We start from the raw sequence: 55692 nt of genomic DNA on the forward strand, positions 1-55692 counted from the left end.
CGGACGAGCACCAGCAGACCTTGGTAGAGGGCCAGGAGCTGGGCAGCCGACGTCTCGACATCGAGCTCTGCGGGCAGCTGCTGCTGGGCGCGGGCGCGCGTCAGTGCGTCGGCGAATCCGGACTCGATCGTCTCCAGCCCCCGGCGCACGCCTGCGGTGGCCTGCGGAACGGTGAATGACTCCACCGCGGTGTTGGTGAGGAGGCACCCCGGATCGGGCTCAGGGCCGGGGTCGGTGTCGAACGCCGAGGTGAAGAACGAGCGGATGCCGGCCACCGGGTTCTCCGCGTCCCGAAGATGGACGCGGACTCTGCCCTCGACCACCTGCTCGTTGTACGCGTCCAGCGCGGCGCTGAACAGGCCCTCCTTGCTCCGAAACGCCCGGTAAAGGCTGCCTGGGTGCATCCCGGTCGCTTCCTCGAGGTCGCGCAGCGAGGCGCCCAGGTATCCCCGACGACGGAACAGTTGCATCGCGGAGGCCAGCACCTCGCCCTGATCCCAGACCTGTTTACGGCCCATCGACCCTCCTCGTAGTTGAACGATCGCTCACAAACTAGCATGCGCGGCAGCCCACCCCGGTCCCACCGCGGGCGATGCCATGCGTACCCAAGACACGACCACTGCCGCGCCAATACGACAACTTCTCGCGCCAAGTCTCATCTGTGACTGACCGCGACGGTTGGCGGCACTCGCCAACTAAAATGCTCAATCCACGCAGCTCAACCACCTGGTCGTCCTTCTTGAAAACCTGCGGTGGATCACCAGCAACTAAGGGTTGTCCCGTAACTGATCTTTGGCACGAGAGTGGTTGCCCGGGCTTGGATCCTGGGTCCCACCCTTTGGGAGGCACCGACCACGGTTCAGCCCTGCGCCCGCACGACACAGCAGCGGATGGCAAGGGCCGTCCTCCCGACAACGTGCGGACCCACCCGCCCGGGGGGATGAGCAGGGCCCTTGCTATCGTGCGCCGATGTCAACGATCAAGCAGTTGCAGATGACCTTCGACTGCGCGGAACCTGCGCGTCTCGCCAGCTTCTGGTGCGAGGTGCTGGGGTACGTCGTACCTCCGATCCCGACGGGGTTCGCCACTTGGGAGGACTACCATCGCTCACTGCCGTCTGAGGATCAGGTGATCTACTTCGCGTGCAGTGATCCCTCGGGTGTGGGCCCGCGCCTGCTCTTCCAGCGCGTTCCCGAAGGGAAGGTCGTCAAGAACCGGCTGCATCTTGACGTGCGGGCCGGTATCGGGCTCGTGGGTGAGGAGCGCCTGGCCACGCTTGAAGCCGAATGCGCACGGCTGGTCGCGCTTGGCGCGGTACATGTGCGAACGATGCGTGCCGATGGCGAGAACGAGTCCTGCATTGTGATGCAGGACATTGAGGGCAACGAGTTCTGTCTCGACTGAGGATCCTCCGAGTCTGCGAGATAGGGAGCCGTCTCCCTTGGGCCTCTCTGGTCTCGTATGCGGCGGGAGCTATCCCGTGAGAGCGAGGTTGTGAAGTCGGGCGATGCCGAGCATGGCGTGGCGGACGCCGTCGCCCTTGAGGCGACAGTCGCGGAGGATCTGCCAGGTCTTCATGTGGGCGAAGACGTGCTCGACGCGGGCCCGGACCTGTTTGTGCGAGCGATTGTGCTCGTGTTTCCAGCCCGGCAACTCCATGCCCGGGGTGCGGCGGTGGGGCATGAGGAGGCCGGTGCCCGGATACCCGCCATCGGCCATCGGCCATCGTGAGGGCCTTGCCCACGGCAGCCTTCGCGCCAGACTCCTCCCATGCCCTGCAGTCGTTGCGATTGCCTGGCAAAGGCTCACCGACCACAACGACCAGGCGGGTATCCGCGTCAATGACGACCTGGTGGTTGGTGGAGTAGCGGTAGTTCTTTGACTGTTCGGCGATGCTGTCCTGCGGAATGGGTACCAGGGTGCCGTCGACGATCAGCACGGCGCCCTTGGCGAACCGGCGCCGAGGCTGGAATGCGATGAGTGGGCCGAGCTGGTCGATGATACGGTCGGCCGCCGACTTCGAGATGCCGAACAACAGGGCGAGTTGGCCCATCGTCAGGTTCGTTCGCCAGTAAGCGACGACCAATAGCACCAGGTCCTCCAGCGGCAATCCCCACGGCCGGCCCCGCCGCACGGGATCTACCCCCTCGCGGCGCAGCGCGGTCATCAATCTCCCGAAGTTGCGCGGGCTCAGTCCGGTGAACGGGGCTGTCCAGGACGGTTCCGACGCCGTGATCACACCAGCCACGTCAAGATCATCTCACCCGTAGCCAGCAGTCACGGGACAGCCCTTAGCCACCGGTCCCCAGCCCCGTCCGCCACTCTGCGGCAACTCCCCCTCACCATGGCGACCCACTCGCCAAGAAGATCGACGCTGAAGCGCTACTTGACCAAGTGGAAGTTGGGATGGTGCAGCCAGGCTTTCGGAAACTCCACGTCTCCGGCATATCGAAGCCACCGGCCCCCACCTCCGGTGCCATAGGAGACCTCCGCCAGCCTTCCCGGGAGGGCTACCGCCAGTGCTCTCGCCCGGACCAGGACCGCCTCGTTGCTCGTGTCGTCTCCCGCGGTGGGGTGACCACTCAAGAGGCCGTCGAAATCGACCAACGCATCGAGACGGCGGGCGAGAGCGAGCGTTAGGGCCTGTTGCGAAAGTGGATCTTGTTCGTTCATGATCGTGTCTCGTGGGACGTGGAGATCTGACGAACGAACAGTGGGCCCGGCTTGAGCCGTTGCTGCCGCCGGGCATCAAGCCGGGCCGTCCGCAGGTGTGGACGCGGCGGCAGTTGATAGACGGCATACGGTGGCGGACCCGCGCGGGCGCCCCGTGGCGTGACGTGCCCGAACGCTACGGGCCGTGGGACCGGGTCTACGACCTGTTCCGGCGCTGGCAGCGTGACGGCACGTGGCAGCGGATCTTCGAGCGGCTCCAGACCGATGCCGACGCGAAAGGCCTGATCACCTGGGACCTCAGTGTCGACTCCACCGCCTGCCGGGCGCATCAACACGCGGCAGGCGCCCGTAAAAAGGGGACCTCCAGAAGGAGCCTCCGGGCGGCCTGGTCACCGAGCCCGATGACCACGGCCTCGGACGCTCCCGCGGCGGTCTGACCACGAAAATCCACCTCGCCACCGAGCAGGGACAAAAGCCCATGTCCCTGCTGGTCGCAGCCGGTCATCGGCATGACAGCCCGTACTTCCAGCCCGTCCTGGAGAAGGTCCGTGTCGCCCGGACCGGCCCTGGCCGCCCTCGAACCAGACCCAACCGAGTCCGTGCCGACAAGTTCACCCGACCCCGCGAACGCCTGCCACGAGGCAGAAGTGGGCTCCGCCCGCACCGAATGAGGATTGCCTTCGTGCCCGCGAACCCACCGCCACCGTCCCTCTCACCGTCCAGTGCTGCGATCAAGTCGGTCATGGCGCGCGCCCCCGCGCAAGGATGCGTCGCGCTTCACACGGGTGTGTCGAGGCGCCGGCACGGATCTCACCGTCAGCTCTCACGAGCGTCCGCTCCCCCGTCCGCAGTGACCGCAGTGGATGCCCCATCGGTCCCGGCCGTGCCGATACGCTGGCTCCGCACGGGGCGGGCAGCGAAGGGGAATCACGTGGGTGTGGGGGATCCGTTGACGCAAGTGCCTCGGATGCGGCTGGACGAGCTGCTCGACGAGCTCCAAGTACGCATCGACGCCGTGCGCGGCACCCGGGACCGGGTGCACAGCCTGCTGGAGGCCGTCGTCTCGGTGGGCCGGGAGCTGGATCTGGCCCAGGTGCTGCGGCGGATCGTGGAGGCCGCGGCCCTGCTCGTCGACGCCGACTACGGGGCGCTCGGCGTCATCGGCCCCGACGGCCGCACCCTGTCGCAGTTCCTGACCGTGGGGCTCGACGAGGAGGCCATCGCCGAAATCGGTCCCCTGCCGGCCGGTCACGGCCTGCTCGGGGAGGTCATCCACCACCCGGAACCCTTGCGCCTCACCGATCTCGGCGCCCACTCCTCATCGTACGGGTTTCCGCCTCACCACCCGCCCATGCGCACGTTCCTCGGCGTACCGATCCGGGTGCGGGACGAGGTGTTCGGGAATCTCTATCTGACCGACAAGCGGGGCGGGTTCGATTTCGACACCGAGGACGAGACGGTGATCTCCACCCTCTCGGTGGCGGCGGGCGTGGCGATCGACAACGCCCGGCTCTACGAGGGGTCGCAGCGTCAGCAGCGATGGCTGAAGGCCAACGCGGAGATCACCGAGAGCCTGCTGTCGGGCAGTTCCCGTTCGGCGGTGCTGGAGCTCATCGCCCTGCGGGCCCAGGAGATCACGGGGGCCCGGATCGCGGACATCTCCATGCCGGTTCCCGGCGCCGAGGGGTTGTTCGTGGAGTTCGCGGCCGGTGCGGACAGCAAGGCCAGGCAGGGACTCGTCGTCCCCTTCGCGGGAACCCTCTCGGGGACCGCGCACCGGACCGGGCAACCCGTCACGGTCGTCCACGCCTCGGACGACGACCGCTACCCGGCCGATTCCCAGACCCAGGGCGGGTTGGGTCCCGCCGTCGCGGTCCCGCTGGGCACCGCCGGCGGGGAGAGCAGGGGCGTACTGCTGCTCGCCCGCCCGGCCGGCGAGCCCGCCTTCGGCGAGAACGAGCTCGAGCCGCTCGTCGCCTTCGCCGGTCAGGCGGCGATCGCCTTGGAGCTGGCGGAGCGGCGCCGGGACGCGGAGCAGATAGCGCTTCTGGAGGAGCGCGACCGGATCGCACGGGACCTGCACGACCTGGCCATCCAGCGGCTCTTCGCCACCGGAATGACCCTCCAGAGCGCCGCACGGCTCGTCGAGCACGAAGGGGCCGCCGAACGCGTCAGCCGTGCGGTCGAAGACTTGGACGAAACCATCAAGATCATCCGATCGACGATCTTCGGTCTGCGCACCAAGGACCGCGAGAGCGGACCGGGTCTGCGGGCCCGCGCGGCCCGGGCCGTCGGCGAAGCGGCCACCAACCTCGGCCATCCGCCCCGCCTGAGCATGGAGGGCCTGCTCGACACGGACGTTCCGTCCGAGGTCGCCGACCACGCCATGGCGGCGCTGGGCGAGCTCCTGAGCAACGCGGCGCGCCATGCGGGGGCGACCAGGGTCGCCGTGGCCCTCAAGGCCGGACCGGGAGAGATCGTGCTGACGGTCTCCGACAACGGCAGGGGCATCCCGGCCCAAGGTCGCAGGAGCGGTCTGCGCAACCTCGACGACCGGGCGCGGAGCCTGGGCGGATCCTTCACAGTGGACACCCCCGCCGAGGGGGGCAGCCGGCTCGTCTGGCGGGCGCCGCTCCCCACAGGGAGCTGACGGCCCCGACGCGATCACCCCAGGCCGGCCGGCTCCTGCAACGTCCGCTCCGCCTCCAGCCGGAATCCGGTGACGAGGTCGGGGCGGATCCGCAGGGCCCCGGTCGCAGGGTGTCCCACCCAGGGACGCAGCAGGGAAGCGAACCGGGCCACCTCGTCGGCATCGGTCACCGGGCACGCGTAGCCGGTGACGACGACGCTCCAGCCTAGGTGGGTGACGGGATCGATGGCGTCCGCTTCGTAAGCGACCACCACGCCGGGGACATCGGCCGGAGCCACGAGGGAGGCGAGCGCCCCGTCGTCGTGGATCCGCACGATGATGTCCTCGCCCTCGACGAGGTGGTTGACCGGGCGGACTGCCGGCAGAGCGTGCTGCGTGAAGACGATGCGTCCCAGGGACACCGTCGCCACCAGTCCGAGCGCCTCTGCCTTGTCGAGCTCCCGCATGCGCCGTGTGGCCGTCATATCGCCATCCTGACCCTCGGTGCGCCGTATGCCGCCGTCCTCGTCCATGCTGCGCACCTTCATCCGGTATCGATCGGTCCTTGCGGCCTCCGGGCCACCAGCCTCCCTCTCGATCACTACGAGAACCAGGGTCGAATGGTCCCGACCCGGGGACCGGTTTCGGTTACCGCCCTGATCAGGCCAGTGCGAGCCGCAGCACACGGTCGGCGCCGAGCACCCGCATCGACTTGGCGACCAGAGGCGGCACGCCACACAGCCGGAGCCGGGTTCCCGCCAAGCGGCAGCGGTAGTGCACACGCATGAAGAGGTCGATTCCCGAGCTGTCGCAGAAAGAGATCCCGGACAGGTCCAGGACGAGACTGCGGTGACCGGATGCGGCGAGATCGGTGAGGCGGGGCTCCACCTGCCTCGCCGTGTGGAAGTCGAGTTCTCCGGCCAAGGTGACACGCACGTCGCCGTCGTTCCTCACCGCGGCCTTCAGGTCGATCAAGGTGGTCGTCATGGATCCTCCATGCTGCGTGCGGCCCTGCGGTCGAGCCGCGCCTTTCCCCGTGCGGCACCAGCTCACCGGATACAGACCGGTCCCGGGAAGGTCCATGTGCCCCCCGCGAAGGACCGAAGGTCCCTTCCCCGTGGCGCTTACCCCCCGCGGGGAAACAGGTGGATGAGGGCCTATCGGCCCTGTCCGTTCGGCCCCTTCGGCAGGCAGGATGCTGGAGTTCGGGCGCACCGGACGATCCCAGGCCAAGGAGTTGCGTCATGACCGACAGCGGTGCCCCCTCCCCCGCCAAGACGCCGATCACGGTCTTCCTTCTCGACGACCACGAAGTCGTACGCCGCGGGGTGCACGATCTGCTGGACGCGGAGCCCGACCTGAACGTGATCGGTGAGGCGGGCACGGCGGAACAGGCTCTGATCCGCATCCCCGCGCTGCGCCCCCAGGTGGCGATCCTCGACGTACGGCTCCAGGACGGCGACGGCGTGAGCGTGTGCCGCGAGCTGCGCTCGCGGATGCCCGAGCTGGCCTGCCTGATGCTCACCTCGTTCGACGACGAGGAGGCCCTGCTGGACGCGGTGATGGCGGGCGCCTCCGGTTACGTGCTGAAGCAGATCACCGGCACCGACCTGGTCACCGCCGTCCGCACGGTCGCGGCCGGCCAGTCCATGCTCGATCCCGGGGCCACGACCCGGCTGATGGCCCGCATGCGCGGCGACGTCCCCAAGGAAGATCAGGTCCCCGGTCTCCCCGGCTTCACCGACCGGGAGAAGGAGATCCTCGTCATGGTCAGCGAGGGGCTCACCAACCGGGAGATCGGCAAGCGGCTGTACCTCGCCGAGAAGACCGTCAAGAACATCATCTCGCGTCTGTTCACCAAGCTGGGGGTCGAGCGTCGCGTCCAGGCAGCGGTGATCGCCAGCCACACGCTGATCCCGCCGAGCCAGCACCCCGTCCCGTCCGCCGAATAGTCGGCGACCGGGCATGCGGTGGCCGAGCACGCCGTGTCGCGTGCCCGGCCTCCCTCCTGACCCGGGCCGGGTCAGGCGTGCGGGACCACGGCGACAGGACAGACCGCGTGGTGCAGGGCTGCATGGGCCACGGACCCGATGTGCGCCCCCACCGCCGCTTCGCGGACCCGGCGGCCGACGACGAGCAGCTGCGCGTCCGACGCCGCGGTCAGCAGCACGTGGCCGCCACTGCCCTGTTCCACGTGCGTGACGACTTCGACCTGCGGGTACTTCAGCCGCCACGGCTCCAGCGCCTGCTGCAGCGCGGCCTTCTCGTACGGCTCCAGGCCACCGAACTGGTCGGCGATCCACATCGACCCGGGGCTGTACCCGTAGACCGGGGGCAGGCTCCAGGCGCGGACCGCGCGGAGGGGTACCCTCCTCGCCTCGGCAGCCTCGAAGGCGACGCGCAGTACCTCGGCGGACTCCTCCACACCGCCCTGCTGCCCGACGACGACCTCCCCCTCCTCCGGCACGGCCACCGGCCTGCCGTGCGCGGAGCGTACGGAGACGACGGGGCACTCTGCGGCGGCGATCACCTGCCGGCCGTAGGAGCCCAGCAGGAAGCCGACCACGGCTCCGTGCCCGCGAGTGCCGATCACCAGCAACTCCGCGTCCTTGGCGGCGCGCAGCAGGGCCGGCACGGGCGCTTCGGAGAGCACTTCCGCGGTGAGGGCCAGCTCCGGGTACCGGTGGGTGAGCTCGCCCTCGGCCTCCTTCAGGACGTCATCGGCGCGGTGGGCCTCGGTCTCACGGTCCTGGACGATCGGGGCTGCGAACGGCTGCCACAGCCAGGCGTGGACCACGTGCAGAGGCAGGTCACGCCGTAGGGCCTCCCGTGCCGCCCAGTCCGCCGCGGCCCGGCTCTGATGCGATCCGTCCACTCCGACTACCAGGGTGCGCTTCACTAGTCTGTCCTCCGTACTGATGCCGGAGCATCGGGGTCGGTCTGCAGCGGAGCCGCACCGGCCGGGGGGACCGGCGCCGCTGAACTCACCTTCGCTACTGGGCGCCTTGGAACACAGGGGCCGACAGTCCCTCCCCGAGGGCCGGTCCTCCCCTCCCGGCGACGGCCGCAGGGGCGCAGAGTGGCGGTATCGGCTCAGTCGACGAACGTCCCAGACCGTCGCACGCAGGAGCGGGCCTGACCGCGTACCCCGTCTCGGACCTCGACGCGCTGTGCGTCTGTGGTCCCGGCCACGGCGGACCCGCTGTCCTCGCCAACTCCTGGCTGGAGGGCACGTACACCGAGACCTACCCGGACACCACGCGGGACGTGGCCGGCATGGACATCCTGTTCCGGCAGTTCGTTCGCACCACGGCGAACGCGGATCTCGTCGTCGTCGGCAGGCGCCTACGGCGCTCCCCGTTGGGCGCGCACTTGGGCCCCCGTGACGCACGCCGTGCTGCACCACACGGCTGCCCCCGTCGCCGTACTCGCTCACGACTGACGGCTACTCCGCGTCACCGCCTGCGCCGCGGGCCCGGGAGGTGGACGCTTGGAAGTGGCACCCGACTCACCCGAGGGAGATGAGCAGTATGACGGACCATGTCGCGGTGGGCTTGGACGGCTCCGCCGAGAGCACCGCCGCCGCACAGTGGGCTGCCGGCGAAGTCCTCCCTGCGAGGAGTACCGCTGGAGATCGTCCACGTGGAGGAGTGGCTGGAGCACCCTCCGCACACGGCTTCGACCTGCGAGATCACCCGGCGGTGGGCGGACGCCTGCTGGAGGAGACCGCGGGCGCGCTCCACGCTCTGCACCCCGGGCTGGAGGCGGCCCACGACTCTGCGCTCGTCCTCATCGGCCGCCGTATCCGCACATCTGCCTTCGGCACCCACTTCGGATCGGTCGCACACGCGGTCGTACACCACTGCGCGGTGCCGGTAGCCGTCGTGGCGCACGACTGACGCGCCCGCACAGACAGGATCACACCGTGTTCCCAGCCTGCATCGACCGCAGCACCGTCCTCGCCCTCGTGGAGGACGCCGTCACCGCCCCGTCCATGCACAACGCCCAGCCGTGGCGCTTCGTCCTACGGCCCGACGACCTCACGATCGAGCTGCACGGCGACCCCGAACGTGCCATGCCCCACACCGACCCGGACCTTCGAGCCCTCCATCTGGGGTGCGCCGCGGCCCTGTTCAATCTCCGGGTGGCCGCGGCGGCAGCCGGCCGGGCGACGGCGGTCACGCTCCTGCCCGAGAAGGAACGGCCGTTGTACCTGGCGGAGGTGGTACTGCGGGAGCCCCGGACCGCGGACCGCGACCTCGCAGCCCTGCACTCCGCTGTCCGGCGCCGCCACACCAGCCGCTTCCCCTTCACCGGCGAGGAGATCCCGTCCGCTGTGCAGGACGGACTCTGCGCGGCGGCCCTCCTCGAAGGAGCCCGGCTGGTCCTGCCCGACACCTGGCACACCGAGGCCGTACTGGACCTCGTGCACGACTCCGAACACCGCGAGGCCGTGGATCCTGCGGCACGGGAGGAGACCGCGCGCTGGACGCACTCCGACACGGCGTCCGACGGACCGCGCGACGCGGGCATCCCCGCGTACGCGTTCGGCCCCAGCCAGACGGGATCGCGCGCTCCGGTACGCGACTTCGGCAGCTGGCGCCCCGTTCCGGGGCGTGAGTCGGCCGTGTTCGAAGAGCACCCCCGCATCGCGCTGCTGGGTACGCAGGAAGACACCCCGACGGACTGGCTGAGGGCCGGCCAGGCACTGCAACGCGTGCTGCTCCAGGCCACGTCCGACGGGCTCGTCGTCTCGATGACATCACAGCCCCTCGAGTGGCCCGAACTGCGCTGGGCCGTCCGCGACCCGGTCGCCGCGATGGGCCACGTCCACATGGTCCTGCGGCTCGGCTACGGCCCTCAGGGCCCCGAGACGCCCCGCCGTCCGGCGGTCGACGTTCTCGAAGTCCGGTAGGCATCGCGCCACCGCTACGCAGCGCCTCTCCTGGGCTATCGCTGTGGGGGCAAGTCGGGGAATCCGGCTGTCCGTGGGGTCAGTCAGTCGTCATCGGCTCCCGACCCATGACGGAGCCGACCTGACCAGCGGGGTTCGACGCGCTCCCATTCCCGCTGCCAAGCGATGAGACTCTGCGTCTCCACCCGGTGGAGACGCAAGCGCACCGCTCCTGCCGCAGTCGGCGCGATGACGAAACCGGCCGAGGCTCCCGCCTCCACCCCGGCGAACACCGATGCGGCCGCGGACCGCGGAGCCCTCGATACCCGCCCTCGTCGTCCACCCAGAGCGACACCCCCCTCCAGCGGGAAGCCGGAGGGAGATGTCGCCGACGCCCGTGTGGTGCGCACCGGGCCATGAGGTCCCGGCGCGGGCCCTTCGTCCCGGGGTCCTGCCGCTCCTCCCCGGGGCGGCCGACCGGGTGTACGGCTCCCGGCCGACCTACAAGTGGAACCAGCGCTCCTCACCGGCAGCCGCGGTCACGTGGCGTTCCCCAGGCAGAATCAGCCTGAGCGGGCCCTGCGGGGACGCCGGGACGGTGACACCGAGCCGATCGGCCAGGAGTCGCAGACGGACCCCGCGATGACCGCGATAACACAGCGTGAACGAGAGATCGGGCACCTCACGCAGGGGCACCGGATCGATGCGGAGGGCGTCCGGGCCCGCCTCCAGGCCGGTGATGCCGCGCTCGACCAGGTCGACGGTGCCGGCCATGGCGCCGAGGTGGATGCCCTCGGCGGTGGTGCCGCCCTGGACGTCGTTCACGTCGCTGCGCAGGGCTTCCTCGTAGTAGCGCCAGGCTTCGGGCCCCTGCCCCCGGGCGAGGATCCAGCCGTGCACCAGACTGCTGAGGGTCGATCCGTGGCTGGTGCGCCGCAGGTAGTAGGCGACCGTCGCGTTCCAGGTGTCGTCATCGAGTCGGTGGCCGAGCCGGGCGAACAGCGTGCGGAGGTCGGACGGACGGAACAGGTACCCGAGCATGAGGGTGTCCGCCTGCTTCGATGCCTGGTAGCGGTTGACCGTGTCCCCTTCGGCCTCCAGAATGCGGTCGAGCCTGCGGATGTCGGAGTAGCGGGCCCGATAGGCGTCCCAGTCCAGCTCGGCCAGGTTTCCGTAGCCTTCGAACTGGCTGATGACTCCTTGGTGGAAGGGCACGTGCAGTCGTCGGGAGACGTCGTCCCAGCGCTCCAGCTCTGTCGCGTCGAGGCTGAGTTGGCTCGACAGCTCACTGCGGCGAGCTTCCGGCAGCTCCTCGAGCAGGTCGAGTCCGCGGGCCAGGACCCAGGCCGCGGTCACGTTGGTGTACGCGTTGTCGTCGATCCCCGGCGAGGAGGCGTCGTCCGGGTAGGCGTCGTGGTACTCGTCGGGCCCCAGAACCCCGCGGATGCGGTAGCGCTGGAGACCGGGGTCGTAGGTGGCCGCTCCGGCCCAGTAGCGTGCGATCTCCAGGAGCAGTTCCGCGCCGGGTCCGTGGGTGAAACCCCGGTCGCCGGTTGCCTGGCCATAGCGCAGGACGTTGACGGCTATGGCGGATCCGACGTGGCGCTGAAGGTGCGAATGGTCGGCGAGCCAGCGGCCGGACCGGGGGTTGAGGTGCAGCGACTGGGTCTCCTCATGACCCGAACCGGCGCTCTGCCAGGGGAACAACGCCCCGCGGCTGCCCGCCGCGCGGGCAGCGGCCCGCGCGGCGGGCAGCCGGCGGTGGCGGTACATGAGCAGGGCGCGTGCCACCTCGGGGAAGTGGAGGGACATGTACGGCAGGACGAACAGCTCGTCCCAGAAGACGTGACCGCGGTACGCCTCTCCGTGCAGGCCGCGCGCCGGTACTCCCGCATCCAGTTCCGCGGTGTGCGGTGACAAGGTCTGCAGGACGTGGAACAGGTGCAGTCGCAGAATACGTCCCGCTTCGCCCGGCACTTCCAACTCGGCTTGCTCCCATAGGCGTTGCCAGGCAGCCTGATGGGAGGCGAGGAGCACGGCGAACGCGGGGGGCCGAGTCACGTGGGCGATCGCGCACTGGAGCGGATCTCTCGTCGGCCTGTCGTACGAGGTGTACAGCGCCGCGGTCTTGACGACCTTGACCGGGCGCCTCCGGGAGATGGGAAGGGTGAACCGCTGGGTGGTGTCGGTGTCCGTGCAGCTGATGGTGGCGGGAGCGAGGGGCCGTGTCAGCGTTCGGGCAGCGAGGGCCACGCCGATACCGGACGTGCTGGTCCGGCAGGAGATCCAGGCAGTGCCGTCGCGCTCGACACCTGCCCGGTGTGCGGTGAGGTGGTGTCCGTCGAGATCCCGGTAGCGTGCCACCCCCGCGTTGGCCACGTTCCCGTCGAGGCGGGACTCGACCTCGATCGCACCGCGCCAGCCATACGCGTGGAACACCGTTCGCTGAGCTGCCAGGTAGGGGTCGCCCATGTGCACGAGCCGGGTGTGGGCGACGCCGAGGCGGCGTCGGTGGCCGTCCTGGAAGAGCATGCGCCGGGTGAGCGTCCCGGTCCGCAGGTCGAGCGTGACCCGGTAGTGGCGCAGGCCCGGATCGTCCGGGGTGAGCCACTCCCCGGGTTCATCACCCTCGGGAAGGCAGCGGTAGCGCAGGGGGATCCAGTTGGGCAGGTTGACCATGTCCTCGTTCTCGACCTGGTGACCCGAGACCTCCGAGGTGAGCCGGTCGTAGCAGCCGGCGGCGTACGTGCCGGGATAGTGGACCGGACCCGCATCGGTCTCGGGGGCGGCGCCCCGGGTGGCGAACCGGCCGTTGCCGAGTGTGCACAGGGCTTCGACGAGCCGCTCCCGCTCGGGGTCGTATCGGTCGTACTGCCAGGTCCAGGTGGTGGTCACGGCCTCGCCCCGCAGACTTGCCCGGCCACCTCGAGCAGGTCCGCGGCCACCGCGTCGGCTCCTCGCGCCACCAGTGCCTTGGCCGCGTCCGGGTTGCCCGAACGCTCGATGCCGACGACGAGACGGAAGCCTCCTCGACGGCCGGCCTCCACTCCCGCCAGGGCGTCCTCGACAACGGCGGCGTCCTGCGGGTCCACTCCGAGCCGCGCCGCGGCTTCGAGGAAGAGCGCCGGGTCGGGCTTGCCCGCCAGGCCCAGGCGGGCCGCGTCGGTGCCGTCCACGACCGCGTCGAAGAGGCTCAGCAGTCCGGCGGCCTCGAGCAGCGGCCTGGCGTGCCGCGATGCCGACGCGGCGGCGCACCGTACGCCCTGGGCCCGCAGCGCGCGCAGTGCGGGAGCGGTGTCCACGAAGGCCTCTACGGCACCGCCGTCCAGTAGCCGGCTGAAAGCCTGCTCCTTGCGCGCGGCGACGGCCCACACCGTGCCGCAGCCCGGTGCGTCACCGGGATCACCGGGCGGCAGGTCGATCGCGCGGGCTCGGAGCCAGGTGAAGGCGCCGTCGTAGCGGGGCTTTCCGTCGACCAGCTCCCGGTACTCGCCGTCCGCGTCGAAGGGCCGTTGCCGAATGCCCTCCCCGGACGCTGCCCAGGAGTCAAGGCAACTGTCGAAGGCGCTCTTCCAGGCGGTCGCGTGCAGGGAAGCCGAGTCGAGCAGCACTCCGTCGGTGTCGAACACGACCGCGCCCGGTCCCGTCATCGGTTCACCACGCGGCGGCCCGTGACGCGCGTCGGGGTGACCTTCATCCAGTGTGTGCGCTCACCGCCCGCCCAGGGTTCGGAGCGGGCCAGTGCGTCGAAGCGTTGGAGCTCGTGCGTGTTCGTGACCGCGGCCAGCTCACCGACCGCCAGCACGCTCCAGCCCCGCCGGGTCACCTCGTCGATGCGGTCCACCTCGAAGGCGGCCTCCGCACCGGCGGCACGGGCGAGCACGGCGTCATCGGAGGTCCGGAAGGCAACGGTCTCCTCGTCCACGGTGTAGTTGACGGGGACGATGGCCGGCCCGTTCGGGGTGAACACGGCGATCCTGCCGATGCCGTGGGTGGACAGCAGCTGTCGGCACTCCTCCTCGGGCAGCGGGATGAGCTCGGCGTCCAGCGCGGCGGTGGCACGGCCGGGCGGATACTCGGTTCTCACGCCGGTCAGCTCGGCGACGGTGGTCCCCAAGGCATCGGCGAGACGTACGAGGGAGGCGAGCGCGGGAGCCGCGGCGTGCTCTTCGACGTAATCGATGTACGTCGCGTCCGCTCCGCAGCGCCGGCCGAGTTCCTCCCTGGTGAACCCCAGGTCTTGGCGACGCGCTGCCACACGGCGCCCCAAGTCGGTGCGACCGGGCCGCGCTGTCGTGACGGCGGGTCCCGTTCCGGTCTGGTTCATGCCGCTCAGCCCTTTCCGGTCTGCGGCTCGGCCGCGACGGTGACCGCGTCATGCCGCGGGCCGCCCAGCGCCACCTTGAGGGCGCCCGTGTCGCTGGCGCGCGAGAATACCTCGTAGGCCTCCTCCATCTGTCCGAGCTCGAAGCGGTGGGTGATCAGCGACGAGGCAGGCAGTCGGCCCGCCGCCATCATCCGCAGCAGCATGGGGGTGGAGGAGGTGTCCACGAGCCCCGTGGTGATGGTGACGTCCTTGATCCACAGGTCCTCGAGGTGCAGGATCGCGGGCTTGCCGTGGACACCGATGTTGGCGACGCGGCCGCCCGGGCGGACCATGCGGGTACACATCTCGAAGGTCTCGGGCACGCCGACTGCCTCGATGACCACGTCGGCCCCGAGTCCCTCGGTCAGGTCCTGGACGAGCTGCTCCGGCTCCTCGTCCGCCCTGGCCGTCGCTTCGGCGCCCAACGCCCGGGCGGCTGCCAATCGCGAGGCGGCGAGGTCCACGGCGATGATGCGTGCCGGGGAGTAGAGCTTGGCCGTGGCGATCGCCGCGAGGCCGATCGGGCCGGCGCCGACCACGGCCACGGTGTCGCCGGGACGGACATTGCCGTTCATGACTCCCACCTCGTAGGAGGTCGGGAAGATGTCCGCAAGGAGCAGCGCGTCGTAGCTGTCCACGGAGCTCGGCAGCAGGTGCACGGACAGGTCCGCGAAGGGCACCCGTACGTACTCGGCCTGGGTGCCGTCGATGGTGTGCCCGAGCACCCAGCCGCCTCCGCCGCGGCACTGGCCGTAGCGGGCCTCGCGGCAGAAGCGGCACCGGCCGCACGAGGAGATGCAGGAGATCAGCACGCGGTCCCCGGGGCGTACCGAACGGACGTCGCCGCCGACATCGACGACGGTGCCGACGGCTTCGTGGCCGAGGACGCGGCCGGGGGTCACTTCGGGCACGTCGCCCTTGACGATGTGCAGGTCGGTGCCGCAGATGGTGACGGCGTCGACACGGATGATCGCGTCGGCCGCGTCCTTGATGCTCGGATCCGGGACTTCCTGCCACACGGTCTGTCCCGGTCCCTGGAAGACGAGTGCCTTCATGACGTCGCCCTCCTTCCTGCTCGGTGGTCCAGTGGTCGTCATGGCAAGGCTCGCCCGCGACAACCGCTCCGCACATGGGCCGGTCGGTCCCTCAACAGGGCCTGTCGGGCCGGCGCGGCCAGGGCACTGCCGGTGTCATGGTGGAATCCGCCTCCCCATCTCGAAGGAGGGTCATGTCAGAGACAGCGTTACGCCCGGCCGCTCCCAGGCCCGCACTGCTGCGGTTCCTGGGCGGTGTCCGAGCAGTCACCGCCAGCAGGTTCCTGGTCGAGAGCGATGATGCCCGGATCCTGGTCGACTGCGGCCTCTTCCAGGGTTTCGCGGACCTACGACGACGCAACTGGGAGAAGCTGGGATGCGACGCCGCCGACCTCGACGCCGTGGTCGTCACCATGCCCACCTGGACCTCTGCGGCGCCCCGGCCACCGGCTCCGACGTGCTGCTGACGGAGTCCACGTACGGACGGCGCCACTGATCACCAGACGGCCAAGCGGGAGTTCGTCTCCGTGATCCCCCGTGCCCTCTCCCGGCGTGGAACCGTCGTGATCCCGGCCTTCGCGATCGACCGCACCGAGGTCGTCCTGCTCGAGCTCGCCGCCCTGCGCCACGGAGCGTGCCCGTCTCCGTCGACAGCCCCATGGCGATGGCCGCGCTCGACGTCTACCGCGCGCCCTGGGCTCCCACTCCCCCGAGCCGCGGCCCGAGGTCCTCGTCCAGGGCGAGGCCGCGATCAGTTCCGAGCCGTTCCTGGCCGCCCGCTCCGTCCAGGAATCCATCGACATCAACAGCGCCGGCGGCCCGGCGGTCATCATCTCCTCCGCCGGGATGGCCACGGGCGGGCGCGTCCTGCACCATCTGAGCCGGGTGCTGCCCGACCCGCGCAGCGCCATGGTCATCGTAGGCTCGCCGCAGCAGGTACCCGGGCCCGCGAACTCGTGGACGGCGCCCGCACCCCCAAGATGTTCGGCGAGTACGTCCCTGTACGCGCCGAGATCGCCGACGGCCCCACTCCTCTGCCCATGCCGACGCCGGCCAGATCATCGACTGGCTACGTGGCGCCCCGGCCCCGTACACCACCTATCTCGTTCACGGCGCGGAGAGCGCCGCCGGAGCCTCCGCGACCGGATCGACCCCGCGTTGGGGTGGACGGCCGTCGTACCCAAGTCCGGAGAAGCCGTCCTGGTCCGCTGACCCGGTCCGGAGAGCCCCCGCTACGCACCGTGCGGCCCATCCGATCCTGGTGACGGCGAGATCAGGGTGAGCGCAAAAGAATTGGCGGCACGCCCTGAGCACCAGGCACACCGTCCTGGCGCAGCCGGCGCTGGAAGCCCGCCAGGCCCTGGTCGGCCGGTCCGTCTCCATAGCCGGGGCCGCCGTCGCAGACCGGCTCGGCCCGGCCCGCAATCGGCTCCATGTTCTGGTCGCCCCCTACGGCAGCGGCCGGCCGCTTGCCTGCACCCGCTGAGGAGCGTGCCATGACCCCCACCCCGTACACCGTTCACGACGTGATGACGAAGCCCGTCGTCACGGTCACTCCCTCCACCGACTTCAAGGAGATCGTCGCCGCCATGGAGCGGTGGAGGGTCAGCGCGTCGGTCCGGCTGCGGGGTCCGTTCCCGTCTGGTTCACGCATGCGTCGATCCGGGGCCGGCCTGGTCGCGGCGGCCCCGGATCGCGCTTCCGCTACAGGAGCCACCGGTTGCGGCGGACGAGGGGCAGCCTCCGCCAGGCGGTGCCCAGCCCCCAGACGCGACCGGCACCGATCACCGCCAGCATCACCAGGACGGCCGCGTACAGGACGTGATAGTCCACCAGCGGATTCGTCGACATGCTGAGGGTGCCATCCGAGAGGTGCCGGGCCGGTGGCCACTCCGCGGCCCACATGAGCGCCATCATCGCGGTGCCCGCGCCAGCCGCGGCCCGCAGGGCGACGCCACTGGCCAAAGCGATGCCGATGCCGAGCAGCCCCAGCATGAAAGCCCAGTCGGCCCAGGCCGCCCCGGCCCAGGCGTGGAAGGTGTTCTCCAGCGGTCCCGCGGAGACATGGCTCAAGAAGCCCTTGGTGGGAGAACCGCCGTCGATCCACCCCTTGCCCGTCGGAGTCGCGTACCCCCAGCCGAACGCCTTGTCACCGAAAGCCCAGAGGAACGTGAACGAGGTCAGCAGGCGGGTCGTCGCCGCGATGCGCGCGACGGCCAGGGGCGCGGCGAGCTCAGCCGTGTGGCCCGATGATGTGGTGGCCGAGGTGGCCTTCCGCCACCCTGCGAAGGACATCCCGGGGTGGCGGTGCTGATGGAGAGCCATGACGTTGAAGCCTTCCCTCACGGCAGGCCGTGTGCCTGCCCATCGCCAATGTCCCCGCTCGGAGGACGGCGCGCCCTGGGGGCGAACGGCCCGGACCGCGCAGCCAAAGGTCCCTCGAAGCACCGTGGTTGAACGCCGCGCCGGACCGAGGAAGCCCTGGGAGCCGGCTGTCAGGTCCCGTCGGCTCCGCGCCCAGGTACGGACGGCCCCCAAGCCGGCCCGGTCGGCACTGTCCGGAGGAGGCCGGCCGACGCGAGGCTGATGTCGACGGAGGAGGAATTCACATGAGCCATCTGAAGTCCCGTCCAGCCATTGACGTCTTGGTGAACAAGCGAGGGCCGGTGCCTGACGGCGCGTCCGAGTACGCCCGAGCGAAGATGCTGGCGGCGATCGCACACGTGGGACCGCCGGTCCTCGCCGTTCGGGCCAAGCTCACGCAGGCGGCGAACCCCTCGGCGAGCCGTCCCTCCATCGCCCAGGCCGTGGTGAACGTGAACGGGCACCCCGTGCGTGCCCACTGCGCCGCGGACACCATGTTCGAGGCGGTCGATCTCCTGCAGGAGCGACTGGCCGCACGCCTTGCCGGCACCCGCCAGCACGGAGGACGGGAACACCGCCCCGGCCGCCACCAGCCGCCGCTCGGCGAACCCCGCGTCGTGCGCCAGAAGGCATTCAGCCTGGGACGACAGACTCCCGAAGACGCCGTCATCGACATGGAGTCCAGGCACTACGGCTTCTGGCTGTTCACCGACAGCACCTCGGGAGCCGACTGCGTCGTCTATCGCCAGGGGCTGACAGGCGGGTGCCGCGTCGCCCCGGTCGGCGGGGGGAACCAGCAGTACGAAGCCGGGCCCCTGTTGAGCGTGAGTTCGACCGCCACCCCCGAGTGCGGTGTCGACTCCGCCGTCGAGCGCATCCGTGTCACAGGGCTCGCCTTCGTCTTCTTCGTCGACTCCGCCACGGGTCGAGGATGCGTCCTCTACCAGAGGGACGACGGCCATTACGGGCTGATCTCTCCCGCCCGGTAGAAGCCCCGCACATCCGCGGCTGCCCCCGAAGGCGACTCGGCGGGGATCGCGTCAAAGGGACCAACTGCCCGGGTCCGGTGATGGTACCCGTCGCGGTGGCCTCCGCGACGGCGCGAACCCTGACCGCCGCAACCGGGACTCCAGGCTCGGACCCCACACCGGAACGGTTGCCCGCGCAGTCCTGCATCGCTGCCGGGCGCCGGTGGCCGTCATACCTCACTACTGACCAACAACGGTACGCCCGAGCAACGTTGCCCGCGTCCCCCTTTGGGGACGTGGGCAACTTCGTGTGAGGAGCGCTCAGCGACGACCGTGACCACCTACAAGCCTCGTGAAGCCACCGTCCGGCCGGGCGACAGAGGGACCTTCGGCCCAACCCCCCGGGCCACCTGGACCATCGCTCCCCCACGTCCCGGCGCGGAAGGGTGGGATACACGCCGCCTACCGCGGTTGTCTCACCGTCATTCACGGTTCTGGAGGAAACACCATGTCACGTAAGGTCGTCGCGGGTCTCGACGGTTCCCCCGCATCGCTTGCCGCCGCCGAGTGGGCCGCCCGCGAGGCGCGGCTGCGCCGGCTCCCGCTCAAGCTGTTGCACGTTGCGGAGGAATGGGTCCCGTCCTACGGCTACGCGTCCCAGACCGAGGCCACACCGTCGCCCCAGTACTGGGGCGAGCGCATCCCACGGGAGACCTCTCGGCAGTTGGCCGAGCGGCACCCCGGCCTGGAGATCACCACGGAGCAGGTGGACGGGCGGCCGCTGACCGTCCTGGCCGCCGCCGCGCAGCAAGCCGAGGTTCTGGCGCTCGGCTCACGCGGGCTGGGGGCGATGAGCGGCTTCCTCGTCGGATCCGTGTCCCAGGCCGTACTCGCCCACGCCGAACGCCCGGTCGTGGTCGTGCGGTCCGGCACGTGGATGGACACCCCCTACCAGGAGGCACCCGACGGCGACGAGCCGCAGGAGGGGACCTACCGACCAGTCGTGCTCGGGCTGGACCTCTCCCGCCCATGTGACGAACTCCTCGACCACGCCTTCGACGCGGCGGCCGCACGTCGGGCCCCGCTGCGTGTGATCCACGGTTGGAGCATGCCGCCCGCCTTCTCCTTCGACCCGGCGCTGCTCGCCCCCGAGGTACGGGACGGTATGGCGGCCGGCACGGCAACCGCGCTCGGTGACGCACTGCGGCCTTGGCGCGGCAAGTACCCCCAGGTCCGCGTTGAAGAGGAATGCTCCGTCGGACAGGCCGCCGGCCAGCTCATCGAGGCCTCGGCGGACGCCTCGCTGGTCATCGTCGGCCGGCGGATCCGTCGCTCGGCCATCGGCACCCACCTCGGCCCGGTCGCCCACGCCGTCCTCCACCACTCCACGGTGCCGGTCGCGGTCGTCCCTCACCCCTGAGTGCTGGGAAACAAGCACCATCCGTACGGACTGGTGTCCTACCCCGCGCGCCCGTTGTGCCAGTGCGAACAGCACAGGACCGCCAGCCAGTTTCCCTGGCAGACCCCCGACACTCCGGGCCGTCTGCCTCCGGGCCCGCACTCGGCACGCTCGGAGCGCCGAGTACGGGTGTGCATCCCCGTGTTCCGCTCGACGAGCCGGTGGCGTGCAGGTTCGCCGCCAGGGGTCCCGCACATGCATGCAGAACCGTTTTTGTTCCGAGTCGTTAAAGGGTCGAGCTACCCCGGAGCACACACGCCGGCGCCCCCTGCGCCTGCCGTGATCCCGGGAACTCACGGCATCCGGCTCGCGGTGACAGGACCGCCACCGATGCCACGCGCCCGGCAGCCCATCCCCTCCCCGGACTGCCGGGCGCCCCACAGCAGGGCGCTGGTCGATCAGCCGCTTGAGTTCCAGCTCCTGCTCGACGAAGTCGTGGTCGGCCTTCGCCTGCTGGAACGCCGCCTGCCGGTTCTGGCCGATCATCACGAACGTTGCCAGGAAGATCGCCTCCAGGGAGACCACGAGGGTAAACATCGGCCAGGGGTTGGCCTCCACGAACAGCGTCCAAGGGGTGAAGGCGACCGCGTGCCGCCCGGCTCGTACGGTGTGCGAAGACGACTGGATGGTGGCGCGTCTCGGTCTCGGTCCCATTCAGTTGGTCTGCCTTCTGGGGACCAGCGCCCCGCGCCCCTGAATCGGCCCAATACTCCGGGTCGTCCCAAATCGGCCACTGTTCCAGGCGTACCGCCGAAGTCCGCCGTCCGCGGTGGCGGTTGCCTCCCGTGGCAGGTGACCGGCGGACGGTCGGCTGCCCACATTCCGCCCCCGCCGATGGCGCAGAAGGGGCCGACCGGCCCCGTACAAGGGCCGGTCCTGCCCTTCCCGCCTCTGCGCCCCGGGGATCAGGGTGTCAGGCATCGGCTCAGCCGACGCATGTTCCGGCTTGCGGCCCGAAGGAGTACTTGTGAGCACGTACCGGATCGCGGAGTTGGACGCGCACTGGCGCGCCGCGAACTATCTGGCCGTCGGCCAGATCTATCTCCTGGACAACCCGCTGCTCATGGAGCCGCTGCGGCCGGAGCACATCAAGCCCAGGCTGCTCGGCCACTGGGGCACCTCACCCGGCCTGAACTTCATCCACACCCACCTGAACCGGGTGATCAAGGAGCGTTCGCTGGAGGCCCTGTGCGTCTGGGGGCCCGGACACGGCGGTCCGGCCGTGCTCGCCAACTCCTGGCTGGAGGGTACGTACACCGAGACCTACCCGGACATCGACCGCGACGCCGACGGAATGCGCAAGCTGTTTCGCCAGTTCTCCTTCCCGGGCGGAGTGCCAAGTCACGTCGCGCCACAAACGCCCGGATCCATCCACGAGGGCGGCGAGCTCGGCTATTCGCTGGCCCATGCGTACGGGGCCGCCTTCGACCATCCCGGCCTGTTGGTGGCCTGCGTCATCGGCGACGGCGAGGCGGAGACGGGGCCACTGGCCGCCTCCTGGCACTCCAACAAGTTCCTGGACCCGGTCCACGACGGCGCCGTCCTGCCGATCCTCCACCTCAACGGATACAAGATCGCCAACCCGGCGGTGCTGTCGCGGATCCCGGAGCAGGAGCTCGACGCGCTGCTGCGCGGCTACGGGCACGACCCCCTCTACGTCTCCGGCAGTGACCCCACCCTGGTCCACCCGGCCATGGCCAGAGCCGTAGACCAGGCCTTGGACCGCATCCACGCCATTCAGAGCGAAGCGCGGGCCACGGGCACGGAACCGGGCGGTGAGCGCGCACGCTGGCCGATGATCGTGCTGCGGACCCCCAAGGGCTGGACGGGTCCCGCGACCATCGACGGCCAACCGGTCGAGGGCACGTGGCGCTCCCACCAAGTGCCGCTCGCCGGGGTCCGCGAGAACCCGGGACACCTGAGGCAGCTGGAGAGCTGGATGCGTTCCTACCGGCCGGAGGAGCTCTTCGGCCCCGGGGGCCGTCCCGTGCCCGCCGTACTGGCCTGTGTACCGGAGGGGGAGCGCCGCCTGGGCGCGAGCCCGTGCGCCAACGGCGGCCGGCTGCTGCGCTCGCTCCCGCTGCCCGGGCTCGACGCGTGGGCCGTATCCGTGGAGAAGCCAGGAAGCACGCTGCACGAGCCGACCCGCGTCCTGGGCCGCTATCTCGCGGAGATCATGGGGGAGACGGCCGAACGCCGGGACTTCCGGGTTGTCGGGCCGGACGAGACGGCGAGCAACCACCTCGACGACCTCTACGACGTCACGGGCAAGGCCTGGCAGGGCCTGACAGAGGCCACCGACCAGAACCTGTCCCGCGACGGCCGCGTCATGGAGATCCTTTCCGAGCACGTGTGCCAAGGCTGGCTGGAGGGGTACCTCCTCACCGGCCGCCACGGCCTGTTCTCCACGTACGAGGCCTTCGCCCACATCGTCGACTCCATGGTCGGCCAGCACATCAAATGGCTGAAGAGCGCCCGCGAGCTGAGCTGGCGCGCGCCCATCGCCTCCCTCAACTACCTGCTCACCTCGCACGTCTGGCGCCAGGACAGCAACGGCTTCTCCCACCAGGACCCCGGCTTCGTCGACCACGTCCTCAACAAGAGCCCCGGCGTCGTACGCGTCTACCTGCCGCCGGATGCCAATACCCTCCTCGCGGTCGCCGATCACGCCCTGAGCAGCCGGGACCGGGTGAACGTGATCGTCGCCGGAAAACAGCCCTGCCACGACTGGCTGGCCATGGACGAAGCGCGAACGCACGTCGCTCGGGGTGCGGGAATCTGGGCGTGGGCCGGAACGGACGACGGCACGCGCGAGCCCGACGTCGTGCTGGCCTGCGCGGGGGACGTGCCGACCCTGGAAGTACTCGCAGCCACGGCCCTGCTGCGCCGGCACCTCCCGGAGCTTGCCGTACGCGTTGTCAACGTCGTCGACATCGCCCGCCTGATGCCGCGGGAAGAGCACCCCCACGGGATGACCGACACGGAGTACGACGCGCTCTTCACCACCGACAGGCCGGTCGTCTTCGCCTACCACGGCTATCCGTGGCTGATCCACCGCCTGGCGTATCGCCGGACCGGCCATCCGAATCTGCACGTCCGGGGCTACAAGGAGTCCGGAACCACCACCACCCCCTTCGACATGGTCGTCCGCAACGACCTCGACCGCTACCGGCTCGTCATGGACGTCGTCGACCGCGTCCCCGGACTCGCCGGCCGGGCGGCGGCCCTGCGCCAGAGCATGTCCGACCAGCGGATCCGCCACCACGACTGGATCCGCCTCCACGGAACCGACCTGCCGGAGGTCGCCGACTGGTCCTGGCCCTACTGATCGCCCGCCCAGGACGGTGGGCGAGGGCCGCCCGGGTCAAGGAAGGTACCGACCGGCCCTTCCCGGGCCGGCCGCCACCGACGGAGGGTAGAGGCGGACCCGAACGGAGCACCGCCATGAGCACTTCTTCCATCCACCGGCTCACCTCCTCCCCCGACCGCTTCACCCGAGCCCTGACCTTGGAACACCGCGAGAGCCTGCTGGCACTGGCCCATGAGGCCAACTTCCCCGCCGGCACACGCCTGTTCAACCAGGGCGGGCACACCAATCAGTTCTGGGTCATCCGGTCGGGCAGCGTCGGCATGGACGTGCACGTACCCGGCCGACAGGCCGCGGTAGTCGAGACGGTCGGTCCCGGCGAGCTCGTCGGCTGGTCCTGGCTGTTCCGTCCCTACACCTGGCACTTCGGCGCCGAGACCAGAACGCCGGTGCGCACCGACGAGTTCGACGCCGCCGCCGTGCGCCTACTGATGGACGCCGACCCCGCGCTCGCCTCCGAGATGTGGCAGTGGGTGGGTCAGGTGCTCGCCCACCGGCTCGTCTCCGCGCAGATCCGGCTGCTCGACCTGTACGCGCCCCACGGCAGCGGAAGCAGCATCTGAGACAATTGACCCCAGACGTATCCGACTCGAGGGTGTGGCGTGGATGTCCGATGCACCGACTGCCGCCCCGGCGCCCACCAGGGTGTTCCTCCTCGACGACCACGAGGTCGTCCGCCGGGGGCTGCACGATCTTCTGGATGCCGAGCCCGATATCGAGGTGGTGGGTGAGGCGGCGACGGCCGCAGAAGCACTAGCCCGGGGGCCCGCCCTGCGGCCGGACGTGGCGGTGCTCGACGTACGACTGCCCGACAGCGACGGCATCACCGTCTGCCGGGAACTGCGCTCGCGCATGCCGGAGCTCGCCTGCTTGATGCTGACGTCCTTCGACGACGAGGACGCCCTGCTGGACGCGATCATGGCCGGCGCCGCCGGGTACGTCCTGAAGCAGATCAAGGGCTCGGACCTGGTCGCCGCCATCCGGACGGTGGCGACGGGACAGTCGATGCTCGACCCGGCGACGACCTCGCGGCTGATGCGCTCGCTTCGGGACCCCACCGCCGGGAAGCAACCCGAGGACCAGCGGCTGACGGCCCTCTCCGAGCGCGAACGCGCTGTACTCGACCTCGTCGGTGAGGGCCTCACCAACCGGCAGATCGGCAAACGGCTCTTCCTCTCGGAGAAGACGGTCAAGAACCACATCTCACGCCTGCTCGCCAAGCTGGGAGTCGAACGGCGCGTCCAGGCAGCCGTGATCGCCGCCGAGGTCCGCGAGCACGACGAAACCGGTCGCTGAGGCCCGCACTCACCGGGGAGGAGCAAGAGGGATCCGCCAGTCCAGACGGGTTCCGCCACCGTCCGGGCGGGCCGAGAGGGACAGTCCGCCCCCGCGGGCCTCAGCGCGCTCGGCGAGGTTGCGCAGACCGCTCCGACGTCCCCCGTCCGCGACACCTACGCCGTCGTCGCTCACGGTCACGGCCAGCACGCCTTCCGCCAGGATGATCGCGACCTCCGCCCGCGCCGCCCGCGCGTGCCGGGCCACATTGGCCAGCGCCTCACCGAGCACGGCGGCCACGTCGTCGGCGACCGGGGTCGGCACATCCGTGTCGATCAGCCCCTCCATGCGCAGGGCGGGCGCGAACCCGAGCAGCGCCGCCGCCTCGCCCACGGCCCGCACAGCGCGGACCCGGAGCCTCGGGGTGCTGTCCACCGCCCCATGGTCGCGGAGCCCGAAGATGGTCGTGCGGATGATCTTGATCGTCTCGTCCAGGTCGTCGATCGACCGGCTCAGCCTCTCGGAGGCCTCGGGGTGCTCCACGAAACGTTGGGCGCTCTGCAAGGTCATCCCCGTCGCGAAGAGCCGCTGGATCGCGAGATCGTGCAGGTCGCGGGCGATCCGGTCGCGGTCCGCGAGTAGGCTCACCTGCTCGCTGTCCCGGCGTCGGTCGGCCAGTTCCAGTGCCAGGGCGGCCTGCCCGGCGAAGCCGGGCAGCGGCGCGACCTCGGCTGCGGCGAACGACGGCCGTACGGTCCGCCGGGCCAGCATCAGTACCCCCCGCAGCTTCTCTCGAGTACCCACCGTGACCGCCACGGCCGGCCCGAAGCCCGTCCAGACGTCCGGCTGCGCGGCGACCCTGACGTCGGTGGCAACGTCCGCGAAGGTGATCATTCCGTCCCGCGCCGCGACAAGCCCGGCCAGGATCCCCTCGCTGCCGGGCAGGACGATCCCCCGGTGCGCTTCGGCACCGTCTCCCAGGGCCAGCGACCCGTGCAGCTCACCGCTGGGCCCCACCTGGTAGAAGACGCACATCTCGGCCGAGATGATGTCCCGGGCACGCTCCAGCATGCCCTCCAGCACCTCGATCTCGGAGGATCCCGACAGCAGCGCGCTCGTGAAATCGGAACTGGCCGCCAGCCAGCGCTCCCGGAGCCGGACTTCCTCGTACAGGCGGGCGTTGTCCACTGCGACGCCCGCGGCGACCGCGAGGGTCGACAGGACCTCCTCATCCTCCGCGTCGAAGTCCGCAGCGCCCCGCTTCTCTGTCAGGTAGAGATTGCCGAACACCTCGTCACGGACCCGGATCGGTACACCGAGGAAGGAACGCATAGGCGGGTGGTGTTCCGGAAATCCGGCGGACGCCGCGTGCTCCGTCAGGTCTCCCAGGCGCAACGGCCGTGGGTGCCTGATCAGCTCGCCCAGCAGTCCGTGTCCGGTGGGAAGGGCTCCTATCCGGGCCCGGAGCTGGTCGCTGATGCCCACCGGGATGAACTCGGCGAGTTTCTCGTCGTCCCCCACCACGCCCAGCGCCCCGTACTCCGCGTCCACGAGGACCACCGCGGCCTCCACTATCCCCCGCAGCACTTGGGACAGGTCCAGCTCCTGCCCCAGCGACATGACCGCCTCCAGCAAGCCCTTCAGCCGGTCACGGGTACCCCGCGCGTCGGTGATCTGAGCCTGGAGCGCGTCCATCCTCGGCCGGGGAATCCCGCTCGCCGACGAATCTCGATCGTCCCCGACCATGGACACCTCCAGCGGTGAGGGGCTCTGAGCCCCCGCCCGGACTTCAGCGTAGTCCTTCGCCCACCAGCCGGTCACGGTTGGGCCCATGGCTGATGGGCCTGACGAGCCGGACCGAGCCGAATCCGGCCAGGCCCATACCCACGGCCAAGGTGGGATGCCCGTCAACCCGCTCGGGGCGGTGATCACTGGGCAGCACGACGGAGCAGCCGCTGAAGATCTCCTCGAGCCGCGTCAGGTGCCGCGAACCAAGGACGGGCATGCGGGCGTGTCTGGACGTCCCGCAGAGCACAGGTGCCGGGTGGCTCCGTCACGCAGGACGGCTGCCAAGTCCCTGGGTGACGCTCACGTGCCCAGGCCGCGGCTTCTTCGAGGGCCTCCGAGCTGGCCTGTCGTACGCCATCGTGCTGCGCGGTGTCGTCGACGACGTGCTGGGCGTCATGGGGCGAGGGCACGGCCAGGACGAGACGAGTCGTACATTGCGGCGGTGTGCCTCGTCGGCTGCCCACGCGAGGGGCGGGAGCCACCTTCCAGTGGGGTCGATCCCCACCGCGATGACCCGTTCTACCGCGATGTCCGTCACGACGCGTCGCTCCCCTGGTCGTCGTGCCGCGGAACGAGCTCCACGGGGCAGTGCGAGTGGTGCAGGAGACTGTGCGCGGTACGTCCCAGGGCGGGCCCGAAGTACCCGGGCGATCGCCGTCCTCCCATGAAGAGCAGGTCCGCATGGCGTGACGCCTCGACCAGGACCCGAGCCACCGACACGCTCTTCTCCGCCTCGGTGTTCACCGTCAACACAGGAAACTCCCCACGTACGCGGTCGGCGACGGACTTCAGACCGCGGACATGGCGGCCGGCGAATTCGTCGACGTCGTCGAGCATGGTGGCGGCGGTTTTGGCGTACTGGAGTACGTTCCACGCGGTCAGTAGGCACAGCGTTGCTTTGCGCAGCTCTGCTTCGCGGGCGGCGTGTCGCGCGCATTCGAGGTCGTACTCGTCCCGAACCGCGGCCAGCACCACGCCGCTCTCGGCAAGGTCCTCGCCGCCGCGCACCACGATGACGGGGGTGGTAGCGGCTGCCGCGATCCTCAGACCGACCGAACCCAGCCGCAGGGACTCGAAACCACCCAGACCGCGGTGACCGACCACTGTGGTGCCGTACTTCGCTCCCACCCGGTGCAGGCCGGAGACGGGGTCCAGGCGGCTGTACTCCGTGGTGACGTAAAGCGTCGGGAATCGCTCCGAGACCGCAGCGGCCGTGACCTCCAACATGTCACGGCCCTCCACATGGACGCGTTCGATGATCTGAGCCGACAAGTAGAAGCTCCGGTCGGCGGTGTCGGCCGCGTAGAAGATGTGGAGGGTGCTGTTGCGTCGTGCCGCCTCGGCTGCGGCCCAGAATGCCGCTGTCAGCGCGGTGCTCGACCCGTCGACACCGACGACGACCGAGCCGAGGTCCGGACCGAGTCGGGTGGAGCCTCCCATGGCTTCCTCCTCTGTCGAAAAGCGTCCGAGTGGCTTCACACTGCCACCCGGGCTCGCGCGAGGAATGGGCCGCAGGGGGCGGGCAAGGGACCGAAGGTCCCTTGCCCGCTACGCACCGCCTCACCTACCGCACACCGCCGGGGGGACCGGTCAGTCCTGGCACGGGACCCGTTCGGCCCTCGCACCGCGGGCTTACGCGGCGGATGGTGGCTGGTGAGGGCGCTCCGCAAGGTGCGCTCACTGGCCGAAGCCGACAGGAGGGCCGCTGATGAAGCACGCCAAGGTCGGCTTCCTGATGACCGACGAGGTCGTCTCGGTCACCGGGAGGACCCCGTCCGCGGACGTAGCCGCGCTGATCGTCGAACACGACATCAGTGGCGTGCCGGTCGTGGACGCGGACGAGCACGTCCTCGGGGTCATTTCGCGGACCGATCTGATCACCCAAGGCCGCGCCACCGCTCAGGACTTGATGACCGCACCGGCCGTCACGATCCACGCCGAACAGACCGTCACCGAAGCCGCCCGCCTCATCACACGACGCGGCGTGACGCGGCTGCCGGTCGTCGACGAGGAGGACCGACTGGTCGGCATCGTGACGCGACGGGACCTGCTGCGCGTGTTCCTCCGCCCGGACCAGGAGATACGCCGTGTGCTGGTCGAGGACGTGCTGGCGGACACCATGGGCATCGGCGCCGATGCCGTGGGCGTGCACGTAGCGGACGGGATCGTCACTTTGGACGGCCGGCTGCCCAACAGCAGCCAGATTCCCGTCGCGCTCCGGCTCGCCGGACAGTTGGACGGCGTGGTCGCCGTCATCGACCGGCTCACGGCCTCCTCCAACGACACCCGCACCCGCACCGCTCCGCCGGACGGCGCCACCGCAGGCGTACCCCTCTGATCCAGGATGCGGACCGTTCAAGCCCTGCAGACGGAGTCAGATCCCCTCCCCCGCTCCGCCAACGCACTTCGTGAGGAGCACCTCCATGGAAGTACTGATCTTCACGCTGATCGCCCTGGCCGTGGTTGCCCTGATGGGGCTCCCCATGGCCCTGAAGATCGTCAAGCAGTACGAGCAGGGCGTGCTGTTCCGCTTCGGCCGGCTCGTCGGTACCCGCGCGCCGGGCCTACGGGTGATCGTGCCGTTCGCGGACGTCCTGCACCGGGTGTCCTTGCGGATCGTCACCATGCCCATCCAGTCCCAGGGCATCATCACCCGGGGCAACGTCAGCGTCGACGTCTCCGCGGTCGCCTACTTCCGCGTCGTCGACGCCGTGAAGTCGGTCATCGCCATCGAGAACGTCGGCGCGGCCATCAACCAGGTGCCTATGGCATCAGGGCCCCGAAGGAACTGCTACACCATCCACCGACCCCTGCAACTGCGTCAGCCCTTCTGTTTTCCGCAGACCCGACCTGAGTTCGACACACGGGCGTGGCAGCACCCAGGGACATGAACGGGCTCTGGGAGGCTGCCGCGGGCGTGGCACGGTGCAGGGGCTGATCGACTGGCGCAGCCGGGGCGGGCGCCGGTCACCTGTCGCCGCAGCCAGCAGGGCCCCTGCCCGCTCGATGGAATCCACCCGGCGCCACGTAGCAATCGGTCGTACGCGGGAGCCCGTTGGCCACTGTCAAGAGTTTCGCTTTTTGACCTGGTACTGCTGTTCACATGGGCTGCAATCCAAAAAACGAACACGTCTGGAAGAGTGACAGCGGCGCGTTGCGGGGTAGATGGCGGTCATGGCCGAGACCCTCAGACGTCCCACCGCACCCGCTCTTCCTGGCGCGGGCATCACTTGTGCCTCGGCTCGCCGCTTGGCGCGCACGGTGCTCGCCGAGGCGGACGTGTCCCCCGGATGTGTCGCCGATGTCCTGACGGTGGTCTCCGAGCTAGTTGCCAATGCCTACTGCCACGCGGGGGGCCTCACCGGCTTCAGCATCAGCATCCGTCTCGGGGCTGTTGTCGTGGAAGTGTCCGACCCCTCCCCGCAGTTGCCTCAGGAACGGCCATGGGCACCCGATCAGCCCGGTGGTTTCGGATGGGTGATCAGCAATCGGCTCACAGACAGCATCACGATCGACGTCGCCCACGACGGCAAGACCATCACCGCCCTTTTCGGCGCCCGCACCTGATGACGCGACGGCCACGGCACTCCGCGCGGCAGGCGGCCGCTTGGAGGCACCTGTCCGCCAGATGAGAGTGCGGGGCCTTCTGGTCTCTCCCGTGCCCATGCACGCCCCCTCGCGCCGCCACAGGCTCCCGCGTCAGCTGGCGTGCAAGCAAGCACTCACTCATACAGCTGGGACTGCCCAGGGGCAATCAGGGCAGGCCCGGCCGCTCGGGGACAGACGGGCATCGCCGGGTACGGGGCACGGTGGGGCGGCCGGCACTGCCGTGTGAGTCCTGGACTGGGGCACGTGCGCCGCTCAGGTGCGCAGCGTGTGGGAGGGACTGCTGTTATAGGCGTCGTGGTAGGCGGCGGCGAAGCGGCCCTGGTGGGCGAAGCCCCAGCGCAGGGCGATTTCCTGCACCGTTGCTGAGGCCGGGCTCGCGGCCTTGAGGTCGGTGTGCGCGCGGGCGAGGCGGACGCGGCGCAGGTAGGCCAGGGGGGTTGTCCCCGTGTGGCGGGCGAAAGCGTACTGAACGGCCCGCGGGGTCACCGGGATCGAGTCGGCGATCTCGGTGAGTCCGATGTCCCGGTGCGCGTTCTCCTCTATGAAGGCGACGGCACGGGCGAGGGTGTCGCTGCCTCCGTCCCGGGAGTCGATCGAATCCGGTACTCCGGACATGGTGCTGGGCAGCGCCGTAAGGGCGGCGGCAGCCAGGTGGCGGGCGGCGGTGCCCACCAGCAGGGGGGATGCCGCGGCCACCGGATCGGCCAGAACATGGTCTCGGACGAAGGCGACCGCCGTGCCGAGGAGCCGGTTGGCGGCCGGACTCACCGCCCGGTGTCCCGTCAACCGCACGGGCTGGGGTGATGACGGCGCGGCCTGTCCGAGCAGGGCCGGATCGAACATGGTGATCGTGTAGCTCGCGGAACGAACGGCCCCGGTATAGGGCCGGTCGGGCTGGGCGATCAGGAACGTCTCCCCCGGCCCGAAGACTTCCTCGCGCCCGCCTGTGGTGTCTACGAGTGTTCCGGAATGCATCGTGATCAGACAGATGCGGTTGAGGCAGTCCGCGTCATAGGCCATCTCGTACCCGAACCGGAGCCGGTCCACGATCACATCGTCCGTGGCGTTGCGTTCGATCCTGGCCCGCGTATCGTCCGGCCGGCCCCCGATCCTCATCGGCGTGTACGCGGCCGACAAGAACTCCTCCGTGGCATCGAGGTCACCACTGCTGAAACGCATGGTCTCCATCAACCCTGCACCTCCCTCTCCGCGCGGGAACATCCCCGGCCCGATACCACCACCCACGACGCTACACACTGTGCGGGCCGGACAAAGACCAGCCCGCGGGACGACGTCACCGGCCGGAGCAGCTACGGAAAGCGTCCCCTTCCAGATCCTTGCGTGTGCCGTTTCCGGGCGGGCCTCTACGGAGGGCCACCACTGCGCGCACAACCTGGACGGCTGGCAGGAGAGCTGGGGAGTCTCTCCCTCGAGGAACTCAACAGGGAAGCCGTCGAGACGGCGAAGCAGTTCAGACGACAGCCGAGACGTGAAAGCCACTTGCTACGCCAATGACAAGGTCCGCACCGGCGGACCAGACGTCGGCTCCGGTCAAAACTCCGACTGGCGATCCGTCCACGCCCACTGCCCACAACCGGGCTCCGGCATCCGCCCATCTACGCGCGGCCGTGACGCGCCGTCCCCTCGGACGGTGCCGGAGATTCGATCGGATTCGTCTCAGCCTAGGAGCGCAGCTGCTTCTCGGCGGGCTTGGCCCAGCCAAGTGTTGCGTTCTTCGTCTGTCGAGTCGCTGACGGTTTGGAAGACCGTCCGGCGCACGTCGCGGACACCGACGTAGGGCAGGATGCAAGCGGCCCAGATCTTTTGCAGCGGGTCACCGAACTCGGACTCCTCCCGGCCGGCGGGAGTGTCGGAGGTGTTCAGCACGAGGGCCTTGGCCGCCTTGAGCAGTCCGGCCGGTTCTCCTTGCGCTGCCGCCAGCTTGTAGGCCACGCCCGGCACCAGGACCCGCTGCACCCAGCCTGTGAGTATGGCTGGCGGCATGCCCCACCAGTTCGGGTGGATGAATACCAGCGCGTCCAAGGTCGCCACCTCTGCCTGGTGGAGCGCCACCTGCGGATCCTGAGGAGGCGCCGACTTGACCGTGCCCGTCTCAGTGGCGGTCAGCAATGACCCGAAGCCCTCAGAGTAGAGGTCGTGGGCCGATACCATGGCGCCCCGCTCACGGAGTTCTTCCACGACCGCACCGAACACCGCGTGATTGAAACTCTCCACCCGCGGATGCGCCACATACACGCCTATATGCACCTGTCCCCCAACTGATCCAATTCGCATGCCGAGCGCCATCATCGTCCGCAACGGCCGGACTACCAAGTCGATAGCTGCGGCCCACCGCTGTGATCAGGGCATCAGCGGATGACTGCCCACTGCGCTCCACCTGCTGGCCCAGACGGAGCTGGCGTTTGGCGCGAGCTCGAGGGAGCCGGCGAAGTCGCCGGGCCGCGTGCGCGGCCGGGCCGCCCGGGCCCAGTCGGTCGAAGAAGACCAGCGGGGAAAGGGCAACACCCACGGCCTGACCAAGCTGGATAGTGGTGTTGGTCAGCCATGAGGCTGATCCCGCGTGCTTGTGGGGGACGTCGGCCAGGATCAGGTCGGTCAGCGGGGCGGGACACCGCACAGCCGTCAGCCTTTCAGGCGTCGGTACTGCCTGCAGCTGCTGGCCCGTCCTGCGTCGAGGCCGGGGTCTCAGCCTTCCCGACCCCAGCGCCGTGGGCAGGCCGTGCCGCTCGCGGGTGGCCCATCTGCGTCCATTCCGCGAACCACCAGGCGCCAGTGATCACGGCCGCCCACAGCAGCCCGCTGAGTTGCGCCGCCCGCCATGGTGCGTCCTCACCCCACCGCTCTACACCCGTCAACACCACCCAGCTGACCACGAGAACCACAGCCGTACGCACACGCCGATGCCTGAACATACGTCCCGCCTACCCCCGACGCGGGCGCTAAACGAAGCTCCGCCCGTGGGCGGTGTCGATGCAGCGCGCCAGCTGTAGCCACAGGCGGCTGCGGCTATCGAGCGGGATTCCGCCTGCTCCGCGGCTCGACGCTCGTCGACAGATCCGGGGATTCAGGCACGCTGCTGTGGTCGGGGGTCGGACGGCCGGGCGTCGGGTGCGGCGACGGGGGTGAGGTCGGTGGTGCAGAACGCGCAGCGTCGGGCGGCGGCGGGAACGGCGCTCAGGCAGGCGGGGCAGTCCCGTTTCGCTGCTTGCACGTCCTGGTGAGGGGCGAAGCGTTCGTGCAGCTTGTTCATGGGGGCGACCACGAGGAAGTACAGGGCTGCGGCGACCAGGACGAAGCTGATGGCAGCGTTGATGAAACTGCCGTAGGGGAAGTCCGTCCCGCCCAGGGTGAAGGACTTGGCGGTGAAGTCGCCGACAGCCCCGGTAGCCAGCCCCACCACTGGTGTGAGGAAGCCCTTGACGAACCCGTTGACGACGCCTGTAAAGGCCGCACCGATCACGATGCCCACGGCCAGATCGACGACGTTCCCCCGCAGGATGAAGCTGCGGAACCCTCCCAAGCCCTTCACGTGTCCCTCCCCGCATGCGGAAATTCAGCCGACAGCCGCCGCGTGCCCCCATCTGCATCGCGTACGCACGCACTCCTGACTGTCCCGGCGATCCCGCGGGTTCGACGGTCCGCTGGGAGCGGCGCGCCTCGCCTCGCCTCGGTAGGGGACATGGCACCTACAGCCAGTGGCCATGTGGGCATGGCCGAGAAGGCTGCTTCCCTTTGTTTCGCGGCGGATGGACGGCTGGTCAGCGGGGCGATCCCTTGCCCTTCCCGTCCTTGCTCGTGTCCTTGCCCTTACCGGGGTTGTCCTTGCTCTTGGCAGGGGGAGGGTTCTTGACCCGTTGGCTGTCGGCTGGTTGCCGGACCTGGGGACGGGTGGGGGTGACCGGTACCGGGAGATGCGGGGTGGTTGAAGCAGCCGCGACGGCTAGCTCCGGGAGCGGGAACTCTGATGGGGAGGGCAGCGTGGGCTGCGGAGCTGGGGCCTCGGCCCTATTCGGCGGCGACGTCTGTTCGTGTGTGGTGGCGGGAGACGCCTTCACCCCCTCCGGGACGCCTCCCACCAGCAGGGTGCAGATGCCGGCGAGGGCCGTTGCCGCCAGGCCCCATGCGGCCGCACGGTGGCGGTTCGCGGCCTGCCTTCCCAAGGTTGCCGGCATGGGCCACGGCGGAGCGGCGTGGCGGGCAGCCTTGAGGGGCGCCGGCACGGAGCGGTGTGTGGCGGGTTCGGTGTCCGCCACGTTCACCACTGCGGGGAGTGGCCCGGCCGGGCCGGTGGGCGTCGTAGCCCACGTGCGCGTGATGTCTCGCAGATGCAGGTGCACCCGGGCGGCGTCGGGCCGGGCACGGGGCTCCGGGTCGGTCATTGCACCGAGCAGCCGACCGAGGTCACCCGGCAGGCCGAGGGGTATGGACGGCGGGTGCAGGAGGCGGGCGGTGCCCGCTTCAAGGGGTGTCCCCTGGTACTCGCGACGGCCGGTGAGGGCTTCGAGGAGGGTCAGCCCCAAAGCGTAGATGTCTCCGGCCGTGCTCGCGCCTTCGCCCAGCAATTGCTCGGGAGCCATGTAGGCAGGCGTGCCGACGAGCATCTCGGGCTCCAGGTCGGGCCGCCCATGAGCCCTTCTCGACAGACCGAAGTCGGCCAGGTGCGGGGACCCGCCCTCGCTCAGGAGAATGTTGGACGGTTTGACGTCGTGGTGGACGATGCCGCGCGCGTGCACGTGGTCGAGGGCCGAGGCGATCTCGACACCGAGCCGTACGACCTGAACGGGGCCGAGAGGGCCGGCGTCTATGCGGGTGCGCAGGGTCATGCCGCGGATCAGCTCCGTGACCATGAATGCCCCCTGCGCATGGCGACCGGCGTCATAGACCGTCACGAGGGCAGCGTGCGACAACTGGGCCAGGGTGCGTGCTTCCTCGCAGAAGGTGTCGGCGGTCACCGTGTCCGTGCCGGGTCGGAACACCTTCACCGCCACCTCGCGCCCCAACATCTCGTCGATGGCGCGGAACACGTCCGCCGTACCGCCGCTGCCTATGGCCGATCGGAGCCGGTAGCGGCCGGCGATCAAGGCGTTGTCTTCGGACGGCGCTCCGTACGTGGGGACGGGCCGGGTCGACATGCGGGGTCCTCCTCGACTCGCGGGCAGTGTCACGCACCTACCCGCCGCGAAGAGCCCTACGCCATAACGGAATTGCCCGGGGTCCTGTGCGCTCTCAGGGTGCCCCGCAGCAGGCACAGGGGTCCCGCACAGGGCCGCCCGCGATGCGGATGACACCGCCGGTACCGGTGGCCCCCGACCTTCGTCACCTTCACCCTCGGCTCAGGGAAGACCGTCACCGTCGAAACTGGGACGGGCGCCAACACCGCCACCACGCTGTTCCAGCAGCGTGCCGCGTACGTCTGGAACGACGATAGGGACACCGCGACCCTGCACCGCTCGAACAAGACCGTCCACCACACCTGCGCCTACACCTCCACCGGCTACGACTACAAGAGCTGCTGACCAACCCCGAGCCGACTGGCCCAGGAACGGGGACCTCAGGGCAGCCGTGCACAGGTACACCGGCTCCGACATCGCTTCACCCCACTGCCCCGCGTCGCACCGAAAGCCCCCTCCGCCGATGGCTTCTGCCGGCCGGGGTGAGCCTGGGAGTCGTCCGTGGTCGTACGGGGCGGCCGGGCGGTCGGCGTTCGAACGGCTGTCGGGGAGGGAATCGGCGCGCGGCGGGCCGTGCTGGCCAACACCTCGGCGCCCACCCTGTAGCGCGAACTCGTCGGCGAGGAACACCTACCTGCCCGCCTGGTGCGGGATCTGGAGCGCTTCCAGTGGGACTTCGCCACCTTCAAGGTGGACTGGGCGCTGGTCGGCCCTGTGCCTTGGACCGCCCCGCAGGCCGCGGGAGCGGGCACGGCACCGAGCAGCGCGTGCCAGCCGGCCGCCTGCGCCGGCCCTGGCATGAAGCGGAGCGTCGGGGGCGCGCCCCTCTCCTCCGCGGCGAGGGCCGTGGCGTCATGGACACGCATATTGATGCGAGACGCGGGCATCCGGCAGCTGTCTGACCTGTGGAGAAGAGGAGTGCCCGTGTTGCCCTTCGAAGTGATTGAAAGCGGCATGCTGATCATCCGCTTGCAAGCCGACCTGGCCATCGCCGATCGGGCTGCGGCCGCTTGGGCTATCGACGGTTACCTCGCCGCTCAATGGCCCACCGGCGTTGTTCTGGAACTGTCGGACGCGCCGCTGAGTCCCGCCGCGGCGAGCACGGTCGCGCGGGTGCACCGCATGTGCCACTCCGCGGGTGCCCCGATGTCTGTCGTCGCGGCGGACGCCGAAGCGCGCCGGGCCCTGACGGTGGACGGAGGTCCGGCCGTCTACCCCACCCTCTCCCTGGCCGCCGCGGCGCTTCCGGCCGCTGACGCTCCGGTCGCAGCAGCGGCATAGCGCAGCGCGTCGACCTGATCTCGGCCTCTGTGCAATCCGAATCCGAGGTTCTGCGCTTCGGTAGAGGCCGCCAGAGCGGCTGAAGGCCGCCCCCGGGCTGTCGGGGGCGGCCTTCAGCGGTTCCACAGTCCGTCACGGGGACGGCTTCCTGTTCTCACCTTCCCTCTTGTTCCGCTTGGCGGTGCGGAGCTGAGCGTCGGTGCTGGGGCTCAGGGCGTCGCCGGCCTCGGCGTCCTTGGTACCGGGGACGATGGCGTCCTCCGCTTCCCTTCGGGCTTCGCGGTCGCCGCTCTCCCCGGGCGCCTGGGAGGGCGGGGTCGGCTTGCGGTGTTCCTTCTCCGTCATCGCTTTTCCTTTCGTTCGGGTGTGGGGTGGCACGTGGGGCGGGTGCCCGCCCCAGAAGGCCGCCCCACACGTATCCCCGCGAACAGCATCGGTACACGCAGCGACCGCCGCGCGGTCCCCCATGCGGGGCCGTTGACGGTGTGGTCCTGTGGCCCGCTCAGCGGGCCCTGTTCGTAGGGGCCACGGGCTCCTGCTGGTGTCTTGCGTCCCCCGGCCAAGGGGCAGCCTGGGTCGTGGTGAAGACGAGTCCGCTGCACGGGCGGGTGGGGATCTTCGAGAGGGGGATCGTCAGGTCCTGTTCGGGAACGTCGTAGTCGAGGGCGGCGAGCTGTGTGACGAGCGTGGCCAGCACGGCGACGGTGATGTCCTCACCGGGGCAGCGGTGGCCGCGTGCGGGGTCCCCACCGCCCTGCGGGATGAGTTCGTCGGCCCCCGGTTCACGGCCGGCGAAGCGCTGCGGGTCGAAGCGGTAGGGGGAATCCCACAGGCCGGGGTCGTGGTTGTGTCCGTACAGGTCAAGGAGGACCAAGGTGTCCTTGGCGATGGTTTCGCCCTGCCAGGTCAGGTCGGCGGCGGCGAGACCTCCGACGAAGGGGGCGAAGGGGTAGAAGCGCCGGACCTCGTGCGCGAACGCCCGCGCGTACTGTCCGTCGTGCTCCGCGCGGAGCGGCTCGCGCTGGGCGGGCCAGCGATGCAGGGCGTGCCCGGCGAAGGCGGCGAACCAGGCGATGGCCACCGTGGGCCTGATGATGTTGAGGAGTTCGACCGCCCCCGTGTGCGGGTCGAGCAGCCGGCCGTCGGAGTCACGGTGCCAGGCCACGGCCTCGAGTGCGGTTCCGCTGTCGCTGCCCAGTTCCCCGCCTTCGCGCGTGACGCGGACGAGCTCAGCGAGGGCTTCTTCCTGGCGGTAGCGGGCGGTACGGGCTCGCCAGTGCCGGGGGCCGGGGGTGGCGAAGCCGTCGACCATGGCGGTGCAGTCCTCGGCCATCTGCCGACTCTGCTCGTCGCTGAGCCGTACGCCTGTCCATTCGCAAACGGAGCGGGCGAGGATAAGCGCCGCTTCGTCGAAGAGCACGACCTTCCGGCCGTCGCTCCAGCCGGTCACCGCCTTGGACCACTGGAGGGCCACGTGCTCGGTCAGCGCGGCGATGCCTGCGCCGTCCTTGAGGAGGGCCAGGAACATGGCTTTGCGGACCCGGTGTGCGTCACCGTCCAAGGTGTGCACGGCGCCCTGACCGAAGAGCGTGTCCAGTACGGGTTCGGGGAGGGCTGAAGTGCGCTCGATGTGCCTCTCGTCGTAGAAGAAGCCGATGGCCTCCGGGCCCCGCAGGGCGATCGCCGGCCGACCGAGCAGCCGCGTGCGGACCGGCCCGCCGTGTGTGGCCCGCATCCGGTCGGGCAGCCACGCGTAGCCGCGGGCCAGGAGGGAGAGCGTGCTGTCGGTCCAAGGGGCGGAGGCCGCTGTCATGAGTCGGGACATACCTGCCGGGTACCCGGCCTTTGCCACCGCACACCCGGCCTCCGTAAACCCCATAGCCCAGTGGCCCCCATCCGGGGGGTGCTGGGCCGCCCGGGGCGGGGTAGCGGGGCCGAGATGCAGGCCACGGCCTCGATCAGGGGGTGAAAAGCACCTTGCCCGCGCCGACCTCGGCCAGGCGTTCGGGTTCCAGTCCCAGCAGGGCCACCCGTGCACCCCGTCGATCGAGTTCACGCGCCAGGGCGGCCCCCCAGCCCTCGGGCGGCGCCGGTCACCACGGCGACACGGCCGTGCAGGGGCATCGGATGTCCGGTGGACGACATAGGCCCTCCCGCCGTTGACTCAGAAGCCGGCAGATGTCGGGGAGCAGGCTCGCCGCATCCGCCGGGGACTCGTTGCCCTCACCGAATGTCAGGCACCAGGTGTGAGCTCGAGTGCCGCACTCGGGCTGATGCGTGCGGCGCCTGCCCACTCGTGCAGGCCTCAAGCAGGCCGGGGACGCTCGTACGGCCCGGCCTGCCCCCGCTCGCCGCAGGTAGTCACCTCTGGAGCGCCAGCCAGATCACGGCCGCGACCGACAGAACCAGCAGGAGACCTGGACGCCATTGCGGGCGAGGCGCCGGGAAACGGTCCAACCGCACGGCCAGGAGAGGAGCGCTTTGACGCAGGTGTACCTCGATGTCGGCCAGTTCCGCTTTCCAGTCCCGGTTCACCCTGTCTCCTCTGCGGACCCATCAGCGCGCCGGATACGGCACGGGTGGGGCCAGTTCTGCGGCTCAGACCTCGCCGCGCCAGGCGCCGCTCACGCGGCCGCGCTCCTCGATGCAGCGGCTCCCCCTGGTTGAGGGCGCCGGTGACCTGCCGCTTGACGAAGCCCAGCGAGTGCACAGGCCTCCATGGCCGTGAGGCTCGTCGCTCGACGGGAACGGGCGGCGCGGGTGCGCTGCGGTTATCACTCTTCACGGAGTACGCGGATGCTCTGCGCTTTGGTGTCGACCGCGTCCGGCACGACCATGCCGGCCTCCACTCCCGACCGCAGGTAGCGCAGGACGTCCTCATTGAGGCGTTCGCCGGGCAGCGCCGCCGGGATCCCGGGCGGGTATGGGGTCAGCATTTCGGCGGCGATCCGGCCAGCCGCCTTGTGCCAGGGCACCTGCTCGGTGCGGCCGAAGAACGCGTCCCGAGGCAGCGTGGCCTGCTCCATACGCAGCCTCGAAGGCGATGGGACCTCCACGGGCTGGCCCGTACGGAGTTCGGTGCGGCGCGCCGCGAGATCGGTGAGGGCTCCCAAGAGTGCCTCGGCCGTGTCTGCGTCGTCCGCGTGGGTGAGCTGGGCACTGATCCGTCGATGATCGACGAGGTGGAGGTTGATGCGGTGGTTCTCCCGCAGCCAGTCCGCAGCGCGGTAGCCGGTGACTTCCCAGGCGCTGACGTCGATGATGATCTGGAGGGGATCCATGTCTGCCGCCCGGCCCGGCCCGCAGAAGTCGTCACGGCCGTGCACGTGCATGCCGTCGATCCGGGCGATGCGGTCGCGGGTCTTGTGGGCGAGGGCGAGGGCGTGGTCGTAGAGCGCTTCGCCCTGCTCCACCATCTGTCGACGCCATCCGTCGAGCGCCGCATATACGAGGACTGAGGGGCTGGTGGTGCCGAGGAGGTCTTCCCGGCTCTTGAGGACTTCGGCTTCGACCAGGTCACCTTGCAGGTGGAAGACGGAACTCTGCTCCAGGCCGGAGCCCATCTTGTGGACGGAGGTGACGCATACGTCGGCGCCGGCGTCCATGGCCCAGGTCGGCAGGTCGCGGTGGAAGGGAAGGTGAGCGCCCCAGGCCTCATCGACAATCAGGGGGCGGCCGCGGCGATGGCACCCTTCCGCGATGGCGGCCAAGTCCGAGCATGTGCCGTAGGGGGTCGGCGTCGTCACGAGCGCTCCACGGGCGTCGGGATGCTCCGCGAAAGCGGCTTCGAAGGCCTCGGCGGACGGCGGGTGGGCGAGGTGCCGTTGCGGATCCCATTGCGGATCGACCCAGACGGGCCGGATGCCCGACAGGATCAGCCCCGAGATGACGGACTTGTGCGCGTCGCGCCCCACCAGCAGTTTTTCGTGAGGACCGGCGACGGACAGCATCGCCGACTTCACCGACAGGGAGCTGCCGCAGGTGGAGAAGAACGCGTGGTCTGCCCCGACGGCTTCGGCCATCAGTGCCTGAGCCTCCTCCACGACTCCGTGGGAGGACGTACGGTCGTCCAGGCCGCTGGTGGCAAGGACGTCGGACCGGAACACGTCTGCGCCCAGGACGGCCCGGACACGGGGGTCGGTGCCCCGTCCCTGTTTGTGCCCCGGGGGCGTGAACGGCGTCTGGCCGCTTTCGTGGTAGGCGGCCAACGCATCGAGTACCGGTGCCTTCGATTGGTCCATGCCGCTCGCCTGCCCCCGTGGTGCCTGCGAAAACGGACACTCCTGCTGAACAGCCCCACGCGACGCCGGTCCCACAGAAGTCCGCGTGAATGGCTGTCCTCCGGACAGAAGCGGAACAACGCTGCGAGGAGGAAACGTGGTCGATCGAGATGATGACCTGTCTGCGCGACTGCGGCAGGAGTGCGAACGCCGGGCAGACGGACTGTGGGCGGTCAGCCGCAGTCTGCACGCAGATCCTGAACTCGCCTACGGGGAGCGCCGTGCGGTCCGATTGCTCACCGGTGAACTCGAGCGGGCGGGGTTCGCCGTGGAGAGGGGCGTCGCCGGGCTCGACACGGCGTTCGTGGCCCAGGCGGGCGGAGGCCGTGGGCGATGCGTGGCCTTGCTGATGGAGTACGACGCGCTGCCGGGCCTGGGCCACGCGTGCGGGCACAATCTGATCGCCGCGGCGGGGCTGGGGGCAGCCCTGGCACTGGGCAGCGCTTTGGAGGAGTTCGAGGGCACGGTGCTTGCCGTGGGGACGCCGGCGGAGGAGCGGGGCGGGGGCAAGGTCGCCCTGGCGGATGCCGGCGTGTTCGACGGGGTGGACGCGGCGCTGATGTTCCATCCGGGTGTGCACGACTGGGCATGGGCGCCGCTGACCGCTCAGACGCAGGTGCGGGTGGGCTTCCACGGCCGGGCAGCGCATCCGACGGGCGACCCCACCCGAGGGATCGATGCCCTGGCTGCCCTCATCCAGTTGTTCAACACCGCGGCGGTGGTGAGCAGGCGGTTTCCCCCCGGCTCCCATGTCCAGGGGATCGTGACCGACGGCGGCAACGCGACCAACGTCGTCCCGGCGTACGCGGAAGGTCTGTTCGGGCTGCGGGCGGCGACGAGCACCGCCCTCGACGCTCTGGTCGCCGACATCGGCGGCTGGGCCGAAGGCGTCGCGGCCTCGACCGGCTGCACAGTGGAGGTGACCCGCCTGGGCAAGGGGTATGCCCACTTCCGGGACAATGACATCCTCTCGGACCGGTTCGCCCATCACCTCGCCCACTCGGGCATCCGGCTCACCCAGCCCGTCGGCGGGGTGTTCCTGGGGTTCGTCCGACATCGGTGACGTGAGCAGCCGGGTGCCCGCCATTCATCCGTTCGTAGCGATCCTCGGCGACGACGCCTCGGACCACACGCCCGCATTCGCCCGGGCCGCGGCCTCGGAGCGGGGTCGCGCGGTGATGGTGGCGGCTTCCGGGGCCTTGGCTTGTACGGCGGCCGACGTACTCACCGACGCCGCATTCGCCTCCCGGGCCTGGACCCGTCAGCACGAAAAGACGGCTGCGGGCCTATGACCTTGGAGGCGCGCAGGCCGGTGCTGCCACCCCTCGGCCGCACGACAGCGTGCCTCGATCAGTCCGTTCGGGCGGCTCGGGACGCTCAGCTGGCTTTGTTCACGAGCTCCAGCAGCAGATGTCCATCAGTTTTGACAGCGCATAGCCCGGCCTCGAATCGAACGCGCCGTGGAGGCAGACGGAGGCGGTCGGGGCACGCGCCCGACGCGGAGACGCGCGACTGCGCTGCTTTGGCTCAGGCGGGCCTGGCGAGGGGGAAGCGCCAGGTGCCGTCCAGTACCTCCGGGCGCGGGCGGTAGAGCCGGACCATGTAGTTCCAGTCCTTGGGCACCGGCAGTACGTTGACGTTCGCATCGTCTGTGGTGCCACCGAACTGCACTGTGATGCTGCCGTCGGCGGCCCGCTTCGCGCTGAGGTTGTTCACGGTATGGATGCCGTGGGAGTTCGGCTCGAAGTAGCCGTCGCGGTTGTAGACACTGATCGACCAGAAGCCGTCGACCGGCACGTCGCGGACGGTGAGCCGATGGACGGTCTCTCCGTCGTTCCGCTCCGGGGCCACGTTGAGGTAGGTGGCGTCCTTGTCGGGGTTGCCGCCCCAGGCGCTCGCGCTGGCGATCAGGTGGCGGACCGGGTCGACCTGGCTGGGCGAGCCGAAGGCGCGCGCCAGGTCGGGCAGCCCCTCGCCGAGGACGACCAGGGCGCCGCGGACTCTTTTCTGGGAGGCATGGTCCCAGGGGGGTAGGTCTAGTTGGCCCGGGCCGCAGGGTTGGTCGATGCTCATAGCGTCCTGAAGCGCGTGGACGGCCTCCGCGTCGTCGGCGGTAGCTGGGTTGATCATCGTGCGGATGGCGAGCAGCACGTACCGGGTGCCGACCTGCTCCCGTGAGACCCGGTACGACCCGGCTCCGTATTCGACGCCGACGCAGTAGTGGTCCTCGTTGATGAGGATCATCGAGAGGAACCGGCGCCCGGGGTCGGGCAGGGTGACGGTCGCCGGGCCTGCGTCCAGGTCGAGCACGGCGTCGGAGTACAGGGTGTCTCGGTTCGCCCGGACCACGCTCTGGTGGTCGATCGGCATGAGGTCCCGGTGATGGTGGAACGCGCCGAAGCCGCCCTGTCCTGCCGACACGGTGAAGTACATGTCGCTCTCGGCCCGGGGGAAGTTCTCCACTGTGACGACCGCTTCGGGAGAGTTCTGCTGATGTGCCACACGGGCTCCCTGGTTCATGTCGTCGTCCGCCGGGGGCCCGGCTCCGAGCCCTCCATACACCTGAACACCGGCCGGCCGTCGCCGCTCGGTATGTCGGCCAAACAGGCGACTGATCTCCTTCGGAGGCCCGCCTTCCACCTCACGCAAGCACGCATCTGCCCTCACAGCGCGTTCGTTCGTCCGGGCTGTCACACGTGCAGATACCGCCCTCGTGGGCGCGGCGCTCCAGTGGTCGGCGTGGTGGGAGGTGCGCGGTGCTTCCGGCGAGTGGGGGCCGGCCGGGGGGCGGGCATGGCTGCGGGCCGCCCGGGCTTCACCGGGCACTCCCTCACCGACGGCCGGCCGCTCATCCAGCCACCAGCTTGTGGTCAGCCGGGACGACTCCCTGTCCGCTGGTGGCCTGGGTTGGCCGCAGGCTCGCTGCGTGGGCCTCACTCTGCCTGACGGACCTCCCCGTACCAGCGCCACTTCTCCAGCCGCTCCTGCCCGGGGAGCTCACCCCGCCCGGTCGCCCACAGCAGCGTCGGCCACGGCTCTTTGTCGCTCTCCACATGCGGGAAGAGCCTTCCGAGAACCAGTGCGCACAGGTCGTCGGGGGCGGTGAACTCCAAGCCGAGGCCGGCTGTGATGTCGTATGTGTGGAGAAGGGTCTCGACGATGCCCATCGCCGCGAAACCGGCCGGGTCTGAGGCACCGGAGGCGTGGTGGGCGCGGGCCGAGGGGGGAGTTGTGCGAGTCAGGGAGACCTGCATCGCGCCGCACGCCTCCAGGACCGTCAGCAGCCCGGAGGGGCCCGGCTCCCGATCGGCCTGGAGGATGTTGACCGGCCCTTCGGGCCGTTGGCGGTGCATCTGGAGGGGGATATAGGTGCCGGCCGGCAGGCCGGGCGTCCCGATCTGCATGCCGTAGAAGAACAGGTCGTCCGCCAGGTGTTCGGCCGTCTCCCAGCACGTCCACTCCAGCGAACCGGCAGTCGCGTCCCACGCCTCCGCATCCGCCTCCGAGGGAGCCGACCGCAGCGTGGCGAGCGCGAGCTGCACCGCGCGAGCCAGGGCGTCGGCCCAGGCGTCGTTCGTGCGGGGGGCCGACTGGTCATGATCTTCGAATGTCATCCGGGGCACGCTAACGTGCGCGCCCGATCGCCGCATTACCGTTTGGGCAGCGCCCCTGACCGCACCGTCGGCTGTCCGACGCCTCGCGGCCGCCTGCGCCGGTTACCCCTGCTGGTCGCTCGGTAGAGGGGATTCGACCAGGTCCTCCAGCCGGCGGGGAAGCGTGCGCGGATACTGCCAAGCAGGCTCCCAAGGCGGACCTCAGCAGCTCCGGGTGAGGAGGCGCGCGTGCACCGCCCGTCGAGTCGTCCGGAAGTAGTAGTTGAGGCTGTCGTAGGTCATCTAAGGCCAGCAGCCACATCACAGCCGCCCACCCCCGGCCCGTCCGCCGAGGAGCAGAGTGGCGTGGCCCCTCCCCCGGATGGCATAGAGTCGGGTCTACCGACGCGGGGTGGAGCAGCTCGGTAGCTCGCTGGGCTCATAACCCAGAGGTCGTAGGTTCAAATCCTGCCCCCGCTACTCAGCACGAAGGCCCGGCCCCCTTGAGGGGGCCGGGCCTTCGTCGTACAGCCACACACCACCGTCCCAGCCACGCCGTGACCGGCCCCAGACGGGCCGAACCGGCCAGCCATCCCTGCCGGCGCTGCCGCCACAGAGCGACGGTCACCCATCGGGAGCTGTACGCGGAGAGCAGCTCACCATCGAGGACCAGGCCGTCGGCAAGCTGCGCGGCGGCCGCTCCACCTCCGGGAATCGGCCTTTGATCAACGATCCGCGCCGGTCTGGAGCAGTACGGCGCCGCCCGGTGCGGGAGGGGTGGACAGCAGCGCCCGGTGTCCGTCGAACTTCTACTCAAGGCCAGGGCCCCGGCCTTCCTGGTGGCCGGCAGCGTTTCGGCGGCCTGCGCGAGCATCCGGCGCGAGGGGCGGGGTCAAAACCACTCGGGATGGCCTCCTCACCGCCGCTCGCACCTTGCCGCCAGCATGACCGGCCAGCGCCCGCCGGGCCCGACGGGCGCGTCCCAAAAGCCCACCCTGTCGCTCAGAAGGACCCTTTTGAGGAGCAGCCGGGCCGCCGGGCGGTGCCCGCCCGAAATCGAGACGGCTGTCCGCGTCCAGCGGTGTCCCGGCTGCGCGCTGAGGTCCGGCCGTATGTCAGGCCGCGGTGGAGGCCGGCGGGGCCAGAGGGCCGGCGGCCCGGTTTTCGGCGTTGGCGCGCTGCGCTTCCTCGAGTTGGCCTTCGAGGATCACGATGCGGCAGGCGGCCTCGATGGGGGTGCCGTGGTCGACGAGTTCGCGGGCGCGGGCGGCGATGCGCAGCTGATAGCGAGAGTAGCGGCGGTGCCCGCCATCCGAACGCAGCGGAGTGATGAGGCCGGCCTCCCCGATCGCGCGGAGGAAGCCTTGGGTGGTGCCGAGCATTTCGGCGGCCCGGCCCATCGTGTAGGCAGGGTAGTCATCGTCGTTGAGCCGGCCGTACGAGTCGTCTGCTGTCATCACGCCTCTCTGTTGAACACGCGGAGGGGCCCGGGTGCATAAAGCACCCGGGCCCCGAAGGAACTGCTACACCATCTGCCGGCCCTGATGCTGCGCCGGCCTTCTGTTTCCACAGACCCGACCTGAGCTTGGCCGGGGGTGCGGGGATCGCGGTTGCTTGACCGGAGACCACCTCACTCACGATGTCCTGCGGTACCCGGACTCAGCCTTCCACCCGGGCGAACCTGATGATGCTTAGCTCCTCCGTTCTTCCCTCTATACCCAGTCGCTTACCAAAAGGGGGGACTGCGAACTGCTGACACTGCGAACTGCTGCAACGCGGGAACTGCTGTCACTACTGCACTGCTCGTACCGCTGGTGTTGCGTACTTCTACTACTGGTGACCTGTGAAAGCGCCACGTCTTCGGCAGCCAGCCCCGTCGCCCATCCTGCGTCTGCTCTGGCTTAGAACCCCACTGCCGAACCTCCCGATGCGCGCGCCCGCAGCCGACGCCTTCACCGAGGTACCACTCACTCAACTTCACTGCGGGTACTGCACTTACCACTGCGTTAACTGCGGTACTACTCACGGCGGCCCCTGCTCACTGTGGGCCACCCGGTCCGGTCGCCAGCCCCGTCGCCGTCCTGCAACAAACCTGGCTTCGAAACTCCACCACCGCACCGTCCTGCGCACTGCACCTACGGGTACTGCTGGAACTGCTGCCCGGCAGTTCGTCTCTGCCAGGCCCTGCTGTCTCTCTGGGCTACGAGAGAAACCATAACCACACCACCGCCCAATGTCTACTCCGGCCAGCACAGGTTTTCGCGCGCGATGAGGAGGTAATCGACCGCGGCCAGAGCGAGGCCCACAGCGGGGCCACCGGGTCAACCACCACAGAGCGGGGCACCACACCGGGCAGGCCGGCCCGGGCTGGAAGATCAGACCAGGGGCCCGGATCAGTACGTTGGATCTGACCTCGCAGCGGGCCCTTCCACTGCCTGCCTTGCGGGCGCCAGCTCCCGCGTAGCGGGCGCGAAGTGCCGTGCCGGCAAAGAGAGCGGGCAGGTCGAGGAGGGCGGTGGTCTGTTTCCTGTCCATGGCGGAGGTCCTCTGGCTCAGGTGAAACGGGGGATGCAGGGGGTGATGCGGCCCGAACGAGGACGACGTGGAATCGAAGAGGAGCAATGGGCTCCCCGAGCGCCTTCCGGGCCGCGGGCCGACAGACGGCCGGTGAAATTCCGGACTCTTTCCATACGGCATTCAGTTCTTAATATGTGCACTCGAATGAGGAGTGCGATGTTCACCAATGTTTTCTCGCAGGAACAGTCCTCTGCCTGCAGTACGCAAACTCACCCAAGTGAAACGTTTGGCCGAATTTCGCCGACGCAGATCTGAAGCGCCGACGACGCGTCTTCACCTCTTGGCCCTCCTGGTGCCGCAGCTGCGGAACTGCAGGTTCTGCCAGGTCGCGGTAGCCGGAAGGCATCTGTGGCCACCCGGAGCCCTGTGAGCGCGCCGGAGCAGCGCCGGGGCAGAAAAAGCTAGAAGACGTTGGCTATTACGCCCGTCGGACGCCATTTCCTTGTTTAGGTCGAGGTCGCCGAATCCAGACAATTTCCTACTTGCCGCCGATCGCCTGCGAGTTCGGAGGCCATCCCGTCGGCGCCCCCTGCGACCACAGGAAGGGAACACCGTTCAGCCAACCAGCCATCCCGCTGTGCGGCCTTCCCCCCGGGGCCGGCGCGGGAGGAACCTTCTCAGAGCAGCGCATCGGCTTCAACTGGCCGCTGCTCATGTTGTTTTATCGAAGCCCCACGCCTCCCCCGCGAGCATTTGAAGCCAGAGTTCGGCGAATATTCCTATTTCCAGACATTTGATCATCCAACTCAATGCAGGCAACGCCATTCCCGCCTAGATTGCGGGTGTGCCAGCCGGAGAATATCTCCGACTGCACAAACCGAAAGGCGTACCTCATGCGCATCTCGCGCACCACCGCCATGGCCCGGACCCTCCTGATCAGCGCGATCGCCGTAGTCGGCCTCGCGACCCCCACCCTGGCTTCCCCAACGGCTCTCGCCGACGCGGGTAGTTCCCGGACTTCCGTCCTGGGTGTCCTCGGCCTCCCCGGCACCAACGGTGCCAACGGCGTGGGGAGCAACGGCGGCCTCGGCGGCCTCGGCGGCACCGGCGGAGCGGCCGGTGCGAACGGCAACGGCGGCAGCGGAGGCGCCGGGGGCAACGGTGACGGCAGCGGAAGCACCGGCGGCGCGGGAGGCGCGGGTGGCGCCGGCGGAGCCAACGGCAACGGCGGCAGCGGAGGCGCCGGGGGTGCTGCCAACCAGGGCGGCACCGGCGGCAAAGGCGGCGTGGGCGGCGTAGGTGACGCCGGTACGGGCATCGCCGGCGGCAAGGGCGGCAAGGGCGGCGCATCAACGGCAGGCGGCACCCATAAGGGCGGCACGGGCGGCGCGGGCGGCGCCGCGAGCCCGGTGTGTCCCGGCAAGCCCGGCGGCGACGGCACCGCCGCCACGTTGACCGCGGACGGCATCACCGGCGCCACCGGCGCTGCTGGACGCACCACCCTCCCCTGCTGAACAACCAACCGCAAAGGACGCGTTGACGGTGCCACACATCACGCGATCAATGACCGACGACTGATCACTGACGTGTGGGGGACATGACTCGGACGAGTCGCCCGGCCGGGCTTCCCAGCCGGGCGACTCACGTCGTGAGGTGAGCGGTGCAGGGCAGCATCACTTCAGAGCACGTAGCGAGTCGTGATCAATGTGCAGTCCGGTGACGACGAGGAACAACGGTCGAACGGCTCCTGGGTCTGCCCGGCTCAGCGCCGGCCACCCCAACGGCTCCCTCCCGCAGATCGTCAGGAACACCGTCCCGCCCCGTACCGTCCGGCAGATCCTGACGCTGGAGCGAAGGGACGGCCTGGGAGATGGGTGTGGCTGGAGCTTGCGGGCGGGGCCAGGAATCGTGGTGCTCATGGTGTGGCCGGTGCGGGTGAGTTCGGCGATGAGCCACACAGGGAGTACGGCGGCCCTGCGTGCCCCGGGCAGGGGTTGGTAGATGCCTGCGGCGGTCCGTGTCGTGGGTGCCACGATGTAGCCGTTGGTGGCATGAATGTCTGTCCGGACCGGAGGTCCGGACAGACCGCTCACGCTTTCACGCGGAGGGCTCCGGCTCAGCAGCCGCCGCAGTTGTAGAACGTCACGTCCCAGTGGCTGCCCTCGTCGGCGTAGACGTTGCCGGCTCCTGACTTCCACTGCGGGGCGCCGTCACCGCGCACCCCGATGTAACTGAACGTGTTCTTGATGTAGTTCCCGATGCACGTGTACTTGCTGAAGTCGAGCTTGTAGCCGTTCCAGTGCGAATAGGTCCCGCCGGCGTGACCGGTCTCGGTGCCGCCCGTGATGTTCAGCGCGCACCCACTGGCGCTCTTGAGGGTCTGAGCGCCCTGCGCCGTGGCGAGGTTGAGCTGCTCGAAGGACGTACAGGTCGCGTTGTTGCGGTCGGAGCAGCCGCCGGACGATGACCAGGTGATCCCGGAGCCGCGGAACATCGAGGTCGCGGTGGCGTGGCTGATCTTGGTGGCCGCGTGGGCGGCGGTGGCACCGCCGACGACGCCGACGCCGGGGGCGAAGAGGGCGCCGAGGACGAGGGCGAGGGCGGTGAGGACGGAGCGGAGTGCGTTTCCTCGTGGGCGGTTCGTGGCCGTGTAGCCGGCCTGGGGACCTGGGGATGCCTCGGGGAACTTCATGAGCTTTCCTCCTGGTGCGGATTTCGGCGGGGGGACGGGTGCGCTGGTCTGCGGGGTGCCGTGCGGTGGGCCTCGGGGTCTACCCGCGTCGACTCATGGACGCGCAAGGCCCCGGGATGCGGCGCGCGGGCGGTCACACGGCCGAGCGGAAGGCCGGCAGGTATCCGCCGGAGTGGCCCGCGGCCGTGGGGTGGTAGCTGTTGGAGACGGGCACCGAGACGCTGTGCAGCCAAGCGTTGCCCGAGCAGATCTCGTGGCCCGTGAACTCGTCCACGACGCTGGAGTACGAGAATCCGGCGTTGGCCGCCTCCTTGGCGAGCATGCCGTTGAGGGCGTCGCTGCCCCGGTTGATCGCCGCGCGCTCGGTTTCGCTCAGGCCTGCAATGCATCCGCCGTTCAGCTGGTAGAAGCGCGGGTAGCCGAGTACGACGACGTGAGCCTGCGGCGCCTTGCTGTGGATGGTGCCGTAGAGGGACGAGAGGCTTCCGGGCAGGGTGTTGTTGATCTGCGCGATGGCGTTGTTCACCGCGTTGACACAGGTGGCCTCGCTCTGCAGGACGCAGGTCTGCATGACGTTCGCGAACCCGACGTCGTTGCCGCCGGCAGTGACGCTGACGAGCGTGGTGGAACTGTTGAGCGGGGTCAGCTGGCCACTCTTGACCGTACTGGTCGTCGCCCCCGAACAGGCGGTGAAGGAGAACGAGGCCGGGGCGTTGGCCGCCGCCCACAGGGACGGGTAGGCCTTGCTGCTGCGCTGGCAGTTGCCGCTGTCGGACAGGTAGCTTCCGGCGCCGACCCCTGAGGAGTAGGAGTCGCCGAGAGCGACGTAGCGCTCTCCGGCTGCCGTGGCGGCCGAGGCCTGCTGGGTGAGTCCCAGGGTCGCGGCTGCGAAGGCCAGCAGGACGGGCAGAACTCGTCTCGAAATTGCCGTGTACATGACAGTTAACTCCTTGGAGTGTTGTGGGGAACAGGAGTTGTTGAAGCGTCACTCTTCAAGCAGTGAGCGACGCTCACGCGAAAAAGGCGTGCGAAGCGGATCGTTGCTGCGCGCTCGGCTCGGACACCGAGCCCTTACGTCGCCGGGTCCTGGCGGACGATCGGCGCCGTAGCTGGTGGACCCGCGGCGGCCGGTCAGCCCGGCAGGCTGGCGGGCAGACCGTCGCGGGGGATGAAGTGCCAGATCTGCCGTCCGGGACCGTCGGCGCTCCCAGCGCGGTGATCCCGGATCACGACCCACCTACCGTCACGTGAGACCTACCTCCACAGCACGCTCCGGCCGATCGCGATGCGACCGTTGACGGGCGTGCTGGTGGCGGTCGGGACGTGCCAGGGACGCACGTTGCCGTATCCGGTGATGTACGAGCCGTCCCAGGTTCGGCAGCCGGCGACCGGGCAACGGTGGCAACGGTCGCGCCGTCGTTGCCGAGCCGCCGATCTGACCGTTGGTGAACAGCGAGGTCGGCAGGGCCGGCGCGGGTGAGGGTGATCGGTACGGACCATCCGAGTCTTCGCCAGAGCATGACGATCAGCCTCAAATCCGCTGCGTGGGAGGTGAGTTGGTTGGGCCCGACACTTCTAGCAGCATCGGAGTACTCGTGAGTAGCCCTCGCGCGACAGTCGTCCGCTATGCGGGCATATTTTCTCCACGCGTAGATGTCGGGCCTTCCAGCCGCGAGGAAGACACGGATATCGACTGGGCGGTGGGTTGTCCCGATGGCGACGCCGTCGTAGCGCACCCGGCGCCACCCCTGCTCGTCGGACGGATAGACGATCAGCTTGGCGGACACGGGCCCGCCTCTTCCCCACCCTCCTCACCGGCACCTCACCGCCCAGCCCACCGGCCTTCCACCGGCCTCCGCGACCGTGTCCCCCGCCGGCTACCAGAACTCGCTCTCCCTCCACCAGGGCGTGCTCACCTGCATACCGCCCGGAATCCCGACACCCCCGGATGAGCGGGTCAGCACAGCGGCCTTCGACCCCGCTCTGGGCACCAAGCTCTCGAGCGGCCAGCACAGCGGCTCCGCCAACGGGAGTGCGGACGCCGTAGGAGTCCTCGTCCTGGGCGGACCACGAAGCGCGTCCGGAACGGACCTGCGCACCGGACGCACCGCCTGGACCTGGCAATCGCCCCAGGGCACGACCACCGTCCGGGGCTCCACCGAAAAGTTGGTCCTCCTCACCGCACCCACAGCCGCCGGCGGGATCACCCTGCAGGCGCTCACCGCCACCGGCGGCGCCCCGCAGTGGCACCAGAACTTCGCCCGGCAGCCGGGCGACCCGCAGATCTGCTCCAGGACTCGGCCCTGCTGGTCGCCTACGAGACCACGCTGACCGCCTACCACCTGCCCAGCAGCTGACCCGCCACCGGAAGGTTCACCGCGAGATGGCCGACATCGAGGACACCCCACCCGCGACACAGCCGCCGCCCTCCGCGCACCCCCGTGTCCTGCCGGTACAGCCCACCCCGGCCACCCACCCCGGCCACCCACCCCGGCCAGGCCGACCTGCGCCCCGCCGGCCCCGGCGGTGGACCTGGTTACTCGGCGGCCTCACCGCCGGGGCCGGCGCCGCAGCCGTCGCACTGACCCTGGTCGCCAACCTCGCAAACCCGGCACCGACCGCCGCACCGACCACTGCGGCGACCATCCCCGGCGGGCCGTCCTCCTCGCCCTCCTCCGGCCCGGCCATTCCCACCACCGCGCCCCACACCACACTGGTCGACGGCTGTGCGCTGCTGCGCCCGGAGACGGTCGAGCGCCACATCAAGGGAGCCGCCACCTGCAGCACTGCGGCCAAGCCCGTCGGTGGTGAGACCTCGTCGAACGGGACTTGGACGAGCAAGGACTCCGGCTACGCCAGCGCGATGGGCCACGTCATGCTGTCCCCGCTCGCGGAGAGCATCTATCAGCAGATGCTGACCATCAGCCGGACCGCGGCGACCACCACCGGTGCGAAGATCACCGACGACCGGGCGGTTCCCGGCCTCGGCGACAAGGCGACCCCTTGTTCAGGCCCGTTTCGACGGCCACTCTGCGCAGTTGCTTTTGCGCGGCCTCGGCCGACAGTGGCGGGGACGGCCCCTATCGCAAGGCCCAAATCTGGGGCCGGTACCTGAATCCGAGCCGGAGCCCGAAGCATCTGTCGAAGGAGCGGGGTGCCCCGCCGGCGTGGTTGTGGTCCTCCAGGCTCTGAACTTGCCGTTCAACCAGGCAGCAGATTGCTCAACAGGCAGTGTCAGTGCTGGCTCGTAAATTGGGCGGGCCCCCTCTATCGGGCATCCGATGAGAGGCCCAGAAGGGCAACTCAGCGGGGTCCCGGCCGCCGTCGGGGGCCCAGGGCCGTCCACTGCTCCAGGAAGCGGGCGGCCTCGGGGTCGCCCGCGGCGGCTGCCCGCCGGTACCACTGTTCCGCCTCGCTCCGCCCGCGACGGGTGCGGATGAGTACGTGCGCGAGGTCCATCATCGAGTCGACCGCGCCGGTCGCCGCGCCACGCCTGAGCCAGGGTTGCGCCTCCTTGAACCGTCCTGTCTCGGCCAGCAGGCTCCCGAGGGGTCCACTCGCGGCTTCCTCGCCGGCGTCCACCGCGCGCAGCAGCCAGAACTCGGCTCCGGCGGGGCGGCCGGTCCGGGCCAGCACCATCCCCAGGTTGGCCATCGCCGAGCTGTTCCCGCCGTCGGCGGCGACGCGCAGGAGCCCTTCGGACGCGCGGAGTTCGCCCGCCCAGCGCCGCCTCAGTCCCTCGGCCGCGGCCGCGTGGACCTGCTCGGGGTCGGTGTCGGGACGGGTCCACCCCTGGTGGACGTCGGGCCGCCCGCGGCGGCGCACCCGTTTCAGCAGGCGCCTCGTCGTCCGGACACCGGGGATGCGGGTGATCAGGTAGGACCCGGCCATGTAGACGAGGGTGGCCCGGACGTTCTCGGTCTCCCACTCGCCGGGCCCCAGCAGCCGTTCGCAGTCGGCCAACGCCTCCCGGACCATCTCGGTTCCCAGCGCGTACCGGCCGGCCGCGAAGTAGGCGTCGCCGAGCTGGTGACCCATGCGCAGGGTGGCTTGATGTTCAGGCCCCAGCACCCACAGGGAGTACCCCAGGGCGGTTTCCAGGACCTCGGTGGCCGATCGGACGTCCTTGGCCTGGAGGTAGGCACTCCCGAGCGTCGCGCGGACCGACAGGGTCCGCCGGTGCGCCGGTCCGTGCTCCCGTTCGCATGCGATGAGTTCCGCGCCCAGCTGCTCGATGTCGTCGCGCGGCTGCTGGGTGAGTTCCGAGGTGACGGCGGCGACATCGGAGCGGACGGCCGCGGTCAGGGGGTGGCTCACCCCCAGGATCCGTTCGCAGTCGGCGAAGACCGTCCCGAGCTGCCGGGCGGCTTCCGTCGCGTTGCCGGCGGCGTGGTGGGCGACGGCGAGGTGGTGACGGGCGCGCAGGGTGTCGAAGTGGTCCGGGCCCAGGTTCCTGGCGCATCCCTCGGCCTGGACCTCGAACAGGCCGACGGCCCGGCCCATGTCGCCGCGTTCGTGGTGGGCGACGGCGAGGTTGCCGCGGGAGACCAGGGTGTCGGGATGGTCCGGTCCCAGCGCCCGCTCCCGGTGTGCCAGGCTCGCCTCCAGCAGCTGGATGCCGAGGTCCCGGTCGCCGTCGTCGTAGGTGATGGCGGCCAGGTGGGCCCGGGACGCCAGGGTCAGGCGGTGGTCGGGGCCCAGGACCCGCTGCTGGTCGGCCAGGTTCGCCGTGAGGAGTTCGCGGCCCCGGACCCGGTCTCCGGCCTCGAGGCGGGCGGCCGCCAGATTGGCGCGGGCGTGCAGGGTGGCAGGATCGTGCGGCCCTTGCGTCCGTTCGTGGAAGCCGGCGATCCGGGAGCAGTACCCAACGGCCCGGTGGTGCAGGTTCTGGCTGCCGAGGAAGCGCGCGGCCGCCTCGAAGATGCCGTTGGTCGCGGGGTCGTCCTGCGACGGGGCCGTGTGCGCGACCAGGGCAGCGGCGTGCGGCAGGAACCCCTGCCAGGCCTCGAGTCCGGCGTCGATCGGGGGGCGGGCCCGCAGGAGGAGGTCCACCGCGCGGGCGCGCCCCCGGGCGACAGCCTCGTCCTCGCGGTGTCGGATCGCCGCGTCGGGTGTACGGAACACCTCCTGCATGAGCCGGTGCATGGACAGCGAGCCGTCGACGATGTCGACCATGCGGTATGAGCGGAGCAGGCCCAGGGCGTGGACGAGTGCTCCCTGACCGGCCATGGGCGCCAGGAGGCTGCGCGGGATTCCGTCCGGGGCGTACCAGGCCAGGGTTCTGAACGCTTCGAGGGCGAGCTCGTCCTGCGCGACGATCTTGTCCAGGGTCACGGTCCAGACAGCGGCCATCGTCCGGTCTTCCGGTGTCCCGGCAGCAGCTTGGCGAAAGGTTTCGGCGCTGCTGTGGTCCAGGAGGTCCAGATACTCGGCCACACTGATGCCGGTCTGGGACAGGTAGGCGCCCGCCTGCGCGACGGCGAGAGGAAGGTGGCCCAGCCGCGCACTCAGCCGGGCCGCGTCGGGAAGGTCCGTGCGGCCAACAGAACGCCGCAGCAGTTCCGTGGCCTCCTCGGCCGACAGGACTCCGAGCGTTACGGGCCGGTCGACCAGGTCCTGCCAGCCCTCGGCGAGACGGCTGGTGATCAGGAATCGGCCGCCGCCCAGTGAGCCGATCAGCTCCTGCACGTCGGCTGGTGCGCAGACGTCGT

The 55692-nt window shown here is 69.9% G+C and carries 47 protein-coding genes, 1 tRNA gene and 8 pseudogenes (2 of these 56 running past the window's edge); 26 read left to right on the forward strand and 30 right to left on the reverse strand.

Going from position 1 to position 55692, the window contains the following annotated elements; translation table 11 throughout:
* A protein-coding gene (locus tag OTB20_RS17585) for a TetR/AcrR family transcriptional regulator (RefSeq protein ID WP_267818576.1) crosses the window boundary here: on the reverse strand, positions 1 to 518 show its 5' portion. 115 nt of this gene lie to the left of the window's left edge; the window shows 518 of its 633 coding nt (coding positions 1-518); it begins with the start codon at positions 516 to 518; its stop codon lies off the left edge, out of view.
* 451 nt (positions 519 to 969) lie between these two features.
* Between OTB20_RS17585 and OTB20_RS17590 the strand changes: the two genes are divergently transcribed.
* Positions 970 to 1404, forward strand: coding sequence for a VOC family protein (locus OTB20_RS17590; protein WP_267818579.1), 435 nt, complete (start codon positions 970 to 972; stop codon positions 1402 to 1404).
* A 69-nt stretch (positions 1405 to 1473) separates the two neighbouring features.
* On the opposite strand, the pseudogene OTB20_RS17595 reads toward OTB20_RS17590, so the two are convergent.
* Positions 1474 to 2248 (reverse strand): annotated as a pseudogene (locus tag OTB20_RS17595) (transposase).
* A 134-nt stretch (positions 2249 to 2382) separates the two neighbouring features.
* Positions 2383 to 2673 carry a DUF6368 family protein gene (locus OTB20_RS42795; protein ID WP_420716431.1) on the reverse strand — a complete coding sequence of 97 codons (291 nt, stop codon included), beginning with the start codon at positions 2671 to 2673 and terminating at the stop codon, positions 2383 to 2385.
* An 11-nt stretch (positions 2674 to 2684) separates the two neighbouring features.
* Between OTB20_RS42795 and OTB20_RS17600 the strand changes: the two genes are divergently transcribed.
* Positions 2685 to 3110, forward strand: coding sequence for an IS5 family transposase (locus OTB20_RS17600; RefSeq protein WP_267818581.1), 426 nt, complete (start codon positions 2685 to 2687; stop codon positions 3108 to 3110).
* A 530-nt stretch (positions 3111 to 3640) separates the two neighbouring features.
* Positions 3641 to 5323, forward strand: a complete 1683-nt coding sequence (locus OTB20_RS17605; RefSeq protein WP_267818692.1) for a GAF domain-containing sensor histidine kinase — start codon at positions 3641 to 3643, stop codon at positions 5321 to 5323.
* Between the two features lie 14 nt (positions 5324 to 5337).
* Here the strand turns inward: OTB20_RS17605 and OTB20_RS17610 are convergent, their stop codons facing one another.
* Positions 5338 to 5835 carry a pyridoxamine 5'-phosphate oxidase family protein gene (locus OTB20_RS17610; RefSeq protein WP_267818583.1) on the reverse strand — a complete coding sequence of 166 codons (498 nt, stop codon included), beginning with the start codon at positions 5833 to 5835 and terminating at the stop codon, positions 5338 to 5340.
* A 127-nt stretch (positions 5836 to 5962) separates the two neighbouring features.
* Positions 5963 to 6289, reverse strand: a complete 327-nt coding sequence (locus OTB20_RS17615; RefSeq protein ID WP_267818584.1) for an STAS domain-containing protein — start codon at positions 6287 to 6289, stop codon at positions 5963 to 5965.
* A 257-nt stretch (positions 6290 to 6546) separates the two neighbouring features.
* Here OTB20_RS17615 and OTB20_RS17620 point away from each other — a divergent pair, with 257 nt between their 5' ends.
* Positions 6547 to 7254: a response regulator gene (locus tag OTB20_RS17620; RefSeq protein ID WP_267818585.1), complete on the forward strand. Its 708-nt coding sequence runs from the start codon at positions 6547 to 6549 to the stop codon at positions 7252 to 7254.
* 71 nt (positions 7255 to 7325) lie between these two features.
* On the opposite strand, the gene OTB20_RS17625 is transcribed toward OTB20_RS17620, so the two are convergent.
* Positions 7326 to 8201 (reverse strand): universal stress protein, encoded by an 876-nt coding sequence (locus tag OTB20_RS17625; RefSeq protein WP_267818586.1) that lies wholly within the window; start codon positions 8199 to 8201, stop codon positions 7326 to 7328.
* A gap of 257 nt (positions 8202 to 8458) precedes the next feature.
* Here OTB20_RS17625 and OTB20_RS17630 point away from each other — a divergent pair.
* The 4 genes and pseudogenes from OTB20_RS17630 to OTB20_RS17645 form a co-directional block, all read left to right on the forward strand.
* A pseudogene (locus OTB20_RS17630) lies at positions 8459 to 8602 on the forward strand (hypothetical protein); the annotation flags it as partial.
* Positions 8603 to 8620: 18 nt separating this feature from the next.
* Positions 8621 to 8744, forward strand: a pseudogene (locus OTB20_RS17635) (universal stress protein); the annotation flags it as partial.
* A 208-nt stretch (positions 8745 to 8952) separates the two neighbouring features.
* Complete coding sequence (locus tag OTB20_RS17640) at positions 8953 to 9201, forward strand: universal stress protein (RefSeq protein ID WP_267818587.1); 249 nt, start codon at positions 8953 to 8955, stop codon at positions 9199 to 9201.
* A gap of 26 nt (positions 9202 to 9227) precedes the next feature.
* Positions 9228 to 10217, forward strand: coding sequence for an Acg family FMN-binding oxidoreductase (locus tag OTB20_RS17645; RefSeq protein WP_267818588.1), 990 nt, complete (start codon positions 9228 to 9230; stop codon positions 10215 to 10217).
* A gap of 480 nt (positions 10218 to 10697) precedes the next feature.
* On the opposite strand, the gene OTB20_RS17650 is transcribed toward OTB20_RS17645, so the two are convergent.
* The 4 genes from OTB20_RS17650 to OTB20_RS17665 are packed head-to-tail and all read right to left on the reverse strand — an operon-like array spanning position 10698 to position 15617.
* Positions 10698 to 13091: a glycoside hydrolase family 65 protein gene (locus tag OTB20_RS17650; RefSeq protein WP_267818589.1), complete on the reverse strand. Its 2394-nt coding sequence runs from the start codon at positions 13089 to 13091 to the stop codon at positions 10698 to 10700.
* Positions 13088 to 13846: an HAD family hydrolase gene (locus OTB20_RS17655; protein ID WP_267818591.1), complete on the reverse strand. Its 759-nt coding sequence runs from the start codon at positions 13844 to 13846 to the stop codon at positions 13088 to 13090. Before OTB20_RS17655 ends, OTB20_RS17650 begins: the two co-directional genes overlap by 4 nt.
* Positions 13843 to 14523 (reverse strand): helix-turn-helix domain-containing protein, encoded by a 681-nt coding sequence (locus OTB20_RS17660; RefSeq protein ID WP_267818593.1) that lies wholly within the window; start codon positions 14521 to 14523, stop codon positions 13843 to 13845. The genes OTB20_RS17655 and OTB20_RS17660 overlap by 4 nt, the downstream gene beginning before the upstream one ends.
* Before the next feature lie 5 nt (positions 14524 to 14528).
* On the reverse strand, positions 14529 to 15617 hold the full coding sequence (locus tag OTB20_RS17665; protein ID WP_267818595.1) for an alcohol dehydrogenase catalytic domain-containing protein: 1089 nt from the start codon (positions 15615 to 15617) through the stop codon (positions 14529 to 14531).
* 173 nt (positions 15618 to 15790) lie between these two features.
* On the opposite strand from OTB20_RS17665, the gene OTB20_RS17670 reads away from it, so the two are divergent.
* The 3 genes and pseudogenes from OTB20_RS17670 (at position 15791) to OTB20_RS17675 (ending at position 16878) form a co-directional block, all read left to right on the forward strand.
* The gene (locus OTB20_RS17670; RefSeq protein ID WP_267818596.1) at positions 15791 to 16063 is read left to right on the forward strand and encodes an MBL fold metallo-hydrolase; all 273 of its coding nucleotides are present in this window, start codon (positions 15791 to 15793) and stop codon (positions 16061 to 16063) included.
* Between the two features lie 334 nt (positions 16064 to 16397).
* A pseudogene (locus tag OTB20_RS42455) lies at positions 16398 to 16466 on the forward strand (hypothetical protein); the annotation flags it as partial.
* Between the two features lie 190 nt (positions 16467 to 16656).
* On the forward strand, positions 16657 to 16878 hold the full coding sequence (locus OTB20_RS17675) for a hypothetical protein (RefSeq protein WP_267818693.1): 222 nt from the start codon (positions 16657 to 16659) through the stop codon (positions 16876 to 16878).
* Here OTB20_RS17675 and OTB20_RS17680 read toward each other — a convergent pair.
* Entirely contained in the window at positions 16870 to 17094 is a 225-nt protein-coding gene (locus OTB20_RS17680) for a hypothetical protein (protein WP_267818597.1), read from the reverse strand. The genes OTB20_RS17675 and OTB20_RS17680 overlap by 9 nt on opposite strands.
* A 206-nt stretch (positions 17095 to 17300) precedes the next feature.
* Complete coding sequence (locus OTB20_RS17690; RefSeq protein ID WP_267818601.1) at positions 17301 to 17921, reverse strand: hypothetical protein; 621 nt, start codon at positions 17919 to 17921, stop codon at positions 17301 to 17303.
* 284 nt (positions 17922 to 18205) lie between these two features.
* On the opposite strand from OTB20_RS17690, the gene OTB20_RS17695 reads away from it, so the two are divergent.
* A complete protein-coding gene (locus tag OTB20_RS17695; RefSeq protein ID WP_267818602.1) occupies positions 18206 to 18949 on the forward strand; it encodes a sigma 54 modulation/S30EA ribosomal C-terminal domain-containing protein in 744 nt (247 codons plus the stop codon).
* 487 nt (positions 18950 to 19436) lie between these two features.
* Positions 19437 to 20348 (forward strand): universal stress protein, encoded by a 912-nt coding sequence (locus OTB20_RS17700; RefSeq protein WP_267818604.1) that lies wholly within the window; start codon positions 19437 to 19439, stop codon positions 20346 to 20348.
* 471 nt (positions 20349 to 20819) lie between these two features.
* Here the strand turns inward: OTB20_RS17700 and OTB20_RS17705 are convergent.
* Positions 20820 to 21041, reverse strand: a pseudogene (locus OTB20_RS17705) (DUF1003 domain-containing protein); the annotation flags it as partial.
* A gap of 313 nt (positions 21042 to 21354) precedes the next feature.
* Here OTB20_RS17705 and OTB20_RS17710 point away from each other — a divergent pair.
* From OTB20_RS17710 to OTB20_RS17720, 3 genes are all read left to right on the forward strand, one after another.
* Positions 21355 to 23715 carry a phosphoketolase gene (locus tag OTB20_RS17710; protein WP_267818606.1) on the forward strand — a complete coding sequence of 787 codons (2361 nt, stop codon included), beginning with the start codon at positions 21355 to 21357 and terminating at the stop codon, positions 23713 to 23715.
* Positions 23716 to 23831: 116 nt separating this feature from the next.
* Positions 23832 to 24317, forward strand: coding sequence for a Crp/Fnr family transcriptional regulator (locus OTB20_RS17715; protein ID WP_267818607.1), 486 nt, complete (start codon positions 23832 to 23834; stop codon positions 24315 to 24317).
* 43 nt (positions 24318 to 24360) lie between these two features.
* Positions 24361 to 25050 (forward strand): response regulator, encoded by a 690-nt coding sequence (locus tag OTB20_RS17720; protein ID WP_267818608.1) that lies wholly within the window; start codon positions 24361 to 24363, stop codon positions 25048 to 25050.
* A 9-nt stretch (positions 25051 to 25059) separates the two neighbouring features.
* Here OTB20_RS17720 and OTB20_RS17725 read toward each other — a convergent pair whose 3' ends face one another.
* The 3 genes from OTB20_RS17725 to OTB20_RS17735 form a co-directional block, all read right to left on the reverse strand.
* Positions 25060 to 26775, reverse strand: a complete 1716-nt coding sequence (locus tag OTB20_RS17725) for a GAF domain-containing sensor histidine kinase (RefSeq protein ID WP_267818609.1) — start codon at positions 26773 to 26775, stop codon at positions 25060 to 25062.
* A gap of 43 nt (positions 26776 to 26818) precedes the next feature.
* Positions 26819 to 27034 carry a hypothetical protein gene (locus OTB20_RS17730; RefSeq protein ID WP_267818611.1) on the reverse strand — a complete coding sequence of 72 codons (216 nt, stop codon included), beginning with the start codon at positions 27032 to 27034 and terminating at the stop codon, positions 26819 to 26821.
* 317 nt (positions 27035 to 27351) lie between these two features.
* Positions 27352 to 28257 (reverse strand): universal stress protein, encoded by a 906-nt coding sequence (locus OTB20_RS17735; protein WP_267818613.1) that lies wholly within the window; start codon positions 28255 to 28257, stop codon positions 27352 to 27354.
* A gap of 268 nt (positions 28258 to 28525) precedes the next feature.
* On the opposite strand from OTB20_RS17735, the gene OTB20_RS17740 reads away from it, so the two are divergent.
* From OTB20_RS17740 to OTB20_RS17750, 3 genes are all read left to right on the forward strand, one after another.
* Positions 28526 to 29155, forward strand: coding sequence for a CBS domain-containing protein (locus OTB20_RS17740; protein WP_267818615.1), 630 nt, complete (start codon positions 28526 to 28528; stop codon positions 29153 to 29155).
* 85 nt (positions 29156 to 29240) lie between these two features.
* Positions 29241 to 29708, forward strand: coding sequence for an SPFH domain-containing protein (locus OTB20_RS17745; protein ID WP_267818617.1), 468 nt, complete (start codon positions 29241 to 29243; stop codon positions 29706 to 29708).
* A gap of 283 nt (positions 29709 to 29991) precedes the next feature.
* Entirely contained in the window at positions 29992 to 30384 is a 393-nt protein-coding gene (locus OTB20_RS17750) for an ATP-binding protein (RefSeq protein WP_267818619.1), read from the forward strand.
* 294 nt (positions 30385 to 30678) lie between these two features.
* Here the strand turns inward: OTB20_RS17750 and OTB20_RS17755 are convergent, their stop codons facing one another.
* The 4 genes from OTB20_RS17755 to OTB20_RS17770 all read right to left on the reverse strand — a co-directional run bounded on the left by OTB20_RS17755 (position 30679) and on the right by OTB20_RS17770 (position 35579).
* Positions 30679 to 31614 (reverse strand): AraC family transcriptional regulator, encoded by a 936-nt coding sequence (locus tag OTB20_RS17755; protein WP_267818620.1) that lies wholly within the window; start codon positions 31612 to 31614, stop codon positions 30679 to 30681.
* A gap of 489 nt (positions 31615 to 32103) precedes the next feature.
* Positions 32104 to 32682 carry an NAD(P)H-dependent oxidoreductase gene (locus tag OTB20_RS17760; protein ID WP_267818622.1) on the reverse strand — a complete coding sequence of 193 codons (579 nt, stop codon included), beginning with the start codon at positions 32680 to 32682 and terminating at the stop codon, positions 32104 to 32106.
* Positions 32683 to 33511: 829 nt separating this feature from the next.
* A complete protein-coding gene (gene mscL / locus OTB20_RS17765) occupies positions 33512 to 33967 on the reverse strand; it encodes a large conductance mechanosensitive channel protein MscL (RefSeq protein ID WP_420716434.1) in 456 nt (151 codons plus the stop codon).
* Between the two features lie 238 nt (positions 33968 to 34205).
* On the reverse strand, positions 34206 to 35579 hold the full coding sequence (locus OTB20_RS17770; protein ID WP_267818626.1) for a serine/threonine-protein kinase: 1374 nt from the start codon (positions 35577 to 35579) through the stop codon (positions 34206 to 34208).
* Positions 35580 to 36113: 534 nt separating this feature from the next.
* Here OTB20_RS17770 and OTB20_RS17775 point away from each other — a divergent pair.
* A pseudogene (locus tag OTB20_RS17775) lies at positions 36114 to 36371 on the forward strand (NAD(P)/FAD-dependent oxidoreductase); the annotation flags it as partial.
* A 171-nt stretch (positions 36372 to 36542) separates the two neighbouring features.
* On the forward strand, positions 36543 to 36899 hold the full coding sequence (locus tag OTB20_RS17780; RefSeq protein ID WP_267818628.1) for a hypothetical protein: 357 nt from the start codon (positions 36543 to 36545) through the stop codon (positions 36897 to 36899).
* 132 nt (positions 36900 to 37031) lie between these two features.
* Here the strand turns inward: OTB20_RS17780 and OTB20_RS17785 are convergent, their stop codons facing one another.
* The 4 genes and pseudogenes from OTB20_RS17785 to OTB20_RS17795 form a co-directional block, all read right to left on the reverse strand.
* Positions 37032 to 37244: a hypothetical protein gene (locus OTB20_RS17785; RefSeq protein WP_267818630.1), complete on the reverse strand. Its 213-nt coding sequence runs from the start codon at positions 37242 to 37244 to the stop codon at positions 37032 to 37034.
* A gap of 157 nt (positions 37245 to 37401) precedes the next feature.
* The gene (locus OTB20_RS17790; RefSeq protein WP_267818631.1) at positions 37402 to 38712 is read right to left on the reverse strand and encodes a cytochrome P450; all 1311 of its coding nucleotides are present in this window, start codon (positions 38710 to 38712) and stop codon (positions 37402 to 37404) included.
* Positions 38713 to 38881: 169 nt separating this feature from the next.
* Positions 38882 to 39044 (reverse strand): annotated as a pseudogene (locus tag OTB20_RS42800) (SDR family NAD(P)-dependent oxidoreductase); the annotation flags it as partial.
* Between the two features lie 629 nt (positions 39045 to 39673).
* Positions 39674 to 41140 carry an aminotransferase class I/II-fold pyridoxal phosphate-dependent enzyme gene (locus tag OTB20_RS17795; protein ID WP_267818633.1) on the reverse strand — a complete coding sequence of 489 codons (1467 nt, stop codon included), beginning with the start codon at positions 41138 to 41140 and terminating at the stop codon, positions 39674 to 39676.
* A 136-nt stretch (positions 41141 to 41276) separates the two neighbouring features.
* On the opposite strand from OTB20_RS17795, the pseudogene OTB20_RS17800 reads away from it, so the two are divergent.
* A pseudogene (locus OTB20_RS17800) lies at positions 41277 to 42471 on the forward strand (amidohydrolase).
* 235 nt (positions 42472 to 42706) lie between these two features.
* On the opposite strand, the gene OTB20_RS17805 reads toward OTB20_RS17800, so the two are convergent.
* Together OTB20_RS17805 and OTB20_RS17810 are read right to left on the reverse strand one after the other, a co-directional pair.
* Complete coding sequence (locus OTB20_RS17805) at positions 42707 to 43681, reverse strand: DUF1254 domain-containing protein (RefSeq protein ID WP_267818634.1); 975 nt, start codon at positions 43679 to 43681, stop codon at positions 42707 to 42709.
* A gap of 431 nt (positions 43682 to 44112) precedes the next feature.
* Positions 44113 to 44793 (reverse strand): hypothetical protein, encoded by a 681-nt coding sequence (locus OTB20_RS17810; RefSeq protein ID WP_267818636.1) that lies wholly within the window; start codon positions 44791 to 44793, stop codon positions 44113 to 44115.
* Between the two features lie 385 nt (positions 44794 to 45178).
* Between OTB20_RS17810 and OTB20_RS17815 the strand changes: the two genes are divergently transcribed.
* Positions 45179 to 45252 (forward strand) — tRNA-Met (locus tag OTB20_RS17815).
* A gap of 635 nt (positions 45253 to 45887) precedes the next feature.
* Here OTB20_RS17815 and OTB20_RS17820 read toward each other — a convergent pair.
* Entirely contained in the window at positions 45888 to 46229 is a 342-nt protein-coding gene (locus OTB20_RS17820) for a MerR family transcriptional regulator (protein WP_267818637.1), read from the reverse strand.
* 1953 nt (positions 46230 to 48182) lie between these two features.
* On the opposite strand from OTB20_RS17820, the gene OTB20_RS17825 reads away from it, so the two are divergent.
* Positions 48183 to 48803 (forward strand): hypothetical protein, encoded by a 621-nt coding sequence (locus tag OTB20_RS17825; RefSeq protein WP_267818639.1) that lies wholly within the window; start codon positions 48183 to 48185, stop codon positions 48801 to 48803.
* 602 nt (positions 48804 to 49405) lie between these two features.
* On the opposite strand, the gene OTB20_RS17830 is transcribed toward OTB20_RS17825, so the two are convergent.
* Both OTB20_RS17830 and OTB20_RS17835 read right to left on the reverse strand, forming a co-directional pair.
* Positions 49406 to 49981, reverse strand: coding sequence for a hypothetical protein (locus OTB20_RS17830; RefSeq protein WP_267818641.1), 576 nt, complete (start codon positions 49979 to 49981; stop codon positions 49406 to 49408).
* A gap of 133 nt (positions 49982 to 50114) precedes the next feature.
* Positions 50115 to 50918 carry an SGNH/GDSL hydrolase family protein gene (locus OTB20_RS17835; protein ID WP_267818643.1) on the reverse strand — a complete coding sequence of 268 codons (804 nt, stop codon included), beginning with the start codon at positions 50916 to 50918 and terminating at the stop codon, positions 50115 to 50117.
* A 926-nt stretch (positions 50919 to 51844) separates the two neighbouring features.
* Here OTB20_RS17835 and OTB20_RS17840 point away from each other — a divergent pair.
* Together OTB20_RS17840 and OTB20_RS17845 are read left to right on the forward strand one after the other, a co-directional pair.
* Entirely contained in the window at positions 51845 to 52312 is a 468-nt protein-coding gene (locus OTB20_RS17840; protein ID WP_267818645.1) for a hypothetical protein, read from the forward strand.
* Positions 52313 to 52364: 52 nt separating this feature from the next.
* Positions 52365 to 53096 (forward strand): hypothetical protein, encoded by a 732-nt coding sequence (locus OTB20_RS17845; protein WP_267818646.1) that lies wholly within the window; start codon positions 52365 to 52367, stop codon positions 53094 to 53096.
* A gap of 188 nt (positions 53097 to 53284) precedes the next feature.
* Here the strand turns inward: OTB20_RS17845 and OTB20_RS17850 are convergent, their stop codons facing one another.
* On the reverse strand, positions 53285 to 55692 hold the 3' portion of the coding sequence (locus OTB20_RS17850) for a tetratricopeptide repeat protein (RefSeq protein ID WP_267818648.1). 493 nt of this gene lie beyond the right edge of the window; only the last 2408 of its 2901 coding nucleotides appear in the window; its start codon lies off the right edge, out of view; it ends in the stop codon at positions 53285 to 53287.

The sequence above is a fragment of the Streptomyces sp. H27-H1 genome (assembly GCF_026627445.1).
Taxonomy (GTDB): Bacteria; Actinomycetota; Actinomycetes; order Streptomycetales; family Streptomycetaceae; genus Streptomyces.

What these genes read in the sequence shown, in the direction of transcription:
- OTB20_RS17730 (WP_267818611.1), bottom strand. Translation starts at nt 27,034, where the DNA reads ATGCCCGTCCTTGGTTCGCGGCACCTGACGCGGCTCGAGGAGATCTTC.
- OTB20_RS17715 (WP_267818607.1), top strand. Translation starts at nt 23,832, where the DNA reads ATGAGCACTTCTTCCATCCACCGGCTCACCTCCTCCCCCGACCGCTTC.
- OTB20_RS17825 (WP_267818639.1), top strand. Translation starts at nt 48,183, where the DNA reads ATGCGCATCTCGCGCACCACCGCCATGGCCCGGACCCTCCTGATCAGC.
- OTB20_RS17610 (WP_267818583.1), bottom strand. Translation starts at nt 5,835, where the DNA reads ATGGACGAGGACGGCGGCATACGGCGCACCGAGGGTCAGGATGGCGAT.
- OTB20_RS17665 (WP_267818595.1), bottom strand. Translation starts at nt 15,617, where the DNA reads ATGAAGGCACTCGTCTTCCAGGGACCGGGACAGACCGTGTGGCAGGAA.
- OTB20_RS17740 (WP_267818615.1), top strand. Translation starts at nt 28,526, where the DNA reads ATGAAGCACGCCAAGGTCGGCTTCCTGATGACCGACGAGGTCGTCTCG.
- OTB20_RS17615 (WP_267818584.1), bottom strand. Translation starts at nt 6,289, where the DNA reads ATGACGACCACCTTGATCGACCTGAAGGCCGCGGTGAGGAACGACGGC.
- OTB20_RS17660 (WP_267818593.1), bottom strand. Translation starts at nt 14,523, where the DNA reads ATGAACCAGACCGGAACGGGACCCGCCGTCACGACAGCGCGGCCCGGT.
- OTB20_RS42795 (WP_420716431.1), bottom strand. Translation starts at nt 2,673, where the DNA reads ATGAACGAACAAGATCCACTTTCGCAACAGGCCCTAACGCTCGCTCTC.
- OTB20_RS17820 (WP_267818637.1), bottom strand. Translation starts at nt 46,229, where the DNA reads ATGACAGCAGACGACTCGTACGGCCGGCTCAACGACGATGACTACCCT.
- OTB20_RS17695 (WP_267818602.1), top strand. Translation starts at nt 18,206, where the DNA reads ATGAGCCATCTGAAGTCCCGTCCAGCCATTGACGTCTTGGTGAACAAG.
- OTB20_RS17770 (WP_267818626.1), bottom strand. Translation starts at nt 35,579, where the DNA reads ATGTCGACCCGGCCCGTCCCCACGTACGGAGCGCCGTCCGAAGACAAC.
- OTB20_RS17795 (WP_267818633.1), bottom strand. Translation starts at nt 41,140, where the DNA reads ATGGACCAATCGAAGGCACCGGTACTCGATGCGTTGGCCGCCTACCAC.
- OTB20_RS17605 (WP_267818692.1), top strand. Translation starts at nt 3,641, where the DNA reads ATGCGGCTGGACGAGCTGCTCGACGAGCTCCAAGTACGCATCGACGCC.
- OTB20_RS17655 (WP_267818591.1), bottom strand. Translation starts at nt 13,846, where the DNA reads ATGACGGGACCGGGCGCGGTCGTGTTCGACACCGACGGAGTGCTGCTC.
- OTB20_RS17720 (WP_267818608.1), top strand. Translation starts at nt 24,361, where the DNA reads ATGTCCGATGCACCGACTGCCGCCCCGGCGCCCACCAGGGTGTTCCTC.
- OTB20_RS17670 (WP_267818596.1), top strand. Translation starts at nt 15,791, where the DNA reads ATGTCAGAGACAGCGTTACGCCCGGCCGCTCCCAGGCCCGCACTGCTG.
- OTB20_RS17810 (WP_267818636.1), bottom strand. Translation starts at nt 44,793, where the DNA reads ATGACATTCGAAGATCATGACCAGTCGGCCCCCCGCACGAACGACGCC.
- OTB20_RS17690 (WP_267818601.1), bottom strand. Translation starts at nt 17,921, where the DNA reads ATGGCTCTCCATCAGCACCGCCACCCCGGGATGTCCTTCGCAGGGTGG.
- OTB20_RS17750 (WP_267818619.1), top strand. Translation starts at nt 29,992, where the DNA reads ATGGCCGAGACCCTCAGACGTCCCACCGCACCCGCTCTTCCTGGCGCG.
- OTB20_RS17620 (WP_267818585.1), top strand. Translation starts at nt 6,547, where the DNA reads ATGACCGACAGCGGTGCCCCCTCCCCCGCCAAGACGCCGATCACGGTC.
- OTB20_RS17680 (WP_267818597.1), bottom strand. Translation starts at nt 17,094, where the DNA reads ATGGCACGCTCCTCAGCGGGTGCAGGCAAGCGGCCGGCCGCTGCCGTA.
- OTB20_RS17590 (WP_267818579.1), top strand. Translation starts at nt 970, where the DNA reads ATGTCAACGATCAAGCAGTTGCAGATGACCTTCGACTGCGCGGAACCT.
- OTB20_RS17745 (WP_267818617.1), top strand. Translation starts at nt 29,241, where the DNA reads ATGGAAGTACTGATCTTCACGCTGATCGCCCTGGCCGTGGTTGCCCTG.
- OTB20_RS17845 (WP_267818646.1), top strand. Translation starts at nt 52,365, where the DNA reads ATGGCCGACATCGAGGACACCCCACCCGCGACACAGCCGCCGCCCTCC.
- OTB20_RS17785 (WP_267818630.1), bottom strand. Translation starts at nt 37,244, where the DNA reads ATGACGGAGAAGGAACACCGCAAGCCGACCCCGCCCTCCCAGGCGCCC.
- OTB20_RS17790 (WP_267818631.1), bottom strand. Translation starts at nt 38,712, where the DNA reads ATGACAGCGGCCTCCGCCCCTTGGACCGACAGCACGCTCTCCCTCCTG.
- OTB20_RS17835 (WP_267818643.1), bottom strand. Translation starts at nt 50,918, where the DNA reads ATGTACACGGCAATTTCGAGACGAGTTCTGCCCGTCCTGCTGGCCTTC.
- OTB20_RS17700 (WP_267818604.1), top strand. Translation starts at nt 19,437, where the DNA reads ATGTCACGTAAGGTCGTCGCGGGTCTCGACGGTTCCCCCGCATCGCTT.
- OTB20_RS17725 (WP_267818609.1), bottom strand. Translation starts at nt 26,775, where the DNA reads ATGGTCGGGGACGATCGAGATTCGTCGGCGAGCGGGATTCCCCGGCCG.
- OTB20_RS17830 (WP_267818641.1), bottom strand. Translation starts at nt 49,981, where the DNA reads ATGAAGTTCCCCGAGGCATCCCCAGGTCCCCAGGCCGGCTACACGGCC.
- OTB20_RS17755 (WP_267818620.1), bottom strand. Translation starts at nt 31,614, where the DNA reads ATGGAGACCATGCGTTTCAGCAGTGGTGACCTCGATGCCACGGAGGAG.
- OTB20_RS17735 (WP_267818613.1), bottom strand. Translation starts at nt 28,257, where the DNA reads ATGGGAGGCTCCACCCGACTCGGTCCGGACCTCGGCTCGGTCGTCGTC.